48 protein-coding genes and 2 pseudogenes (2 of these 50 cut by a window edge) are annotated in these 57,671 nt (G+C 55.4%); 23 read left to right on the top strand and 27 right to left on the bottom strand.

Features of this window, described 5'->3' with window-relative positions; translation table 11 throughout:
- Nucleotides 1-652, top strand: partial view of an SPFH domain-containing protein gene (locus AC07OK_RS18320; protein ID WP_494691642.1) — the end only. It extends 1,277 nt beyond the left edge of the window; the window shows 652 of its 1,929 coding nt (coding positions 1,278-1,929); its start codon lies beyond the left edge, outside the window; the stop codon is at nucleotides 650-652.
- Nucleotides 653-796: 144 nt separating this feature from the next.
- Entirely contained in the window at nucleotides 797-1,711 is a 915-nt protein-coding gene (locus AC07OK_RS18325; RefSeq protein ID WP_494691643.1) for a hypothetical protein, read from the top strand.
- Between the two features lie 77 nt (nucleotides 1,712-1,788).
- Here AC07OK_RS18325 and AC07OK_RS18330 read toward each other — a convergent pair whose 3' ends face one another.
- Genes AC07OK_RS18330 through AC07OK_RS18350 form a run of 5 tightly spaced genes read right to left on the bottom strand, consistent with a single transcriptional unit; the run spans nucleotide 1,789 to nucleotide 8,819 of the window.
- Entirely contained in the window at nucleotides 1,789-2,130 is a 342-nt protein-coding gene (locus tag AC07OK_RS18330; protein ID WP_494691644.1) for a nucleotidyltransferase domain-containing protein, read from the bottom strand.
- 4 nt (nucleotides 2,131-2,134) lie between these two features.
- Nucleotides 2,135-3,304: a DUF3322 domain-containing protein gene (locus tag AC07OK_RS18335; protein ID WP_494691645.1), complete on the bottom strand. Its 1,170-nt coding sequence runs from the start codon at nucleotides 3,302-3,304 to the stop codon at nucleotides 2,135-2,137.
- Complete coding sequence (locus AC07OK_RS18340; protein ID WP_494691732.1) at nucleotides 3,288-6,632, bottom strand: ATP-binding protein; 3,345 nt, start codon at nucleotides 6,630-6,632, stop codon at nucleotides 3,288-3,290. The genes AC07OK_RS18335 and AC07OK_RS18340 overlap by 17 nt, the downstream gene beginning before the upstream one ends.
- Before the next feature lie 26 nt (nucleotides 6,633-6,658).
- On the bottom strand, nucleotides 6,659-7,372 hold the full coding sequence (locus AC07OK_RS18345; RefSeq protein ID WP_494691646.1) for a DUF4194 domain-containing protein: 714 nt from the start codon (nucleotides 7,370-7,372) through the stop codon (nucleotides 6,659-6,661).
- Nucleotides 7,359-8,819 (bottom strand): DUF3375 domain-containing protein, encoded by a 1,461-nt coding sequence (locus AC07OK_RS18350; RefSeq protein ID WP_494691647.1) that lies wholly within the window; start codon nucleotides 8,817-8,819, stop codon nucleotides 7,359-7,361. The genes AC07OK_RS18345 and AC07OK_RS18350 overlap by 14 nt, the downstream gene beginning before the upstream one ends.
- Nucleotides 8,820-8,918: 99 nt before the next feature.
- Between AC07OK_RS18350 and AC07OK_RS18355 the strand changes: the two genes are divergently transcribed.
- From AC07OK_RS18355 to AC07OK_RS18390, 8 genes are all read left to right on the top strand, one after another.
- Nucleotides 8,919-10,040 carry a hypothetical protein gene (locus AC07OK_RS18355; protein WP_494691648.1) on the top strand — a complete coding sequence of 374 codons (1,122 nt, stop codon included), beginning with the start codon at nucleotides 8,919-8,921 and terminating at the stop codon, nucleotides 10,038-10,040.
- 3 nt (nucleotides 10,041-10,043) lie between these two features.
- A complete protein-coding gene (locus AC07OK_RS18360; protein ID WP_494691649.1) occupies nucleotides 10,044-13,325 on the top strand; it encodes a DEAD/DEAH box helicase in 3,282 nt (1,093 codons plus the stop codon).
- Between the two features lie 550 nt (nucleotides 13,326-13,875).
- On the top strand, nucleotides 13,876-14,340 hold the full coding sequence (locus AC07OK_RS18365; RefSeq protein ID WP_494691650.1) for a hypothetical protein: 465 nt from the start codon (nucleotides 13,876-13,878) through the stop codon (nucleotides 14,338-14,340).
- A gap of 110 nt (nucleotides 14,341-14,450) precedes the next feature.
- The gene (locus tag AC07OK_RS18370; RefSeq protein ID WP_494691651.1) at nucleotides 14,451-16,016 is read left to right on the top strand and encodes a recombinase family protein; all 1,566 of its coding nucleotides are present in this window, start codon (nucleotides 14,451-14,453) and stop codon (nucleotides 16,014-16,016) included.
- A 1-nt stretch (nucleotide 16,017) separates the two neighbouring features.
- A complete protein-coding gene (locus tag AC07OK_RS18375; RefSeq protein WP_494691652.1) occupies nucleotides 16,018-16,914 on the top strand; it encodes a ParB/RepB/Spo0J family partition protein in 897 nt (298 codons plus the stop codon).
- The gene (locus AC07OK_RS18380; RefSeq protein ID WP_494691653.1) at nucleotides 16,911-17,801 is read left to right on the top strand and encodes a plasmid partitioning protein RepB C-terminal domain-containing protein; all 891 of its coding nucleotides are present in this window, start codon (nucleotides 16,911-16,913) and stop codon (nucleotides 17,799-17,801) included. The genes AC07OK_RS18375 and AC07OK_RS18380 overlap by 4 nt, the downstream gene beginning before the upstream one ends.
- Nucleotides 17,791-19,335, top strand: coding sequence for a recombinase family protein (locus AC07OK_RS18385; RefSeq protein ID WP_494691654.1), 1,545 nt, complete (start codon nucleotides 17,791-17,793; stop codon nucleotides 19,333-19,335). The genes AC07OK_RS18380 and AC07OK_RS18385 overlap by 11 nt, the downstream gene beginning before the upstream one ends.
- 14 nt (nucleotides 19,336-19,349) lie before the next feature.
- Complete coding sequence (locus AC07OK_RS18390) at nucleotides 19,350-20,873, top strand: recombinase family protein (protein ID WP_494691655.1); 1,524 nt, start codon at nucleotides 19,350-19,352, stop codon at nucleotides 20,871-20,873.
- A gap of 406 nt (nucleotides 20,874-21,279) precedes the next feature.
- On the opposite strand, the gene tnpC is transcribed toward AC07OK_RS18390, so the two are convergent.
- From tnpC to AC07OK_RS18430, 8 genes are all read right to left on the bottom strand, one after another.
- Nucleotides 21,280-22,821, bottom strand: coding sequence for an IS66 family transposase (gene tnpC, locus AC07OK_RS18395; protein WP_494691656.1), 1,542 nt, complete (start codon nucleotides 22,819-22,821; stop codon nucleotides 21,280-21,282).
- Between the two features lie 29 nt (nucleotides 22,822-22,850).
- Nucleotides 22,851-23,198: an IS66 family insertion sequence element accessory protein TnpB gene (gene tnpB / locus AC07OK_RS18400; protein ID WP_494691657.1), complete on the bottom strand. Its 348-nt coding sequence runs from the start codon at nucleotides 23,196-23,198 to the stop codon at nucleotides 22,851-22,853.
- Nucleotides 23,195-23,587, bottom strand: a complete 393-nt coding sequence (gene tnpA, locus AC07OK_RS18405) for an IS66-like element accessory protein TnpA (RefSeq protein ID WP_494691658.1) — start codon at nucleotides 23,585-23,587, stop codon at nucleotides 23,195-23,197. The genes tnpB and tnpA overlap by 4 nt, the downstream gene beginning before the upstream one ends.
- A gap of 164 nt (nucleotides 23,588-23,751) precedes the next feature.
- Nucleotides 23,752-24,957: a caspase family protein gene (locus AC07OK_RS18410; RefSeq protein ID WP_494691659.1), complete on the bottom strand. Its 1,206-nt coding sequence runs from the start codon at nucleotides 24,955-24,957 to the stop codon at nucleotides 23,752-23,754.
- The gene (locus AC07OK_RS18415; RefSeq protein ID WP_494691660.1) at nucleotides 24,915-26,324 is read right to left on the bottom strand and encodes a clostripain-related cysteine peptidase; all 1,410 of its coding nucleotides are present in this window, start codon (nucleotides 26,322-26,324) and stop codon (nucleotides 24,915-24,917) included. The genes AC07OK_RS18410 and AC07OK_RS18415 overlap by 43 nt, the downstream gene beginning before the upstream one ends.
- Before the next feature lie 7 nt (nucleotides 26,325-26,331).
- The gene (locus AC07OK_RS18420) at nucleotides 26,332-27,759 is read right to left on the bottom strand and encodes a hypothetical protein (RefSeq protein WP_494691661.1); all 1,428 of its coding nucleotides are present in this window, start codon (nucleotides 27,757-27,759) and stop codon (nucleotides 26,332-26,334) included.
- A gap of 385 nt (nucleotides 27,760-28,144) precedes the next feature.
- Nucleotides 28,145-28,519, bottom strand: coding sequence for an addiction module antidote protein (locus AC07OK_RS18425; protein ID WP_494691662.1), 375 nt, complete (start codon nucleotides 28,517-28,519; stop codon nucleotides 28,145-28,147).
- A 130-nt stretch (nucleotides 28,520-28,649) separates the two neighbouring features.
- Nucleotides 28,650-28,943: a type II toxin-antitoxin system RelE/ParE family toxin gene (locus AC07OK_RS18430; RefSeq protein ID WP_494691663.1), complete on the bottom strand. Its 294-nt coding sequence runs from the start codon at nucleotides 28,941-28,943 to the stop codon at nucleotides 28,650-28,652.
- A gap of 463 nt (nucleotides 28,944-29,406) precedes the next feature.
- On the opposite strand from AC07OK_RS18430, the gene AC07OK_RS18435 reads away from it, so the two are divergent.
- The 4 genes and pseudogenes from AC07OK_RS18435 to AC07OK_RS18450 all read left to right on the top strand — a co-directional run.
- A complete protein-coding gene (locus AC07OK_RS18435) occupies nucleotides 29,407-30,936 on the top strand; it encodes a pilus assembly protein TadG-related protein (protein ID WP_494691664.1) in 1,530 nt (509 codons plus the stop codon).
- Nucleotides 30,933-31,394 (top strand): TadE/TadG family type IV pilus assembly protein, encoded by a 462-nt coding sequence (locus AC07OK_RS18440; RefSeq protein WP_494691665.1) that lies wholly within the window; start codon nucleotides 30,933-30,935, stop codon nucleotides 31,392-31,394. The genes AC07OK_RS18435 and AC07OK_RS18440 overlap by 4 nt, the downstream gene beginning before the upstream one ends.
- A gap of 4 nt (nucleotides 31,395-31,398) precedes the next feature.
- Entirely contained in the window at nucleotides 31,399-31,983 is a 585-nt protein-coding gene (locus AC07OK_RS18445; protein WP_494691666.1) for a TadE family protein, read from the top strand.
- A gap of 263 nt (nucleotides 31,984-32,246) precedes the next feature.
- Nucleotides 32,247-32,678: pseudogene (locus AC07OK_RS18450) on the top strand (IS5 family transposase); the annotation flags it as partial.
- A gap of 1,110 nt (nucleotides 32,679-33,788) precedes the next feature.
- Here AC07OK_RS18450 and AC07OK_RS18455 read toward each other — a convergent pair.
- The 7 genes from AC07OK_RS18455 to AC07OK_RS18485 all read right to left on the bottom strand — a co-directional run bounded on the left by AC07OK_RS18455 (nucleotide 33,789) and on the right by AC07OK_RS18485 (nucleotide 42,246).
- Complete coding sequence (locus AC07OK_RS18455) at nucleotides 33,789-35,507, bottom strand: hypothetical protein (protein WP_494691667.1); 1,719 nt, start codon at nucleotides 35,505-35,507, stop codon at nucleotides 33,789-33,791.
- A 19-nt stretch (nucleotides 35,508-35,526) separates the two neighbouring features.
- Nucleotides 35,527-37,035 carry a TniQ family protein gene (locus tag AC07OK_RS18460; RefSeq protein ID WP_494691668.1) on the bottom strand — a complete coding sequence of 503 codons (1,509 nt, stop codon included), beginning with the start codon at nucleotides 37,033-37,035 and terminating at the stop codon, nucleotides 35,527-35,529.
- Between the two features lie 2 nt (nucleotides 37,036-37,037).
- A complete protein-coding gene (locus AC07OK_RS18465; RefSeq protein WP_494691669.1) occupies nucleotides 37,038-37,976 on the bottom strand; it encodes a TniB family NTP-binding protein in 939 nt (312 codons plus the stop codon).
- Nucleotides 37,973-39,937, bottom strand: coding sequence for a TnsB C-terminal domain-containing protein (locus AC07OK_RS18470; protein ID WP_494691670.1), 1,965 nt, complete (start codon nucleotides 39,935-39,937; stop codon nucleotides 37,973-37,975). Before AC07OK_RS18470 ends, AC07OK_RS18465 begins: the two co-directional genes overlap by 4 nt.
- A gap of 11 nt (nucleotides 39,938-39,948) precedes the next feature.
- On the bottom strand, nucleotides 39,949-40,455 hold the full coding sequence (locus AC07OK_RS18475; protein WP_494691671.1) for a hypothetical protein: 507 nt from the start codon (nucleotides 40,453-40,455) through the stop codon (nucleotides 39,949-39,951).
- Between the two features lie 410 nt (nucleotides 40,456-40,865).
- Nucleotides 40,866-41,255 carry a helix-turn-helix domain-containing protein gene (locus AC07OK_RS18480; RefSeq protein WP_494691672.1) on the bottom strand — a complete coding sequence of 130 codons (390 nt, stop codon included), beginning with the start codon at nucleotides 41,253-41,255 and terminating at the stop codon, nucleotides 40,866-40,868.
- 241 nt (nucleotides 41,256-41,496) lie between these two features.
- On the bottom strand, nucleotides 41,497-42,246 hold the full coding sequence (locus AC07OK_RS18485) for a hypothetical protein (RefSeq protein ID WP_494691673.1): 750 nt from the start codon (nucleotides 42,244-42,246) through the stop codon (nucleotides 41,497-41,499).
- A 57-nt stretch (nucleotides 42,247-42,303) separates the two neighbouring features.
- Here AC07OK_RS18485 and AC07OK_RS18490 point away from each other — a divergent pair, with 57 nt between their 5' ends.
- Together AC07OK_RS18490 and AC07OK_RS18495 are read left to right on the top strand one after the other, a co-directional pair.
- The gene (locus tag AC07OK_RS18490; protein ID WP_494691674.1) at nucleotides 42,304-42,732 is read left to right on the top strand and encodes a helix-turn-helix domain-containing protein; all 429 of its coding nucleotides are present in this window, start codon (nucleotides 42,304-42,306) and stop codon (nucleotides 42,730-42,732) included.
- A gap of 8 nt (nucleotides 42,733-42,740) precedes the next feature.
- Nucleotides 42,741-43,613 carry an HNH endonuclease gene (locus tag AC07OK_RS18495; protein ID WP_494691675.1) on the top strand — a complete coding sequence of 291 codons (873 nt, stop codon included), beginning with the start codon at nucleotides 42,741-42,743 and terminating at the stop codon, nucleotides 43,611-43,613.
- An 89-nt stretch (nucleotides 43,614-43,702) separates the two neighbouring features.
- On the opposite strand, the gene AC07OK_RS18500 is transcribed toward AC07OK_RS18495, so the two are convergent.
- Nucleotides 43,703-44,047 (bottom strand): ParC-related protein, encoded by a 345-nt coding sequence (locus AC07OK_RS18500; RefSeq protein ID WP_494691676.1) that lies wholly within the window; start codon nucleotides 44,045-44,047, stop codon nucleotides 43,703-43,705.
- Nucleotides 44,048-44,405: 358 nt separating this feature from the next.
- Between AC07OK_RS18500 and AC07OK_RS18505 the strand changes: the two genes are divergently transcribed.
- Nucleotides 44,406-47,453 carry a DEAD/DEAH box helicase gene (locus AC07OK_RS18505; RefSeq protein ID WP_494691677.1) on the top strand — a complete coding sequence of 1,016 codons (3,048 nt, stop codon included), beginning with the start codon at nucleotides 44,406-44,408 and terminating at the stop codon, nucleotides 47,451-47,453.
- A 153-nt stretch (nucleotides 47,454-47,606) separates the two neighbouring features.
- On the top strand, nucleotides 47,607-49,256 hold the full coding sequence (locus AC07OK_RS18510; protein ID WP_494691678.1) for a hypothetical protein: 1,650 nt from the start codon (nucleotides 47,607-47,609) through the stop codon (nucleotides 49,254-49,256).
- Here AC07OK_RS18510 and AC07OK_RS18515 read toward each other — a convergent pair.
- Complete coding sequence (locus tag AC07OK_RS18515; protein WP_494691679.1) at nucleotides 49,183-49,542, bottom strand: hypothetical protein; 360 nt, start codon at nucleotides 49,540-49,542, stop codon at nucleotides 49,183-49,185. The genes AC07OK_RS18510 and AC07OK_RS18515 overlap by 74 nt on opposite strands.
- A gap of 252 nt (nucleotides 49,543-49,794) precedes the next feature.
- Between AC07OK_RS18515 and AC07OK_RS18520 the strand changes: the two genes are divergently transcribed.
- Nucleotides 49,795-50,550, top strand: a complete 756-nt coding sequence (locus AC07OK_RS18520; RefSeq protein ID WP_494691680.1) for a hypothetical protein — start codon at nucleotides 49,795-49,797, stop codon at nucleotides 50,548-50,550.
- On the opposite strand, the gene AC07OK_RS18525 is transcribed toward AC07OK_RS18520, so the two are convergent.
- The 4 genes and pseudogenes from AC07OK_RS18525 to AC07OK_RS18540 all read right to left on the bottom strand — a co-directional run bounded on the left by AC07OK_RS18525 (nucleotide 50,547) and on the right by AC07OK_RS18540 (nucleotide 53,038).
- Entirely contained in the window at nucleotides 50,547-50,927 is a 381-nt protein-coding gene (locus AC07OK_RS18525) for a hypothetical protein (protein ID WP_494691681.1), read from the bottom strand. The genes AC07OK_RS18520 and AC07OK_RS18525 overlap by 4 nt on opposite strands.
- A 458-nt stretch (nucleotides 50,928-51,385) precedes the next feature.
- A complete protein-coding gene (locus AC07OK_RS18530; RefSeq protein WP_494691682.1) occupies nucleotides 51,386-52,270 on the bottom strand; it encodes a hypothetical protein in 885 nt (294 codons plus the stop codon).
- 189 nt (nucleotides 52,271-52,459) lie between these two features.
- A pseudogene (locus AC07OK_RS18535) lies at nucleotides 52,460-52,661 on the bottom strand (transposase); the annotation flags it as partial.
- A gap of 206 nt (nucleotides 52,662-52,867) precedes the next feature.
- A complete protein-coding gene (locus tag AC07OK_RS18540; RefSeq protein ID WP_494691683.1) occupies nucleotides 52,868-53,038 on the bottom strand; it encodes a DUF4224 domain-containing protein in 171 nt (56 codons plus the stop codon).
- Nucleotides 53,039-53,189: 151 nt separating this feature from the next.
- Here AC07OK_RS18540 and AC07OK_RS18545 point away from each other — a divergent pair, with 151 nt between their 5' ends.
- The 4 genes from AC07OK_RS18545 to AC07OK_RS18560 all read left to right on the top strand — a co-directional run bounded on the left by AC07OK_RS18545 (nucleotide 53,190) and on the right by AC07OK_RS18560 (nucleotide 57,001).
- A complete protein-coding gene (locus AC07OK_RS18545; RefSeq protein WP_494691684.1) occupies nucleotides 53,190-53,465 on the top strand; it encodes an XRE family transcriptional regulator in 276 nt (91 codons plus the stop codon).
- Between the two features lie 11 nt (nucleotides 53,466-53,476).
- On the top strand, nucleotides 53,477-55,261 hold the full coding sequence (locus tag AC07OK_RS18550; protein WP_494691685.1) for an Eco57I restriction-modification methylase domain-containing protein: 1,785 nt from the start codon (nucleotides 53,477-53,479) through the stop codon (nucleotides 55,259-55,261).
- A gap of 6 nt (nucleotides 55,262-55,267) precedes the next feature.
- On the top strand, nucleotides 55,268-56,008 hold the full coding sequence (locus AC07OK_RS18555) for a PaeR7I family type II restriction endonuclease (RefSeq protein WP_494691686.1): 741 nt from the start codon (nucleotides 55,268-55,270) through the stop codon (nucleotides 56,006-56,008).
- Nucleotides 56,009-56,071: 63 nt separating this feature from the next.
- Nucleotides 56,072-57,001, top strand: coding sequence for a hypothetical protein (locus AC07OK_RS18560; protein ID WP_494691687.1), 930 nt, complete (start codon nucleotides 56,072-56,074; stop codon nucleotides 56,999-57,001).
- A 64-nt stretch (nucleotides 57,002-57,065) separates the two neighbouring features.
- Here AC07OK_RS18560 and AC07OK_RS18565 read toward each other — a convergent pair whose 3' ends face one another.
- A protein-coding gene (locus AC07OK_RS18565; protein ID WP_494691688.1) for a hypothetical protein crosses the window boundary here: on the bottom strand, nucleotides 57,066-57,671 show its 3' portion. It continues 15 nt past the right edge of the window; 606 of the gene's 621 nt are visible here — the last part of the coding sequence; its start codon lies off the right edge, out of view — the gene reads right to left on this strand; the stop codon is at nucleotides 57,066-57,068.

The following is a 57,671-nucleotide window of genomic DNA, read 5'->3' on the forward strand; positions in this document are numbered from 1 at the left end:
GTTGCAGAACAACGCCTCGATCGACATGAAGCAGCGCTTCCAGGCCTACTCGCTGGAATTCCAGGAGGTGCTGATCGGCACGCCGAAACCGCAGCCCGGCGACAACAAGATCGAGGACATCATGGCGCAGCTGCGCGACCGCCAGATCGCGCGCGAGCAGGTCGAGACGTTCGCGCAGAAACAGATCGCGGCCGACAAGCAGCGCGAGCTGAACGAGGCCGAACAGCGCGCCGCCAAGCAGAAGGAGCTGACCGGCTCGCTGGTGGACATCTCGATCAAGGAGAACCAGGGCTCGGCCAACGTCAAGGCCGCCGAGAAGCGCCGCCAGGAAATCGAAGCGCTGGCGCAGGCCGACAAGTTCCGCCAGGAGATGGAAGGCGCGGGCCGCGCATCGGCGATCCGCTCGGTGGGCGAGGCGGAGGCGGCGGCCATCCAGGCCAAGTCCGAGGCGATGCAGGGCGAAGGCGCGGACAAGCAGCTGATGCAGACCGTGATGCTGCGCCTGGCCGAAGCGTTTGAAACGGCCAAGGTGCCGCTGGTGCCGCAAGTGCAGATGGGCGGTGGCGACAGCAACGCCTTCAGCACGCTGATGGGCCTGATGAGCGCGATGAAAGCCGGGGAGTTGACCCAGGCTATCGAAAACAAAGGCTGATCTTCAGCGGCCGGAGCGCACGGACATCGCCGGTGTTCGTGCGCACGGGTTTCCTGCTGGCAAACGGGCGCTACGCCTGTCGCATCGGACGTAGACTGGAATGGCGACCGATCTCTAGCGCCCGCCTTAACCCAGGAGCCCATCATGACCCACACACTGGCAGCTGTATTTGAAACCCGTGCCGAGGCTAACCGCGCCAAGGACGAACTGGTCCACAGCGGCTACGCCGCCGAGCGCATCACCGTGAGCGATTCCGGCAGCGTGGCCGGCACGCCGCGCATCAACGACAACGAATCCATCCTGCATAGCATCAAGCAGATGTTCAGCCAGTTGCTGGGGCGCGAGCATGCGGACAGGCATATCTATGCGGAAGCGCTGAATCGCGGCCATGTGGTGCTGACCGTCCAGGCCAGCAACATGGACGAGGCCGACCGCGCGGCCGACATCGTGGAAGATTTCAATCCGATCGACATCGACGAGCATGAGACCATGTGGCGCGCCAGTGGCTGGACCGGTGGCGAGGTGCAGCGCAGCAGCGCCGGCGCAGCGCAGGCCAGCGTGGGCGCGCAGCAAAGCGCGCCGGAGCAGCACGGCATCCGCCAGCGCGAGGAGGCGGTGGACTTCGCCCGTTCCGAGCAGGGCTCGCTGACGCAGGGCTCGATGCAGCGCGGCGAGACGGTGTCGCCGACGATGACCGGCGTGAACGCGCCGATCTCGGAGCAGAGCACGGTGCAGCGCAGCGGCATGCGCATCTACCCGCGCGACGCGGCCGCGCCCAACCAGGCCAGCCTGGACATCCTGCGCGGCGAGAGCGAAGACGTGCTGTATTTCCGCACGCACTGGCAGAACACGTTCTCGTACGGCGGCGGCACGTATCAGGAGTACGACCCGGCCTACCGCTACGGCGAATCGATGGCCGGCAACCCCGGCTACCAGGACAAGCCGTGGGAGGAGGCCGAGCCTGAACTGCGCAGCAATTGGGAAAGCAAGCACGCGCAGTCGAGCTGGGAAAAATTCAAGGAGGCTGTGCGCGCCGGTTGGGAGCGGGTGACGAAGTAAGCCTGTCGGCGACGCATGCTCCGGGCGATAACGGCAAATTGTCCAACCTGATGGTGAGCCTGGCTCGCCCGTCGTCGTTATCTGTTACCCGGATGATCAGGATAAAGCAGGGCGCCATGCTGCCGCACATGCTGTTTGAGCGCGTCGTTGGCGACCTTGTCCCAATGAATGATGTCGAGCCGGAACAGGATAGGCAAGTCATCCAGGGCGCTCCACAGGCTGCCGAAATCGCTCTCACTCATGGTTGGGGCAAACACGGCTAGATCGATGTCGGATTGCGGACGGTACGTTCCGGCTGCGCGTGACCCGTAGATCTTCACGCTGTCGATAGTCGGATATCGAGAAAATACCTCGCATAGCGAATCCAGGATGGACTGGCTCAGGCCGAAGCGATGAGGGCGTAGCGCTAACTCGTCCACGTGCTCACCGAAGCGCCGCCAGCAACAGGGGCCAGGCGGTATCCCAGGCGATGCGTTCCTGCTCCAGCCGCAGCGACTGACCCAGCGTATTCGCGCGCAGGGCGCGGTAGACGTCGGTCTCCGCCGCCGTCAGCATGGACAGATCGGCTGCGGCGCACTGCGATTTCTCCGTCGTGCACAGCGCCAGGAAGCGCAGCAGCGTCAGCCGGTCCATCATGACCGATTGCAACTGGGGCAAGATGCTCCTGGCGCGATGCAATATCGCGTAGCCGTGGGTATCGATATCGCCCCAGTAATAGCAGGCGGCCGGCGCGATCCACGGCATCGCGGCCAGCACATCGACGCCGTATCCCAGTCCCATGAATGCCACGGCGCCCGGCAGGTCGTGCAGGGCCAGGCCGGTTTGCAGGTTTTCCACGATCAGTACCGTCGATGGTTGCCAGCCCAGGCGCGCCAGCGTCTGCACCGGCGCGCTCACATCGTCCAGGCCGCCGAGTCTGGCGCGCAGCCCGGCGTCCAGCACCCGCATGCGCACGACCGACGGCGGCTGCCTCAATCCGCACAGTTCATAGAAATTTCCGCCGGCGCCGGCGCCGGTGCCGACGCCGCCGCACAGCGCGGCCACCAGTTCGCCCACCGCGCCCCGGCGCGACTCCAGCCATTTGCTGTCGATGCCAGGCAGCGGGATTTGGCGCGGGTACAGGCCGGATTGCCGATGGACGAACAGCCACGCAGCCAGGTCCAGCAGGCGCTGGAAGTCGCCGTCGTCATAGTCGGCCAGCACCGGATAAAGCGTCGCCAGCGGCCAGTCGATGGCGGGCCAGCGCGCCGCCAGCAGCGCATGGCGCTGGACGGCGCGGCCCCAACGGTCCTGCTCGCCTATCCAGAGCGCCACCTGGTCGGGACCGTGCAGCACCAGCGATTCCGGCAATTGCTGGCTGCCCAGCACTTTCCAGCGCCGTTGAGCCCAGCGCAATTCACCCGCGCCGCGCCAGTGCCGCCAGCTGTCGGCCCAGGCGCGCACGGCGTCCGGCTGGCGCAGGGCCTGCGCTTCGGTCGGCGCCCCGAGCGGGATGCTCAGGGGCCAGCCCGAGGCCGGCGCCGCCAGCCAGTCGCGATGCTGGTTCTGGTAGCGCCGCGCCAGCCATGCGCGGACCTCATCCGGCAGCTTCAAGCGCGACCTCCAGCCCTTGCTCCGGCAGCTTGAGCCGCTGGCGTTCGTCATCGTATTCGATCATCAGCACGCCGGAAATCTTGCGGTCGCGGATGTCGACGAAGCAGGCGCCGCCGATGAACGGTTCCAGCGTCATGACCGACTTGAGCGGCGTGGCGACGATCATCTGGAAGCCGAAGTTGGCGAAGATGTTCATCGCCAGCGCGGTGAATTCGTTGTCGGCCTTGTCGAACGCTTCGTCCAGCACCACCGGCGCGTAGACCGGCAGCGCGTGGTCGCTGCCGCCCAACTGGTAGCGCAGGGCCGCCGCCAGGCAGGTGGTGGCCAGCTTCTGGCGCTGGCCGCCGGACTTGCCGGCGCCGCTCTGGTAGACCTCGACCTCGTTGCCGTCGGTGTCGATCTCCCGGCCGATGAATTCCACGTGCAGGCGCACGTCCAGCACCGCCTCGCGCCAGCGCCGCCGGTCCGGTTCCTGGCTGGCCAGGTCGTCGACCAGCCGGCGCAGCGCGACGAAGCGCGCTTCGGCGGACTCGCGGTCCGCGCTCCAGGCGTCGCTCAGTGCGCGCTGGATGGCTTGCTTGAAGTCGCGCACCTCGGGCAGCTGGCGGTCGGTGGGCTGGATGTGCAGGTAGGTGCTCAGATCGGCCGTCTGGTTGAACGGCACCTGGCGCAGGCTGGCGTTGACCAGCTCCATGCGTTCCAGGATGGCTTTGCGGGCGTCGTTCAGGTAGGTCGACAGCGCCGCCAGGTTCTGGTTGCTCTGGTTGTGCAGCAGTTCGAAGAAGCGCTGTTCGTGCGCCGGCAGCCCGTCCGTCTCCAGCCGCGCCAGCTTGGCGAAGAAGTCCGAGGCGGCGGCCAGCGTGGCGTCGAGCCCGTCGGAATCGGCTTTCCAGTTGCGGATGAACTCGGCGAAGCGGGCTTCGATGTCACGCTCGCATTGCATGCTGTCGCGCTCCAGCGCTTCCACCGTGGCGCCGATCAGCTTGGCGACGGCGCGGTCGGCCTGGTCGACCTTGGCCAGCACCACCGGCTCCGCCAGGCCGGCATACAAGCGGTCCAGCCCCTGCTGCTGGTGCGGCGTCAAGGCCACGATGGACGGATCGTGGCGCAAGCCTTCCAGCAATTGCTGTTGCTCGACGATCTTGGCCAGGCGGGTGCGGTGATTGACGTCGGTTTCCCGCAAGCTGTCCTCGGCGGACTTCACCAGGTCGGCCTGTTCGCGCAGGCGGTCGTCGATCTGCTGCAGCTCGGCGTTGCCGTCGCGCAGGGCGCGCAACTGGCGGTCGATGGCGGCGATCCGTTCGGTGGGCGGCAGGCCGTCGATTTCCTGCCATTGCAGGTTGATCAAGGTGTTGCACGACATCAGGCGCTCGGCGCTGCGCTGCATCTGCCGGCGCAGGCTGTCCAGTTCCGTCTCCAACTGGGCGACGCGCTGCTGCAATTCGCGCTGCTGCCCCTCGTACAGCGCCAGCTTGTCGCGGTTGTCGAAGCCCAGCACCCAATGGCGGCGATCGTCGACGCTGTGGCGGTCATCCTTCTCGTGGCGCGTGCGGCTGTGCTTGACCTGGCCTTCGCGGGTCAAGGCGCGCTCGGGCGCCGCGCGGAAGGCCCGCAGCGACGTCACGCAGGCGTAGTCGTAGCGTTGCCGCAGCTCGGCCTTGAGCCAGGCCGCATGGGCGCCATCCTTGACGTCGAGTTTGTGCACCAGCGACTCCGCCCCGAGCATCCTGGGCGTGGCGGACTCGGCGGCGCCGGTGCGGAAGTACACCAGCCGGCGCCCCAGGCTGACATCGTTGAGGTGCTGGGACAGCGCGTTGTAGTGCTCGTTATCGACCAGAATCGACAGCGCAAAGCCGTGCAGTACGCGCTCGGCGGCGCCGCGCCACGGCGCTTCGTCGGCCTTGACGTCGATCAGCTCGCCGGCGAAGGGCAGCGCCGCCTCGGCCACGCCGATCGCCTCGGCCAGCGCGCGGCGCAGTTCGAGCATGGGCGCCGGGATGTTGGACGGCTGGCGCCGCAGCGAGGCGATCTCCTGCGTTACGCCGGCCAGCGTGGCGGCGGCGGCGGTGCGCTCGCGGTCACGCAGCAACAGCGGTTCCTGGTCGGCGCCGGCTGCCTGCCAGTCGGCCACTTCCTGGCGGGCCTGGCCCAGCAAGGCGGCGAAACCCTGCGGGCTGGGCGGCAGCACCCAGCCGAGCCGGTCGCACGCCTCTTTGGCCTGCTTGCGGCGGCGCAGCCGCTCGCCGCGCTGCGTCTCCAGCGTGGTCCGCTCGTTTTCCAGATGTTCGATCTGGTCGCCGCCGGCGGCGCGGCGCCGGCTCTCCAGGTCGCGCAGCGCGGCGACCCGGTTGTCGAGCGCATCCTGCTGGCGCTGCAACTGGCCGGCGTAGCCTTCGGCCTCGACCGCCAGCGTGGCCAGGTGATCGGTCAGCAGGCCGATGCGCAGGCGTTCGCGGTAGCTGTGCATGCCGGCGCGCAGTTCCTCCTGGCCGGCGCGCTCGAGCCGCAGGCGGCGCAGGTCGTCGTGACGGGCGCGCGCCGGCGCCAGCGTCTGGACTTGCTGGCGGGCGGTGACGACGGCCTGGTGCGCCGCGTTGAGTTCGCCGAATTCGCTGACCAGGCGGTCGGCGACGGCGAAGGTTTCCGGCTTGTCGAGCATGAAATCGCGCAGGAAGGCGTTGAGGTCGCCAAGATTCTTGGCCGACTGGGTCTTGTGCAGCAGGCGCAGCGCCATCTCGCTGTCGATGCCGAGCAGGCGGCAAAAGCGTTCGCAATACGGACGGAATTCGTCGCGCGCATAGGCCTCGGGCAAGGTTTGCTTGAGCTTGCGCACGTCGAAATTGCCGCTGCCGAAATCATCCAGTTCGCGCAGGTCGAACGGGCGCTCCAGGATCAGGTAGTAGCGCTTGACGTCGGTGTTGCCATTGCTGTTGCCACGCAGCCAGAACAGCTGCACCAGCACCACGTCCTGCCCCTTGGCGTTGCGGTAGTGCAGGGCCAGTGCCGACCAGGTCGTGCCCTCGCGCAGGTAGCGGGTGGCGTATTCGCCGGAGACGGCGTCGCTCTGGGCGGCCCAGGCGCCGCGGATGTAGCTGACCAGGTTGCGGTCGCGGCCGGCGCGGTCGGCTTCGCGCGCGGCGGCGTTGAAGTCGACCCAGCGCGGCGGCACCAGCAGTGCCGAAAAGGCGTCGAGCAGGGTGGACTTGCCGGCCCCGGAGCGGCCGACGATCAGGAAGCCGCGTTCGCTGATCGGCACCTCGTGCAGGCCGCCGAAGGTGCCCCAGTTGTAGACCTGCAGCCGCGCCATGCGGAATTGTTCGCCCGACATCGGCGTCGCCGGCTTGGCGTCGGCGCTCACGCGTCGTCCTCCGGCTCGTCGGCGTCGGCCGGCTGCTTGCCGGGCAGGGCGGTGTCGCCGGCGGCCATGCGCTGGTAGAGCTGCGTCAGGCTCTGGATTTCCTCGGCCGAGAACAGCAGCTTGAGCGTGGGCGCGATTTCGTAGCGCTCGTCGCTGGCGCGGATTTTCTGCAGGATGTTGTGCTTCTTGACCTTTTCCACCGAGGCGTGCACGCGCTTGGCGAAGCCGGCGCGGTCGGTGCTGGCGGCGCGTTCATACAGCGTCAGGTTCTCGACCATCTCCGGGGTGGAGACGACGGCCCGCTCGCCGTGGGCGTCGGCCTGGGTCAGGCGCTGGCGCAGGTACAGGATCAGCACGGAATCGATGAAGGTCAGCTGGGCGCGGCGCAGCAGCAGCGGCACTTCCAGGTCGCCGGTGTCGGCCTGGCGGGTGAAGGCGACCTGCATGTCGCGGTCGATGACCAGCTCGAGGAACAGTTCGGCCAGGCGGCGCTTGACGGCCTGCTCGTCGCGCAGCAGCACCGGCCACAGCTTGGCGTGGCGGCGTCCGTCCAATGCCGGGCCGGACAGCAACTGCACCAGTACGCGGCGGGTGTCGAGCGGCAGTTCGCCGCTGTCGCCGCCGTACAGCGCGGTGGACGGCGGCGCGCCGTCGGCGCCGGCCATGGCCTCGGCGGGCGGCGCGTAGTCCGGGTCTTCAGACGAGCTCATCGGCGCGTTCTTTCACAAAGTAGATGACGGGGATGCGGGCGCTGCGCTGCTGCTGGTCGCCGCCGGTCCAGCTGACCGTTTCGCTGTGGCCGGCGATCAGGCCATGGCGGCTGCCGAGCGCCAGCAGGCCGAGCACGCTGCCCAGGCCCTGGGCGGCGGGGTGGGCGCGCAGCACGTCGGCCACCGACGCTTGCGAGGCCAGCTCCAGCACCGCCCGCACCTGGGCCTTGAGGGTGCGAAAGTCGATCTCGGACTGCGCCACCAGCTCGCCGACCGACTCCAGGCTGATCGGCGCGGCCTCGCCGGCCTGCATCGCGTCCGGCAGCGCCTGCAGCGCGGGATCGTGCAGCAGCCACTGCGACAGCGAGGCCAGCTTGCTGCTGGTGAGCGTGAGCGCGTAGTGCAGCGTGTCGGTGGCCTTGAGCTCGTCCTTGAGCGCCAGCGCGGCCAGCTGGGCCTGGCGCAGCAACTGGTTGACGCGGCGCTGCTCCTGGAATTCGCGGCTTTGCACGAAGTGCTTCAGGCTGCGGGCGAAGGATTGCAACACGTCGTGCACCAGGCCGCCCTGTTCGAGCAGCGTGCGCGTCAGGCGCAGCAGGAACTTGCGTTCGTGCAGGTCGAGGCTGGCGACGAAGTCGCGCGACAACAGCTCGTCGAGCGCCCGTTCGAGCGTGGCCGACTGTTCCGGATCGGTCAGCAGGCGCCAGAAGGCCGAGAAGGTGCGGCCGGCCTCGCTGTCGCTGATCAGGTCGATGCCGGCGAACAGCGAGTCGAGCACGTCGCCGCGGTTGCCGTCGCTTTCCATGATGCGCGCGCGCAGGTCGCGGTTGAGCTGCTCGAACTGGTCGCGCACGCGGCGGAAGTCACCGGCCAGGCCGTCGGCCAGCGTGATGATTTCGCGGGTGCGCTCGAGCGCGGCCTCGCGCGGCAGGATGTGCAGCACGCCCTGTTCGATGGCGGCGATGTCGCGTTCGATGCGCTGCTGCTCGTCGCGCAGCCGGGCGATGCGCCGGGCCTGGTCAGCGTCGGTGTCTTCCGACAGGCGGGCCAGCGCATCGATGACCAGGCCGAGCCGGCTCTCGGTGGCCGCCGAATGCGGCTTGACCTGGGCCGTGACGAAGCGGATCGCTTCGATCGTCGAGGTCGCCAGTTCGTACTCTTCCTCGGAAGCGCCGGGTGGAAAGCGCCGCTCCAGGTGGCCGTCCGCCAGCCACGCGGCCACATAGGCCTGCGCCGTTTGCGGCCAGTCCTCGCCCAGGCCGCGCAGGTGCTCGAGGTCGCGGGCGATGCGCTCGTGGAAGATGGATGCCGGCAGCGTGCGCTCGCCGTCGTAGAGATGCGTTTGCATCAGCGCCAGCGCGACCGGGCCGCTGGGCGCAGCCAGCAGCCGCCACAACGGTTGCTGGCGCAGGCGGCGGTTGGCGGCAAGGGCTTGGTCGGCTTTCATGGCGCCATTGTAAGGCAGGCGGGTGAAACCGGTGATCGCAGCTGGCTTCAAGCCGGCGGTGCGCCGGTATAATGGGCGTTTGCCCTTTGCCTGCCAGCCATGCCGCCGAAAAAGCCCAACTCCGCCATCCGTGTTGCCGATATCCCCGCCGCGCCGCAGTCGCGCATACGCCAGCAATTCAACACGCTGATCAAGAAGCTGGAGAAAGAGCGCGCGCTGTTGGCGGGCTGGCAGGAAACCTTGCCGTTGCTGCGCACCATTACCGAACAGGAACTGGCGCCGCTGGGCGCGGCTTTCCGCGCCCACGAACGGCAGATGGTGTTGCTGTTCGACCAGGCCTATGGCCACAAGTCCATGGGAGTGAAAAACAAGGAGACGCTGGTGGACTACATCCGCACCGCCGGCTGGGATCTGCTGCAATTTGGCGACGACGAGGAGCTGGACCGTATCGTCAGCAAGTATGACGACTCGCTCTTCGGCGCGCCGGATGCGCAGGGCGGCGCCGACCTCAGGACGGAGATGGAAAACCTGTTCGGGGTGGAACTGGAGGACGGCGGTTCGGACGACGCGGTGATGGCCGCGCTGCACGCCAAGATGGACGAACTGGAACGCCAGGCCGAGGCGCGATGGCGCCAGGCCGAGGAGCAACGGCGGCAGGCGGAGGCGCGCCGGGCCCAGTCGCCCGGCGCCATCAAGCAGGCCCGGCGCAAGGAGGCCGAACAGGCGCTGATGAAGCAATCGGTGCGGGAGATCTACCGCAAGCTGGCCAGCGCGCTGCATCCGGACCGCGAGACCGACCCCGCCGAACGCAGCCGCAAGACCGGGTTGATGCAGCGCGTCAATGTGGCCTATGAGAAGAACGACTTGCTTGGTCTGCTGGAGCTGCAACTGGAGATCGAACAAATCGACCAGGCCGCCATTGACGGCCTCAGCGACGAGCGCATCGGCCAGTTCAACGCCGTGCTGCGCGCGCAGGTGCAGGAACTCGAGGGCGACAATTTGGAGCTGGAGAGCGCCGTGGCGATGGAATGGGAGCTGCCGCTGTACCGTCGCCTGACGCCGCAGGCGGCCTTGCGCGGCGTGCGCGACGACGTCGCGCAGATACGGGCGCGGCTGGCCGGCGCGGCGCGCGAGCTGGAGGATCTGCAAGACATCCGGAAGCTGAAGGCGTGGCTCAAGGATTACCGTGACAAGCAGTACGACGAGGATTGGTTGGACTGACGCATGCAACTGTACACCCCCGACGATGTGCGCCGACAGTTCGACAGCACCACCTACGCGCGCGGCGCCGACTACCACCGGCGCGAACTGGTCATGCAGGCCGGCCATGAGGGCGGCCTGATCAAGGGCAAGGTGCGCGGCAACGCCAGAACCCCGTACCGGCAATCGATCAAGCTGGTCGCGCGCGGCGCCGCCCTGCGTTTCGAAGGGGATTGCAGCTGCCCGATGGCGTATAACTGCAAGCATGTGGTGGCGGTGCTGCTGGCCGCCCGCGAGGCGGCCGCGCCGGCCGCGCAGCCGGCGCTGCCGTACGAGCTGTCGAACTGGCTGGGCACGGTGGCGTTGCATGTGCAGACGGCGCAGCGCGAGCAGGAGGCGCGGCCGCCGGCCGCCAAGGCGACTTTCCGGCTGATCTACGTGCTGATGCCCGAGCCCGGCGGCCCCCAGCTGCGCCTGTATCTGTGCAAAGGCCGCATCGCCGCCGACGGCGCGATTCGCACCGCCACCCAGGTCAAGGACCTGTACGCCTTCCAGCATTCGCCGCCGGCGTTTATGCGTCAGCAAGACCACGCGCCCGCGCAAACCTTTATCGTCCTGCTGAAAAGCGTCTGGGGCCCGGGCGGGCTGGAACTGGCTGGCGAGAACGTGGGCAAGCTGTTGCTGCAGCTGGAGCAGATGGGCGCGCTGTACCTGGCCGACGACCGGACCGGTTTGCGCTCCGGCCTGCGGCTATTGCAGGCCGGGCCGGCACGCAGCGGCCGCCTGGCCTGGCGCGCCGGCGACGACGGCAATCTGGGCCTGGGCTGGGAATTCGACGACGGCGCCGCGCCGGATGGCTTGCTGCCGGTGACGCCGGCGCAGTACGTGAGCGACGGCCGCATCGGGCAGCTCGAGCTGCCGGCGGCGCTGGCGGCATTGCCGATGAAGACCTGGCTGTCGCTGGTGGCGCGCAGCCCGCGCCTGGCGCCGGCCCAGATGACGGCGTTCGCGCAGGCCTTGCAGTCGTCCAGCCTGAACGGCTTGCTGCCGTTGCCGCAACAGGGCGTCAGCGCGCGCAGCGGCGTGCGGCCGCAAGTGGCGTTGACGCTGCGCAGCACGGAGCAGGGCGACAGCGCCCTGCTGGGCTTTGTCTACGACGGCCTGCGCGCCGGCGCCGACCCGCACGGCGAACTGACCCGCGTCGGCGCGCAGGGAATCGAGCTGATCGAGCGCCATGCGCAGGACGAGGCCGCCGCATGGTCGGCGCTGGACGTGGCCGGCTTCCGGCCGCCGGCCGGGACGTCGGTGCTGGCCGGCGCGCCGACCGGCGAACTGCGGCTGGCATCCGAGCGCGCCTGGCTGCGGTTCATGGACGAAGGCTTGCCGCGGCTGCGCGCCCAGGGATGGCTGATCGAGCTGGCGCCGGGTTTCCGCTTCGACCTGAGCGACATCGACGACTGGTATGCGCGCGTGGACGAGGAGCCGGCCGGCGCCGGCCAGGACTGGCTGGATCTGGAGCTGGGCATCGTCGTCCACGGCCAGCCGGTGCCGCTGCTGCCGGTGCTGGTGCAACTGATACGCCAGGCGCCGCGCGACTTCGCGCCTGCCGCGCTGGAGGCGCGCGCCGACGACGAGCCGTTGCTGGCCACGCTGCCGGACGGCGCCAGGGTGGCATTGCCGTGGGGGCGCGTCAGACCCATCCTGCGCACGCTGGGCGAACTGTACTTCAGCGACCGCATCGGCAATGCGCTGCGCCTGCCGGCGCTCGACCTGGCGCGGCTGGCCGAGCTGGAGGCCAGCGCGCAACTGCGCTGGACCGGCGGCGAGCGCTTGCGCGCGCTGGGCCGCAAGCTGGCCGCGTTCGAGCGGGTGCATGCGGTGGTGGCCCCGGCCGGCCTGCAGGCCAGTCTGCGCCCCTACCAGGCCGAAGGTCTGGCCTGGATGCAGTTCCTGCGCGAATATGACTTGGCCGGCATCCTGGCCGACGACATGGGCCTCGGCAAGACCATCCAGACGCTCAGCCATATCCTGACCGAAAAAGAGGCCGGCCGATTGACGACGCCGGCACTGGTGGTCGCGCCGACCAGCCTGATGCCGAACTGGCAGGCGGAGGCCGCGCGCTTCACGCCGGGCTTGCGGGTGCTGGTGCTGACCGGACCGGAGCGCATGGGGCGCTTTGGCGACATGGCCGACGCCGATCTGGTGCTGACCTCGTACGCGCTGCTGCCGCGCGATGAAGAGGCGTTGCGCCGGCAGCCCTTCCACCTGCTGATCCTGGATGAATCGCAATACATCAAGAACAGCCGCGCCAAGGCGGCGCAGACGGCGGGCCTGCTGCAAGCGCGCCACCGTCTGTGCCTGACCGGCACGCCGTTGCAGAATCATCTGGGCGAACTCTGGTCGCAATTCCATTTCCTGATGCCGGGCTTGCTTGGCAGCGAGCAGGCGTTCAATGCCGACTTCCGCAAGCCGATCGAGAAGCAGGGCGACAGCGAGCGCAACGCTTTGCTGATCCGTCGCATCAAGCCCTTCCTGCTGCGGCGGACCAAGGACAGCGTGGCCAAGGAGCTGCCGCCCAAGACGGAGATGGTGCGCATGGTCGACCTGGCCGGCGCCCAGCGCGACCTGTACGAAACGGTGCGGCTGGCCATGGACCGCAAGGTGCGCGAGGAGATCACCCGCAAAGGCGTGGCGCGCAGCCAGATCGTGATCCTGGACGCGCTGCTCAAGCTGCGCCAGGTGTGCTGCGATCCGCGCCTGATGAAGGCGGCCGGCACGCGCAAGACGGAGGCGCCGTCGGCCAAGCTACAGGTGCTGATGGAGCTGGTCGACGAATTGCTGGCCGAAGGCCGCAAGCTGCTGGTGTTCTCGCAGTTCACCAGCATGCTGGTGCTGATCGAGACCGAACTGCAGGCGCGGGCGGTGCCGTATGCCTTGCTGACCGGGGATACCGTCGACCGGGCGGCGCAGGTGGAAGCCTTCCAGGGCGGCCAGGTGCCGGTGTTCCTGATCAGCCTGAAGGCGGGCGGCGTCGGCCTGAACCTGACGGCGGCCGACACGGTGATCCACTACGATCCGTGGTGGAATCCGGCCGCCGAAAACCAGGCCACCGACCGCGCCTGGCGCATCGGCCAGGACAAGCCGGTGTTTGTCTACCGGCTGATCGCCAGGGGCACGCTGGAGGAAAAAATCCAGGAGCTGCAACGCACCAAGGCCAGCCTGGCCGATGCGGTGCTGGCCGGCGGCGAGATGCAGGGCTTGCAGATCACGGCGGAGGATTTGCTGGGGGTGTTGTCGGCGGAGTGAGGTTCACAGCAAAAGTGTACGAACAGCGATATGCGTTGCTACACATCAAATGGAGGAATACGCGTTAAGTGCTCTAGTTAGCGCGCTTCGCTTATCAATGAAGCAAACGAAAAAACCAACCTCGGCGGTTGGTTTTTTTATTATCGGTGACAGTACTTTTTCACAGATCTGTTACAGTTTTTACTTGCCGTGTCGTAGAGCGCCATAGTTAGAGCAACTCGTTTCATCGAAAATCAAGGACATAGATGACTTGGTGACAAAGTGCAGACCGGGTTGAGTCAGAGTTTGTGCGACCAGCCTACGGAGGTGCCAAAGTTTGTGCACCTCTTTTTTTCGACTGTTGTGGACGAGCAGACGTGAGCAGTGAAGAGGATCGCGCTGGAATGAGATGCACCTTGAGAGCGGAGAGACGAGAGAAAAATCAACAGGGATCTACTGAGTGAGAGGGAGGATGGGACGATGTTCTTCGTCTGCTCGGAGCGAAATTTTGAGTTGCAAATTTCATTTTTCGGCAGATCCTGCAAAGTGTTGTGCAAGTATGGAGAACACGATGCGGACAAAGAAATGTGAGGCATGTGGCCGGCGATTTCAACTGCGGCCGCAAACGCCGAATCAGACCTATTGCCCTGATCTGGCGTGTCAACGGATTCGTCGGCTCAGGTGGCAACAGGACAAGCGCAAGACCGATCCCGACTATGCAGACAACCAGGCACGAGCACAACGGGCCTGGAGCGAGCGCAATGTCGACTACTGGAAAAATTATCGTGCCACGCATCCTGAGTATGTCGAGCGAAATCGGAAAAATCAACTTGATCGGGGGCGGCGCGGCATCACGGAAGACGCTGGCGAAATTGCAAAGATGGACTCGTCAACCCTTTTACCCACAGTGCCATCCGGGATATATCGGATGAATTTTGTCTCGCGCTCAGGCGTTGTAAAGATGGACGTGTGGATAGTTGAGTTACGATTGCTTTCTTACTCAGATCTGGAAAAAACTTGCGTTGCAAAGAGATGACGTGTGGATGTCGCCGATGGCAGCTGCTATCTTGGATCTAGCGTCTTTGCCTGACGAGCCGGCTTCAACCGCCTCCGGAAAGACGAGTTAATGATCCAGGTGCGGCGGCTATGTCAAAAGACCCATTTAGCGATGATGAAGTAACGACGCAGACCCGCGTGCGCGCAGTGGAGTACGTCCGTATGTCGACCGAGCATCAACAATACTCCACCGAAAATCAAGCGTCGAAAATTCGCGAGTACGCGGCTCGGAGAGGCATCGAGATTATTCGCACCTATGCGGATGCGGGTAAAAGCGGTCTACGTCTCGACGGGCGTGAAGCACTGCAACGACTGCTCCTTGACGTCGAGAATGGATCTAACGAGTTCCAGATGATCTTGGTGTACGACGTGAGCCGCTGGGGCCGCTTCCAAGATGCCGATGAAAGTGCGTACTACGAGTATCGCTGCCGTCGGGCTGGTATCCAGGTGGTTTACTGTGCTGAGCAGTTCGAAAATGATGGTTCGCCGGTATCCACAATCGTGAAAGGAGTGAAGCGAGCCATGGCCGGTGAATACAGCCGTGAGCTGTCTGCCAAAGTCTTTGCTGGCCAGTGCCGACTGATCGAGCTTGGCTATCGCCAAGGTGGTCCAGCAGGGTATGGGCTGCGTAGAGTTCTCATTGATCAGCACGGTTGCTTGAAAACCGAGCTTCACAGAGGTGAGCACAAAAGCCTGCAAACAGACCGTGTAATTCTAGTATCTGGACCCGATGAGGAGGTTGAAACCGTCAACCAGATGTACCGGTGGTTTATTGACGATAGTTTGGTCGAGTCCGAAATCGCAGACAGGTTAAATCGTGAAGGGCTCAAGACGGACCTGGGCCGGTTGTGGACACGAGCCACGGTGCGTGAGGTTCTAACGAACGAGAAGTATATTGGGAACAACGTATATAACCGGACCTCTTTCAAGCTTAAAAAACTGCGTGTAGTAAATGCGCCAGACATGTGGGTTCGCAAGGAGAGCGCCTTCGATCCTATTGTGCCGAGCGAAGTTTTCTATACGGTGCGTGGAATTATGACGGCACGTGCCCGGCGATATTCGGACGAGGAGTTGATCACACGGCTTCGTACTCTTTATCAGAACCGCGGCTTTCTCTCTGGGCTTGTGATCAACGAGACCGAAGGGATGCCTTCCACTGCGGTTTACTCGCACCGGTTCGGTAGCTTGCTGCGAGCCTACCAGACTGTCGGATTTTCTCCTGATAGGGACTATCGTTATCTCGAAGCAAATCGGTTTCTGCGACTTTATCATCCGGAGATTGTGGGCCAGGTCGAACGATCTATCGCCGATCTCGGTGGCTCGGTAGTAAGAGATCCGGCTACAGAAATGTTGATGCTTAATGGAGAGTTTAGCGTCTCTTTGGTGGTGGCCAGATGTCAGGAACATGGCGCAGGTCGGTATTCATGGAAGATCCGATTCGACGCAAGCTTGGCCCCGGATATTACGGTCGCGGTGCGGCTAGACCGCACAAATCAGAGCGCGCTCGACTATTACCTTCTTCCTCGACTGGATTTTGACTCAGCGCGTATCAGTCTCAAGGAGAGCAATTCCATCGAATTTGAGGCGTATCACTTTGAATCCTTGGACTACTTGTACAGCATGGCCGAGCGAGCCCGAGTAAGAAAGGCTGCCTGAAATGGAACAGTGGCCAACAGAGATGAAGATGATTTCGATTGATCTGATCGAAACACTTAATCCACGAGAGCGTAATGCCAAGGTCTTCGAGGATATCGTCGCCAACATAAAAGCAATCGGTCTTAAAAAACCTATCACCGTGACGCCGAGGAAAAGATCGGACGGAACCGAGCGCTACCTTCTCATTTGCGGGGAAGGCCGAGTGAAAGCTTTTAAAGCGCTCGGTGAGACATCTATACCGGCGCTTGTTGTGGCGATAGATGATGAGGGAGCTCTCATCATGAATCTCACCGAGAACATCGCGCGCCGACAGTATCGGCCACTAGAGGCGATGCAAGCTATCGAAAATCTGCGGAAGCAGGGCTATGACAAGAAGATAATAGCGGCAAAGACAGGACTGCGGCCTGAGTATGTTCACGGCATCCTGTCGTTGCTTAAAAACGGTGAAGAACGACTGCTTGTGGCAGTAGCGAAAGGTCGAATCCCTTTGACTGCGGCGCTTACGATCGTCGATGCCGGCGACGATAACGCCGCGGTGCAGGTGGCATTGCAGAATGCGTATGAATCTGGAGCGCTGCGTGGCCAACAGCTTCTGCAGGCGAGAAAGGTTATAGAGAACCGGCAGGTTCTTGGCCCTTCAGTCTCCACCGGAACGCGACGCAAGCGCGCGGATGTCACTACGTCCAGTCTGATCCGGACCTATCAAAAAGAGGTAGCTCGCCAAAAAATGATGGTCAAGAAAGCAGAGTTTGCACAACAGCGGCTGTTATTTGTTACTGGGGCCTTGCGCCAATTACTTGTGGATGAAAATTTCACGACACTACTACGAGCAGAGGGCCTTGATACATTGCCCAAGTATCTTTCTGAACGTGTTTGGCCTATGGGGAACGCAGCATGAGCAAGATCGCATTGGGCTTTTTGCCGGAGCCGCTTAACGTTCAGATAGATCACATCCTTCTTTCGCGAAAAGTGCCGCCGGAGTCGATTACATCTCGGAAGTTCGACCAAATTCGGGCATCGATTGAGGAGGTCGGAATGATCGAGCCCTTGTCGGTCGTGCCATCAGGCAAGGACTCAAGCCAGCCAGGGTTATACATCTTGCTTGACGGTCATTTACGTCTAATTGCCCTACAACAGTTGAGCTGCACCGATGCATGCTGTTTGATTGCTACGGATGATGAGGCCTACACATATAACAGTCGAGTCAATCGCTTGTCGACGATACAAGAGCATTTTATGATTCGCCGTGCGATTGATCGAGGAGTCACGCCCCAACGCTTGGCCAAGGCACTCAGTGTCGACGTTACGCAAATCAATAAGAAGCTCGGACTCTTGAATGGTATCTGCCCTGAGGCCGCGGAGCTTTTGGCAGACAGGCAGTTCTCCACGGAGATTTCACGCGTGCTTCGTAAGATGAAGCCGACACGGCAAGTCGAGTGTGTTGAGCTCATGGTCTCTGCCAATAACATTACTGTGGCCTATGCTGAAGCAATGCTAGTGGCCACGCCGGCGCAGATGCTGGTGGACGGAAAAAAGCCAACGCGCATGTCGGGCGTGTCGTCAGAGCAGATATCCAAGATGGAACGCGAGATGAGTAATCTGCAGGTACAGTATAAGACCGTGGAGCAAACATACGGTCAGGATGTCCTGCATCTTGTCCTGGCGAAAGGCTACCTCGCAAAGCTGCTGGAAAATAGGGCTGTATCTCGTTATCTCAAGCAGAAGCAGCCTGAAATACATTCAGAATTCGAGATCATTGTGAAGACCGTTTCGCTTGATCAGTAAACCGGAGGAGCCGATGGGTGGTGATTGCTCTTTCAATCTTTCCTTGCGCGCAGCCGCTTATGTCAGGATGTCTACCTCCGCTCAGGAGCTATCACCGAAGTTGCAGGAAGCGTACTTACGAAGCTACGCAGATGCGCATGCCATGCAGGTAGTACGGGTTTATGCTGATGAAGGATGCAGTGGGCTGGTGTTGGCCGGGCGTCGCGGTTTGCAGACTCTTTTGGACGACGTCGCAACTGGTCATGCCGATTTCGCCGTATTACTCATATACGACGTTAGTCGGTGGGGACGTTATCAAAATGGGGACGAGGCTGGATACTACGAGTTCGTGTGCCGAAAGGCCGGTATTCGCCTTGTATATTGTGCTGAAAATTTTTTCAACGATGGATCGATGCTATCGCAATTAATGAAGAACATTAAACGCAGCATGGCCGCCGAATATAGTCGAGAATTGTCGTCGAAAGTGTTCGCTGGTCAGAAGCGTCTGGCATTGCTGGGGTTTAAGCAAGGCGGTGCCGCCACATACGGACTGTGTAGAGTAGCAGTTAGCGCTAATGGTGAAAAGATGCGCACGTTAGAATCCGGTGAACGCAAGCCGCGCCCAACTGACAGGGTATTGCTTGTACCAGGTGATCCGCGTCAGATCGCCGTGGTGCGCCAAATTTTTCAGTTGTACAACCATGAGGGTTTGACCAAGCGCGCTATAGCAAGAAAGTTAAATGAAGACAGTGTGGCCAGCGGTGCCAATGTTTGGACGGACTATCGCGTATCCAGCGTTCTAAGTAAGGAACAATACTGGGGGAACCTGGTCTACAACCGGAGCACTTCGCGCCTAAAGACTCGGCGAATCATGAATCCTCCCGAGTTATGGTTGCGGAAGGAGGGCGCGTTTGATCAAATTGTACCTCGAGATGAAGGAGCTTTAGCCGATCGCATTCGACGTATGCGCAATGGGGAGGATGTGGAGGCCGTGCTAGAAGCAATCCGTGCGGTAAGTGCAAAGCATGGGATGGTGACACTTCGCCTTCTTTCTTTGATTCCCGGAATGCCGGGTGTACGGCGGCTCAATCGTATGTTTGGGTCATTGGCCAACGCTTATGAGTGTGCCGGCGCATCGGTTTTCTACAGCGTTAGCCATGCCATTACACAAGTGGAACAACGAGAATTGATCGGTAAACTGCGTGAACAGGTACGCATTAAAGTTGCGATGCTAGGAGGACACGCCGAGCCGGTTTTGGGAGCGCGCAATCAGCTACGGATCAATGGTGAGTTGACGCTCCGGCTATCCGTACTTACTTGCCGAAGGCTAAAGAATGGCCAGTTACGCTGGCGCGTTGCAGTTCATTCCGGCCGTAGCTCAGACTTTGTTCTGGCCGGTTTGTTGGACCGGACGAATCAGGAAGTCGAGCGCTATGCATTGATCCCCACAGCGGAAGAGCCTAGAGAAACCATTTATTTTGGTAGCGGCCGATATGCCAAATCTCGTCCGTTGCTTTATCCCACTCTCGAATCGATATTCGGACTTGCAGGATAGGAATAGATGCCGATATGGACGAGAGAAGATCTACTGTATCTCACAGCATTAGCCGTGCGGTTGCCTACGTACGCATGTCAACCCAGCAGCAGAGTCAATCGATTGCGCAGCAGCTCGATTACATAGGTCGATATGCTGCCGCTACGGACTGCATAGTGCTGAAAGTTTATCGGGATGATGGTAAGAGTGGGGTAGATGCGAGCCGGCGCCCTGGCTTGCAGCAATTGATTAGTGACATTGACCGTGACAAGCCAGGTTTTGATCAGGTTTTAGTCTACGACGTCAGCCGCTGGGGAAGGTTTCAAGATCTCGATGAAAGTGCGTACTATGAGTACCTCTGCAGCCGCCGCGGAGTGCGCGTGACCTACTGTGCCGAGCAGTTCTCCAATGATGGTTCACCGCTTTCAAACATCATTAAGAGTGTTAAGAGGACTATGGCGGCGGAATATAGCCGTCAGTTATCGGTCAGAACCTTCGACGCGCACGTCTTCTTGTTGAAGCGTGGATTTAAGCCTGGAGGCATTGCAGGATATGGATTGCGTCGGCTAAGCGTTCGAGCCGATGGAAATATATGCAGAGTGTTGCAGGATGGGGAGCGCAAGTGTCATCGCACCGATCGTGTTGTGCTTGCGCCCGGCCCAGAAAAGGAAGTTAACGTTGTACGAAGCATCTTTCAAATGTACATAGAAGAACAGCTAAGTTATCGAGCTATTGCGCGGATGCTTAACGGGGACGGTACGACATATGGAAATGGCAAAGGCTGGAACGAAACGCGAGTGAGGGCGGTTCTCACGAACGAAAAATATTGCGGAAACCTACTTTATAACAGGACCACTGCGCGGCTCGGCGCGAAGCGGAAGAAGAACCTGAGTGTTCATTGGGAGCGCAACGAGTCGGCCCATAAATCTATTGTTACTCTTGAAGACTTTCGTGCGGTACAACGCCAGTATCAACTGCGAAGAGGGTTGGACGCACAAGGGGTTTTGGATCGATTGCGGGAGATCTACGCGCGGAATGGTGTATTGAATTACAGGTTGATTGATGCCGAGGCTGGCATGCCGCATGTTGCCCTGGTTAAAAAGCTTTTTGGAAGTCTAGAGCGTGCTTATACGTTGTCGGTGGGGGCAACTACCGATGCAATTTGTTTCCGTGCATCGCGAATTGTAGAAGCTCAGCGCCGAATGCTGGGTCAGGTTCGGATGTTAGTTGAAGAGGCAGGGCATCGCCTCACTGTATCATCGTGCCCATTGGTTTTGACTCTGGATGATTGCATTTCTCTTCGTATTGCAATCGCGCTTTGCCGAAACAAGAGGGGGGCACATGGATGGGTTGTTCCTGCGCAAGCATCAGGTACTGACTTCGTACTTTGCGCTTTGATGGATCATCAAGCAAGGACAACCTATTCCTATGTCTTGGGGGTTCCGGCGATGTTGGCCGTGGGGCATAGATGGGTGACCACAAAGAATGCTAAAAAAGAGGGAATGATCTTTTCTACCACCTTGAGGCCCATATTCGGGTTGTCTGATCAGAATGGTTAGGATCGCCTCTGCCGAAGAAGTTAAGCCCCCCCCCAAAAAACGAGAAGTGTAGCTAGCGGGCCAGTTACTGCACCTCGCGTTGGCTACGATGGCGACAGAGTGACGGCCCCGACACAACCCTCGCTCCCTCACGCCTCAAACTCCTCGTTCTGGTTTTGGCAACTCGACTAGCGCCGTACGGCGTAAATCCAGTTCAAAAGCAGATCTAGCTTTAATCATGCACACCTATAGACTGCTTGCGCTCGCCCTGATACTACTCCTGCGCTGAGTGCCACTTTTGGTTTTGTACTCAGCGAGCGAGAGGGCCTTGTGTACGCATGATTTGTAAGCGTGAGCTCAGCGCCGTCTTGAATGCTGTGGCGATCTGATCGATGATGGCGTCACACCGCTGGGAAGCGGCGTGATCTCAAAGGGCTGCTGGCAGATTGCAGTTCCAAGGCAAGAAATCATCAACCCGGTTGACGGGATGATCGGCGATATGCGTCAGCACGTGACGCAACCAAGCTTCGGGGTCGACACCGTTCAGCTTGGCCGTGCCGATCAGCGAGTAGATCGCCGCTGCGCGTTCGCCACCGCTGTCAGCGCCGGCAAACAGGTAGTTGCGGCGTCCGATGGCGACGCCGCGCAAGGCGCGTTCCGCCGCCGAGTTATCAATCTCGATGGCGCCATCGTCGCAGTAGCGCAGCAGCGCGGGCCAAAGCTTGAGTGCGTACAGGATCGCTGCCGCCGTGTCGGACTTGCGGGACAACGTGTCGAGCGTGGCGCGCAGCCAGCGTTCGAGATCATCGACCAAGGGCCGTGCGCGGGCTTGCCGCACCTGCCTACGTTCATCGGGTGGCTTGCCCCGGATCTCGGCCTCGACCACGTACAGTTCGGCGATGCGGCGCAGCGCCTCGGTGGTCAATGCTGTTGGTCGCGCCGCGTGAAGGTCGTAGAACTTGCGGCGTGCGTGCGCCCAGCATGCCGCTTCGCGGATCGTACCGTCCTCGAACAAGGCGTTGAAGCCGGCATAGGCATCGGCTTGCAGTACGCCCTCGAACTTGGCCAGGTGGGTCTGAGGATGGATGCCCTTGCGGTCGGGCGTGTAGGCAAACCATACCGCTGGTGGCGTCGCGTCGCCGGCTGGTCGGTCATCGCGAACATAGGTCCACAGACGTGCGGTCTTGGTCTTGCCGTTGCCGGGCGCCAGCACCGGAATCGGGGTGTCGTCGGCGTGCAGCTTCGAGCCCGCCAGCACATGGCGTTGAACGGCATCGACCAACGGCCGTAACAACGCGCTCGCGGCGCCGACCCAACTCGCCAGCAGGGCGCGATCAAGGTCGATGCCCTCACGGGCGTAGATGACAGCTTGGCGGTACAGCGGTAGATGATCGGCGAACTTCGCCACCAGGACATGCGCCAGCAGGCCAGGGCTGGCGATGCCGCGCTCAATCGGCCGGCTTGGTGCCGGTGCCTGCACAATGGTATCGCAGCAGGCGCATGCCAGCTTGGGACGCACATGGCGGATCACGCGGAAGCTGGCCGGCACGAACTCCAGCTGTTCCGCCACGTCTTCCCCAAGGGGGCGCAGGCCACCACCGCAGGCCGGGCAGGCATCGGCCGTTGGCGCATACACCTTCTCGTCACGCGGCAGGTGCTCTGGCAAAGGCTTGCGTACCGACTTCTTACGTGGCGCCTGGTCGGCGGCCGGCATCTCGCGCGCCGCTTCGGCTTCATCGGCCTGCAGGTCTTCCAGTTGCAGTTCCAACTGCTCGATCTGATGATCCAGTTTTTCCGACTTGCGCCCAAACTGTATGCGCCGCAATTTAGCGATCTGCAGCTTGAGGTGTTCGATTTCGACAGCGCGCGTGTTCAATTGTTCGCGCAAACCTTCCACCACCTCGTTTTGAGCGAGCAGCAGCGCCTTCAAGGCGGCGATGTCGTTGGGTAGGTCGGCTGGGCTGAGCATGGACCAAGTTTACGCGAGGCTTGTTACGTTTACAAGGCCGACGTGGGCTTCCAGGTCCGTTCAGGCCGCCGCCAGTCTATGCCCTCGAGCAGCATCGATAGCTGGGCCTGCGTCAACGCCACCGCGCCGTTGGTGGCCTGCGGCCAGACAAAGCGGCCGCGCTCTAGCCGTTTGGCCAACAGACACAGGCCATCGCCGGTCCACCACAGCAGCTTGATGAGGTCGCCACGCCGGCCACGGAACACAAACACGTGGCCGCTGTACGGATCCTCCTCCAGCGCCGTCTGCACTTTCGCGGCCAGGCCATTGAAGCCGGAACGCATGTCGGTGGTGCCGGCGGCCAGCCACACCTTGGTGCCGGCCGGCAGGCCGATCATCGCAGCACCCGATCCAATACTTGGGTCAGCGTGGCCGCGTTGGGTTGGCCTTCGATGCGGACGCGCACCTCGCCCAGTTCAAGCACGATGGTACCGCCAGCATCGCCACCGGCGTCGGCGGTGTCCGGCGCGGGCGCCGATGGCGCCAGCACCACCGGCAACAAGCCATCATCGCGCATCACCGCTTGCACACCAAGGCGGCCTTGCTGATACAGCCGGCGCCAGCTGAACACCTGGTTGGCGTTGACGCCGTGTTCGCGCGCGATGCGCGCGACCGAGGCGCCCGGCTCGAGCGACAGCGCCACCAAGGCGCGCTTGAACTCCAGCGGATGCTGGCGATAATGGCCGCGTGTGTTCTTCGAAATGACCGGCTGAAAATTTGTGTCCATAATCAGAATTTGTGGGCACAAATGCTGTGCCAAAATTCGATCATGGAGGACGCCGGTCAGGCGGTCCAGACGGCGCTGGGAAGACGCTTACCATGATTTTGACTCGCACGGTTGAGCTCAGGGAACCGCTTGGATTCCATGGAATTTAGAGCTCAGAGAGCGCATTACTTCCAAAGCTGACGTTCTATTTTTTCAACTCCAACTTGTGCTGAATGTTCATCCACAATGAGTCGAATAGATGCCACAGTAAATAGACGCCCATGACGACTTCCATTATTTGGTGGCTCGTTTTCGCCATCCGACAAAATAGCCAGGTCTTTCCCTTCTGAGTCCCTTACGATAAGACGATATCGCCAGCCTTCAGGCTTATGTCCCCATGGAGGAATTCCTCCTGTGTAGCTGCGTTGGTTGTAAACTTTAACTTCAATTGAATTTAATCCAGACTGAAGTTGGATTATTTTCTCTGAACCACCATCCACATTCCAAGACAATACCTCACTTCCGTTTACTAAAAGAATTGCGTCATCATCAACGTCAGCGAATTTCGTAGTAATACGGACAGGGGTTCTCAATACTAATGAGCGTGTCAAAGAAGTATTTTCCCACGGTGTCTGTGTGCCATCAGTTGCTTCAATAACATCTTGCCGGACATTCTTAAATACATCCTCTATCGCCATCCCCGGACGTCGGATAAATTTCAAAAGTGAACGTGTATATGGGGAATGCAGCCCGATTCCATCAACGGCTGTGTTTCCAGGATCAGTAGAAAATGCGACCAATGCCTCTTGCGGCGCGTTAGTTGGTGCCGCCAATCCAGGAACCCACTCCGTTGGTGAATTGGTTCCATAAGGATTGTTTCGACATGCGTCTAAGATAATAATTTTAGAGAGGCTACCGAGTTTTTTTAGATCGTCAAAGAGCCCATCAAGGTTAAATGACTCGGTAGGAATAGTCGAGACGTTCGAAAAACTAGCATCTGTCGGAACGAGGAATGATGTCCCGTTCAGTTGTACCCCATGGCCCGCATAGTAAAAAATTACTGGCACATGAAGTGCGACGGCAGTGTCTACAAATGCTTTGGCTTCAGAGCGAAATTCAGTAGCGCCGAGATTTTTCGCAAAAGAAACTTGAAACCCCAAGTCACGCAACGCGGCTGCTATTTCCATAGCGTCCGCAACAGGTGTATGGAGCTCGCCCTGCAAGTAACTTTCGTTGCCAACCACAAGTGCAATGCCACGAACACCCGGATGTACCTCTTGCGCAAAGATATTAGATGCTCCGCATATCCAAATCAAGGCGCATAGAACCAAATTCTTCGCGAATACCTTCATGGCACTTTGGTCCAAAAAGCGTGAAGAAAATCTGTCCATTTTGTTTCTTGAACGAACTGAACTGGATAATAAGTATTTGCCTTCTCATACCCTCCCTCTGAATATGGATCACCTCTATAGTCATGCTGATTAGCCGGGAAATAGATCGCAATTCCATTGGAACCGTAGGTTCCTTTCCTAGATGATCCCGCGAAGTTCTCAACAATGCTTACAGAAATAATTTTCAATACATCATCTATGTTTGAACGAACAACGCTGTCTTTCGTCCGATTGCGTAGCTCGGTTAGAAATAGTTGAAGATCGATATGATAAAATCCATATCCCGGAGCATATGTCGAAACAGCTGCTCGCGCTTCAATAATTGATTGCAGCTCTACATCGAGCCGCGTCGTCAATGTTTCACTTAGCGCTGAAAGTGCAACGGCCAATTCTTGGTATTTTGACAGATCTACAGCTGAAAGTGTTGTTTCTGGCCCTTCTGCACTGGTGTCTGGATACGCGCCCGCATATGATTTGACAGAAGTAACAGCCATTGATCTCGCGTCCTGTGTAGGATTCGAAATTAGCGAGGCTAGCCAGGTATCGTATCGCCATCCCAACCCGGGCTCTAACTCTTCACTCGCAACAAGATAACTCGCAATATTTCGAAACGCATACCCACTTTCAACCATACCCATAAGGCATGCATCAAATCCTAAGACATCCAGTTTTTCTTGTCCGAGAGCATTTTTTAATGAATCGGCAATCTCTCGGTTGTACAGTACATCGTTATTTGTTTCATCATTTGATGCTGACCGATAGGAACTACCTGGAGCACTGCGGAAAGGTGCTTTTTTCCCGTCTGGAGTAGCTACCCCTTCTGTATTTCGGAGCAAGACAGAAGCTGCCCTCAATGTGGTTGGTGAGAGGTCCAGAGGCATAGCCCTTGATGCTTCAATAACGCGCTTACGCTGCGCGAGATTGGCTGCAAAGGTTCGCCATCCTTGTCCATGATCCCAAATAATGAGCATATATTTCTTCGCGGGAAATTTCATCTTTCCCCAGCGAACGAAATCAGCCAGTACGGCACCGTCGCCCATATTCATTTCTCCCAAATCTTCCATCGCAAATTGAGGCAAAGGCTCAACTCCCTTTTTGATTTGGAATCTCAAAGTTTGCGACCAATCGGGAACGGTGTGTTTGTACTTTGCTATACGATCAAACTGGACAAGAACGTTGACCTGATCAGTACCACCAATCTTCGACAGTTGTGCAAAATTAACGAATGCATCAGGCTCGAGATTATTGTCGGCATTCATATATATAAGGATGGTCCATTCAGCCGCTACCGAGATTCCGGCGTGCAGAAAGGTGCAGAAAAAAAAACTACCGGCGATCAGCAGTTTGCGTAGGATTTTTCGTGTCATAAACACCTCAATTCATCTTATCGGCATCTACATAACCACCGTAGACAGGAACAACACCGGCTGAAGATACGGAACCGGCCGAATCGAAGAGCATGTATGAAAGGACCACACCACCTCCAAACGATAGTTTTGTTCCAAAGATGCTTGTCACCGTCTGTGTATTGCCTCCAGCGGCCACGGCTTTGACTTGTAAGATCGATGCCGAATTGAATTGAGTAGCAAGCAGTTCCGCATTGGAAAGCGTCTCTATCAAAGTAAGCCCAGATTGAGCATCAGCTGTGGTCAGACTGGCTAGAATTTGAGCAATCGTAGTTTGGGCAGATGCTGCTTGTGCCTGAGCAGCGTCAATAGCAGAAATATCACTGTCATAAATGTCCTTGCATTTGACCGCCGCCTTTTCTTTCGCTGCCGAAAGTCGTTTTTTTGCATCCCCCATTTCGCTTGCAAATTGTGCAAGAAGAGGTAGTTTCTGGCTAAGAGCCTGAAACGTTTTCTGTGTCTCAAGCGGCGACGGTGAGCGATTGAGCGCATTAGGGAAAAATGACGGAAGGTATGCAACTCCGATACCCTTTGCCCGAAGTTTTCCCGCCACCAGTGAGTAAATTGCAAATTCATCCGGTGTCACATCAGCCCCGGTTATTGCGCGGTCCTTCTTGAAAATGCCTATCAGTTGAAGAGCTGTGTCAATGACAAGCAACGGCGGAATCTTCGGTTTCGAAGGCGCGACACAGTTAACTGGTAGATTATCGGAAACAAGAATGGGTTTCGTTGTCAATGCAGGGATTCGTGCCATTAAGAGATCGGTCTGCACTTTAAAGGCATTATAAGTGTTAAGCGATGAAAGTTCCTTGGCGCTAAACAGCACAATCTGCTTTATGTTGCCTCCGCCGGCGACGCTGTCTGCGATCAATCCAGAGGCTTTTTCCGCTGCACGGTACGCAAGAATGGTTCCCTCGATGTGAAGCGTAGAGGCTGTCGTTTCCCCTTTGGGTAAGCTGACGCTAAGTTGCCCAAGCTTTGCTTTCGCAGTTGCTAAGTCCGCCTCAGCCGTTGCTTTATCGGCCTCGGCAAGGGCTTGTCTAAGCTGAGCCTGGGCCAACTGAGGGTTAACTGGGTCGGTACTGTCTCCCGCATGAACTTCACCTAGGTTCAATAGAATCACTAGTGCGGCCGACATTTTCAAGAACCCACGAATCCAGATCGGAATGAGCATTTGAAATTCTCCATTCGTAGTGCTGCCCAGACAAATTGTCTGCTTTCCACACCATGGTAAGTCTGCGTGCTCTCCATAAATCGAGACGGGCGTCTCAAGGTAGTGAATAGCACAGCGATAAATATACTCTCTCGTTATTGTTAAATTATCACCAATTATCACTACTTTAAATATGGTTTGTTCGTTACTGAAATGATCCGAACGGAATTGCGGACCTAACATTAGTCTCCACAGACCTAGTTCAGCTTATCCTGTATTGCCAAGGTCTATCGGAGCTAACTTGCTGCTGCCTGAGCTACGTCAAATTTTTTTGTGATGCTATTGAAGTTAGTCATAGCAATTAATTTAGAAAACCTGAACAAGTACTTTCGGAAAGCTTGGAGACCTGAACACAAATATGCTCGTAAAATTTTGGCAATCGAGATGGAAATTTTATTTTTCGTGAATTTTTCACTGAATTTTAATTTTTGCAGCTTTAAACAACATAGGAAAAGATGGGTGAGGGAAAGCAGAAGAGGTCCAGTGAAGTCAATCATCGCTGGAGTTCAAAAAAAAAGCCCCCGACAAGCGGGGGCAACGTGGTTAGCAGATTATGAGAAAAGATTATTTAAGAAGATGTATTAGCACTTAGCGATTGGCTACTCTCATCACAAATTGGTTGAACAATTAGTCTTAGTCCAATAGCATTTAGCACTTTTAGAATTGTGTCAAACCTAGGTTGGCTATCTGATCGAAGTGCTTTGTAAAGTGATTCACGAGCTATGCCCGCCTTACTCGCAACCTCTGTCATGCCTTTAGCTTTGGAAGCGGCTAATATTGCTTCCGCAAGCATTGTAGAGTCACAGTCAGCAAGAAACTCATTTATGAAAGTCACTAAAGATTCTTCTGACTGTAAATAATCAGCCGCTTCATATCTTGAAAGGGACTTTATTTTATTGATATCAAATTGGTCATTAGTAACTAGATTTTCTGCTGTTTTCATACTGTCCTCCTGTGGACTATCACAATCGTGTTTAGCAAGCCAACTCTTTTCAATTTGGTTTTAAACTTGCTTAGCCTTCGCTGGCCTCTGAAACAGCTGGGAGTTTCGGCTCCCAACTGTTTAAATACATCTACTTGTATGTTCTTGCCCGTTCCTTGGCAGCATCGATGTCTCTTTGCTGTCCATGTTTCGTTCCTCCGCCGAGCAAGACGATGATTTGAGTGCCGGCCTTCAGGTAGTAAATACGCCACCCTGGGCCATAATCAATTTTCAATTCTTGCACGCCGTGGCCTACTGGCTCAGACTTCCCCGGATTTCCTAACTGAAGCCTCAGGATACTTGCCGTGATCTTGGCTTTCGTTTTCTCATCCGGGACTTCATTGAAGAACAGGTCGAATTTCGGGTCTTTTAGTACTTCATACATAGTTCTCCTTTCTGCATAACCACGCAACTGCGTTCAGCAAGTGTAGCCTAACGATTACACCGCGTCAAGAAAATGATAACAAGTGATTACAAAATAATTGCATATTAGAAAGTTTTTTTGGTCAAGGAAGGACGTGGCTGCTGGCCAGCGGACGTGCAATGCGGTTGAGCTAATGTCGTTGCCGTATGAAAGGTGCCTTTTATTTCCGTATCGCGGCGGTTGATCTGAGCGAATGGCCACGGGTTCGCTAGATGATCGATAGCTGAACACCGTGCCAAACGGAATTGCTCCACGTTTAAGACACAATCCTGGCAATGACTGAGCGAGGCATCACGCTACTTGCTCAATTGAAGCTTTTTGCCTTTTATCAATTTCAAGGGACGTAGCCTGTATAGAATCGGCGCTTGAGCATGCTTATTTCGCGGCGGAGTTTGATTTGACACCCAAGGCTTTTGGAGGCGACATGACCAAGACAGCAAGGTCGCTGGGAGAGGTACGGGCTGCATCGGAATATCGTATCGATATGAGGTCATCGCTCCAGAAACTGTCCTCTAGCGATCAGCAGCAAGGCGCTATCGCTATAGTGTTTGCACTGATGCTGGTGGTGCTCATTGGATTCATTGGCATGGCGCTGGATCTGGGACGGGTTTATAACCGCAAGATCGAACTTCAGGCGGTCGCCAATATCGCGGCGCTCGCAGCAGCCCGACAACTAAATGGCACGTCGGCCGGTGTGACGAATGCGCTTCTGCAAGCTGCCAGTGCGGTGAGTGCGTTGAGATACCAGTACAACCAGCAATTGATCAGCTGGAATGATGCCGCACTGTCGTTCAGCAGTTCGTCAAACGGAACCTGGGTCGATGCAGGAACTGCGCAGGCCGCACCGGATGGTCTGTTGTTCGTCAAGGTCGACACCAGCAGGTTGGAGGCTTCACTTGCCACTATTAATCTGGTATTTATGCGTGTCCTTTCGGAAGCTCTGGCATCAACCAGCGTCAGTGTGAAAGCGGTAGCAGGCCGCTCTACGATTAACGTCGCGCCGCTAGCGGTATGTGCGCTGTCCGCCAATGCCGTCGCTGCACGCGCCAATCCAGGACCGCCCGCTAATAGCGAATTGATCGAATATGGCTTCAGGCGCGGTGTGGGTTACGATCTTATGCAGCTAAATTCCAATGGTACGGGGGCCGAGAATTTCGTTATCGATCCCTTTGATCCGCCTGGTGTGTTTGGATCGGCTAGTAATACGGTCCCTAGCGTTGTCGGTCCTTACGCTTGCACGGGGAAACTGGCGATACCGAGGATTATCGGCGCGCCGATTACGGTTAGTCGGCCGTTTCCGTTGGCATCGCTCCTCAACCAGCTCAATTCGCGCTTCGATCAATACGTCGGCTCACTTTGCTCCTTTGCTACTGCACCGCCGGATGTGAATATCAGATCTTTTTTCTACGCCAGCGCGATCTCATGGATGAGCGCGGCTCCCGGTGCGCAAGGCGCATTGTCGACGACAACTGGAGGTAAATTGTGGACGGTCGCAGATCCTCTGCCTGCACCTGCGGGTAATACAGCAGCAATGTACGGGCCGTTGTGGGCATACGCGCGGGCCGTACCTTACAGCTCTTATGTTCCTGGAGCGACGGAACCGGCAAGCGGCTACACTCCATTTAACACGAGCTCTTGGAGCACACTATACAAGCCGGGTGCCCCAACAGCTTCCGCCTCCTATCCTCTCGGTGTGTCGACCCCATACATGGCTACGAATGGCAGCAACTTTCTGGCGCCATCCGCTGCGCACAAAGGTATCGCCAGCCGCCGCGTACTGAACGTCGCCTTATTGTCTTGTCCGATTGGTACGGGCACGACCACCACAGCTACTGTGCTCGGCATCGGTAAATTCCTGATGACCGTCCCCGCGACGGCGACAAGTCTTTACGCAGAATTTGGCGGCTTGGCAACCGAGCAATCGCTGGGGGGCGCAGTGGAGTTATATCCATGATCATGATGCGCACTGTCTCCGATGCCAAGCATCGCCAGCGCGGGATCGCCGCGGTCGAGCTGGCGCTGATATTGCCAGTCTTTCTCATATTACTGGTCTTTCCACTTTTCTTCGGCCGGGTGTTCTGGCATTACAGTGTCATTAATCGAGCCGCACAAGATGCTGCGCGGTACCTTTCAACAGTTCCGCTGAGCGAGATAAAAAATTCAGCACGGGCACCCGCCCTCAGCGCCGTAGCCCGAGCAATTGTGGATGCCGAACTGGCTGAACTTGCACCAGGGCCAGATGCGATTGGCGTTACGATTGGTTGCGATTCAGTACAGTGTCTGGGCTTCGTTGCGCCCGCGACTGTCAACGTGGCGATCCAATTACAAATGACGGACATTTTCTTCTCAAATATGACGTCACTGACTTTGCCGTTGACGGTCAACATCACCTATCCATACCTCGGAAAATAGGCACATGTTACGGCAACAAAAAAACAACTTACCGGCCGGCGTGGTTGCAGTTGAGTTCAGCTTGGTGCTGATCTTGTTTCTGACCATCGCCGTTGCTGTGATCGAATTGGCGCGGGCCATGTATATGTACAACACATTGGAGGTGGTGACACAGCGCGCGGCAGTCCTTGCAGCAAACGTGGACTTCCGTGATGCGACTGCCATGAGCGCAGTGCGCCAGAAAGCCATCTTCCGTGAAACCTCCGGCTCGCTGATTCTGGGGGGGCCGATCACGGACGCGCATATTCGCATCGACTACATGGCGCTGACTTATACTGGTACGCCGACGATGACAGTGATCCCAACGGCAGCCTTGCCGGCGTGCCCCGTCAATAATCGAATCACATGTATGAAAGACCCCTATGATGCCAGCTGTATCCGTTTTGTGCGGGTGCGGATATGCGATCCTGCAGTGACGAATACGTGCAACAATGTGCAATACAAGCCCCTCTTTTCTTTGGTGAGCTTGCCGCTGGGTTTGCCAAAGGCGACAGCAATTGCAAGCGCAGAAACGCTCGGGGCTTCTCTCGGCGGCGTGCCGTGTCCCTGATACCTCCCGCCGCAAGTATGCTGTGCGCAGCATTGTTCATACACTGCAGCACTTCATGTCTAAAGCCCCGATCTTGACCCTCCGGGTTAATTTATTTGTTGCCTAAATCTGATACACTATGTGGAACAACTTATCCTCGATACCGGTGTGGCTTGACCATCTGGAGCGAGGGGGGGAAGCCGGCGAAAGCCGGTTTTTTCATTTATCTGGTGCAAAAATGAAAGTGGTGGGGCCTCTGTAGATGTGCGGCGGGGGATGACGGACGCGGCCGTCCTCCGATCGGTCTGGAACGCATGCTGCGCATGTACATTGCACAGCAGTGCTTTGGTTTGTCCGATGAAGGCATCGAAGATGCGATCTACGACAGCCAAGCCATTCGCGGCTTCGTCGGCATTGACCTGACCCATGAATCCGCACCCGACGCGACCACGTAGCTCAAGTTCCGGCGACTGCTGGAACAACATAAACTGACTGAGCGCATTTTCAACGAGATCAACGGCCACCTGGCGAGCAAGGGTTTGATGATGCGCGAAGGGACCATCGTCGATGCGACTTTGATCGCAGCGCCGCCATCGACCAAGAATAAGGATGGCAGGCGCGATTCGGAGATGCATCGGTCGAAGAAGGGCAACGACTGGCACTTCGGAATGAAAGCGCATATCGGCGTCGACGCCACGTCCGGCCTGGTGCATAGCCATGGTGAAACTTCGACGCAACACCAATCCAAGACCATAGCTATCGAACACGCGCCACACGCCACGCTCGATCACCGTATCAGTTGTGAGGTTGTATCCGGGATCGTCTGCGAACGCACCAGCGGGTCAGATCAGTCTAGTGATATACTGTCGTTGTGAGCTTGTGGACTTGCGGGCGAAAGCCTCCCCCATAAGACAAATGATGACCTAAAACGGCCCACTTCGGTAGGCCGTTTTTCATTTTAGTGTCAAAGCGGAGCGGACAAGAAGTGTTACCTGGTACCACCGCAAATCGGCTTTTCGTTTCGTTGCACCTCAAACCCCAGGGGAATAGTGGAAGTCTCTGTGACTTCATGTTCGGCTCTTGTCATCGCCGAGAAATTTCGTCTTGTGGGTGGTTGACGCCGGCTTGGTCGCACTTAGGAAGAGGTTTCTTTAGAAAATATTGTCGGCCTCCATCCACGCTCGGTCCAGAGATGATCTCACATCCACAGGCCACTGCCCAGTGATGCGCTCTTTGTTTGCTCACGCCGTGCCGATGCGCAGCAAGAGCTAATGGCTCTATCTGCTCTGTGAATTGAGTGATCTCTTGCTCAGTCAAGAATCTTGCAGAGCGTCGGCCGATGCGGGCCTTGACTATCTGGACTAGCCCTCGGTTGATCAGATGATAGAGAACCTCTTGTTTGAGTTTGAGTCGTTCTGCGGCATGCGGTATTGAAACGAGTCCATCTACAGAATTGAGGAAAGACCCCATTGCAGCTTTGGTATCTCGCCGACAAACTAGAATTTCTCGAGCGTTGTCTGCGGTGCTGAAAAGGCAGATTCGTCCGCTTTTCAGTGCGGTGAAGAAGGCCGCAGTGTGACATAGCGGAACCGCTGTCCTCAGCAGCTCGTCGAGTGGTATGAAATCTGATGTCGAGCACTCTCTACTGGCCGCACGCGGGATATTTTTGAGCAGCCCAACGCCTGGCCAAAGCGCTTAGTGTCGACGTTACGCAAATCAATAAGAATCTCGGACTCTTGAATGGTAAGGATGCGCGACTTCCCTCCCGTTATTGAGTCGACTGCTGAGGTATCTCAATATACGCCGGTGTAGTTCAGCTAGGGTTGCTAAAGAAGCTTGATACTATGGATGCCTTCGACTGGCATGCGTATCAGGCCATCATCAGCTACATTTCCACTATGCGGATATTGGTAAGGGACTTTTCGCAAAAAATATTGCCGTCCGCCGTCGATGCTCGGTCCAGAGATGATCTCGAGTTTGCAGCTGATTGCCCAACGCAGCGCACTTTGTTTGCTGATGTTATTTCGAGACGCAGCAACACTTAATGGCTCTATTTGTGCGATGAATCTGGCGAGTTCCGACTCGGTAACGAATCTCGCCGGGCGCCGGCCGAGCTGAGCACTAATGACCTTGATCAGACCTTTGTCGACTAAGTGATATAGAACTTCTTGTTTAAGTTTCAGTCGCTCTGCAGCGCGGGGAATCGAGACGAGCTCGTTGACGGGGGCGGAGCAATCTGCCAACGCAGCCTTGGTATCTAGCCGGCACACCAGAATTTCATGGGCATGATTGGGTGTGCCAGCATTGCTGATTTTTCCGTCCAGTAGCGCAGTGAAAAAATCCGCGGTGTGAGGTAATGGAACCGCTGTCCTTAGCAAGCTGTCGAGCGGAATGAGATTGGCGCCTGATTGTTCTTTCACAGGTGTCTGGACAACACCATGTAATAGATCTTCGATTGATTGCTTATCGATCTGGCGGGCGTCGCCGTTGATCAGACCAGTTTTGATTAAACACTGTAAGCGCGCAATGGACAATCCATAGATTTTCGAGGCAGCTCCATGTGACAGTTTGCGAACAGACCCGCATTCAATGGTGTCGATCACCGAAGGTGCCACGGCGAGCATCGTTCGTCCCGCGTTAGTCACGCGTGATGGCACTGAAACCCCGTGCGAAGAGAGCAATTCTAAGACACGCTCAGGACGAATGTGCAGGCGTTTCGCGCACTCAGTGGCGCTGAGGGTGACTCGATTTGCTTTCCATGATATCGCGGCCTCATTGTTGGATTGCTTTAGCAGAAAGGTACGTATCCATCCGAGTATCACCTCTTGCGCGGATTGTGGCAGTTGCCGTCGAATCCTGGTGAGCAGCGCTGGGAATGCATCTCTCATTAACTGTGCACTTGCTGCGGGTGGCGGTGCTATTCGAATTCTGCGGAGCAGATCATGAAATGCTGTCTCGCCGCCAATCATTATGGCGGCGCCCTTGCCGATGAGGATTCGCTGATCTTGGATCGCGTTGGCAGAAGCTTTCTTTAGCGGTTTATTGTTAAGGCCAAAAGTATGGAGTGCTCCTAGTAGGCGAGTGGCTCGCCAGCGATGTTCAACATCAAGATGCGCCCACCAACTAGAAGTGTGTTGATCTGACGGGGACATTAGCTCGATCACATCAGCAGTCAATGGTGTAGTGGTGGTGGTAACTAGTGAGCCGCCGCAACGACAGGAGAGAAAGCGCGCGCTGCGCCAGTTAAGCTGGCGCTGACACTTCTCGCAAGTATCAGCAAGCCAGCACCGATGGATTGGGCAGATCGGGATGGGATCACCCCATTGTTGTAACCAAATGGGGCGCTCTTGATTCAGGCAAAGTGGACACCAGCGTGTAGGGCTGGCGTCTGGTCTGTTGGTGATCGCCAGCCCGGCACAATCATCTAGCCAACCTGGCGATAGCAGACCATTCGCATGCGCCAGCCGCAGTTTATATCCATTGTGTGCCTCACCAAAGCGAAGGCTTGGTCTGACGAGCAGGTGCGAAAAAGCGAGTGGGCTCATGAGGCAGTAGCCGCTTGAGTTACGGTGTCGGATTTGCGTCGAACAACGTGAGTTGCTGGGGCTGTTGATGATGACGACGGCGTGTGCATAGCGATATTTCCTTCGCCCTCACCTCAGCCGCAGCATCCACGTAATATCCAGAAAGACCAGGGCGCTCTGGAACACGAAATAGTTTTATCCGCCCTTCCAATATCTCGTCGAGTATCGTTGTAAAGACAGATGGCGGGATAGATGGGCCGAGCAACCAATCGGCGAAGAGAGGCAAGCGCTGTGTGGGCTGCCCTGTCATTAGACGCGCAGTGCTCTCGAGTTTTATCGTGAGCGCATTGATCTCTTCGATGCGGTGGTAGGCCCAAATTCCTATTTTAAACGGCCGGCAAATCCCGCTGCGATGAAGCGCTCTCCAAATCTTTCTGTTGATATTCCAGTGGTTCATCAATTGCGCTGGTGTCATGCAGTCGCTGAGCCATTTTCTGCACGCTTCGATCTCTGCCTTGTGCACAAAGAAAAACACGTATTTCCCGAAGCGTACTTTTTTCACACGCTCGAAAAAATTAGCGCGCATCAGAAAGTAAACGAAGTTGGTATCCCGTCCTAATAATCGTTCGGCGTAGTTTAGACTTACGTAGCCCTCGGGATGATACTGCATGGGTAGGGCGCCTTGCGCGGATGGGCAGTACATTTCAGGTGCGGTGGCATATAACCGATCAAGTAGTTCTTGGAGTGGAAGAGATCGTAAAAGTGGTGAGCTCTGTTCTGTATCCTTCATCAGTGTCCGAAGGCACCTCGCCGCTGCTCGCCGCTCGGAGAGTTTTTTCAATGAGGTCAAAAAAGTGGCGATCGCGCCGGAGGAGGGGGAAATGGTCAGGCCGGCATCGCTGAGCCATTGTACCCGTTGGCTCAAGCGTGATTGGCCCCGGACTGGTATTTCTGGCCCTTCGCCGTTACTGATCACCGCATCGAGAATGTACTCGGCCACGAGTGCCCAAGCCAGTAGCTCTGATACTTGCTCCGAGTCATCTTCGATTGAAGCGCGCTCGAACGCCTCCCAAATTCCCAACGCATAGGTTTTCGCCGCCGGCATGGGGCAGGTTGCTCCGTCCCATAGTTGACTGTCGGTGATGTCGTTGAGCTGAATAGGGTTAGGGTAGTTCACGGTGACGCATAGTGCCGGCTCCACTAATCCTGTTTTCAAGTGCAGATGATGTTTCGTGCACATTTCCAATCGCGTGAGTCGCCACCGTGTTTTGACAGACCGATCTTCCTGAAAGCAGGCTGGGCAATAACGAATGGGTGACCCCGTCTTTTTCTTTGCCCATATCGGGAGGGTTGATAAGTAACTCTGCGCATTTGGCTCTACCTCCGGCGTAAGTTCAAGCGCGATGTTTTTTAACCGTTCAATGTCGGTGATTGATGGGTAACGCAAACCGTTCTCGCGCGCTACGCGCACTAGGTAGGATTCAATCCACTCATCGATTTTACGAGCTGGGCGGACCGGCACCGATAGCGAGTTAACAGTAATATCCATGATTACTCCTCCCTTGGCGCGAATGGTTCGCTGGGCTTTGTGAGTGGTGTATTTGTGAATTCTTCACAGAACGGATTACGTTCATTTGGAGCCTCAGGATAAATCACTTGCCGAAAGGCTTCGGCTAGCGTTGAAATTCTTATTTTGGTGGAACCTTCTTGAAAGGCGATCTCCACTGCGCGCACTAATAAATGACGAATGTCGCGTAGATAGCCGTTCGTTGCAAACAACATTTGTCGAGGCAACTTACCTTTTGTAAGATCGATCACTTCGATGCCAATCATCATCTTGGTGAACGTAAGCAATGTTGCTTTAAATTTTTCAGTTTCAGTAGGCGTTGCAATCGAAAACGGCTTGATCGTAATACTCTCGCGGAATCTACCCCTATATTGTTCATTTGCGTTCCAAAGCTTGTAAGCCCTTGGGATACCAGCCATAACGATTGGGATGCGGGCCTTTCTACTGAGGGTTTTTAGCCAGTCTGCGGTTTTGTGATGAGTTTTGATTCCGCCTTTATCTACAACATGATTAATCTCGTCGAGAAGAATGATTTTGACTTTGCATTTCTCGAGTAAGCAGACTAATTGGTGTGTTAGCTTGTCGATCCTTCCTCGATCCCAAAACGCTGAACCCAGTTCCAGTAGCATGGCACTTGCCAGTTCAGCTGTACCACCTGTTGCTGGAACAGTGACGTAAAGAACTGGGATCTCGGTGTACTCTTCGTGAGCGATTGGCGCGTGCATGCTTGTAAATTTTTCGAATATTCGAGATTTTCCAACACCCGATTCGCCATAAAAAACCAGATTAGGTGGCTCTGCTTTACGTCGTTCTTGCTGAAATAAATAATCTAGCTTACTCATTAGAGCGTCAACATGAGGAAGTCTGATGAAAGCGTCTTCTATCGTCTGAATAATCATCAAAGGCTTGTCTGGAGTGTTCATTGGGTACTCCCTTTTTCATCGTTCATCATTTCGTAGTCATAACTGCTGGGCTTCTGTGCGGCAATCGATGTCTCGTCTTCGGCAAGCACGTTGCGTGTGAACTCCTCTGGCGCCGGTGCTGACCGATGCATCTCTTTGCTGGTCTGATTGGCTAACTTTGCCCCTTTGCTCCTAGCCCCGTATTTTTTATCTTTCATGGCATCGGCCGCTTTGTCGCGAATGATCCCTTCGGCTGATGCGCGGGTGCGCTGATGGGTATCGCTGGATTTGATCGCCTTCTTCGCCACCTTACTTTGATCTAAGGTGAGGCCGATGTAGTCGACATCGACGTTAGGTACTTCGAAATATCGTTTCTCAAAAGGATTCCAAACATGAATGTGGCCGACGTCATGGCGTGGCCATTTAACATCGACACGCGTTTGCTTTGCCGGGAGCATGCAGCGCAGAGTAGAGAGTTCGCTCGATGCGTAGCGATGGGTATTGAGATCGATGCCATAGTGCTGCACAGACGATACAGATGATTCGGAGAATTCGATCTCCATGTCTTTTGCATTCGCCTTGAGCTGAGGGGGATGCTGAGCGGCGCTTTCACGCCACACTTCGATGGGGGCTCGTCGACCAAGACCAACATGAGGACGAAGATGATAAACGCCCAATATCCATGCATGGATCATGCGATCTAGTTCGGCGAGGGTAATGCATGCGTCCTTCTCGGCCTTGAACCCTATGCGATCGGTGATGCGAGCGAATGTTGTACCGGGTAGTCGATGGATAAAAGAATAGTTAAACGTACGATTAAAACGCTCGATGAACGGTTTGTCGTTCGGCTCCCTAGAGCCTGAGAATTCCGTGGTGACGCCAACGTTGAGTAGCGCCTCGACGACCGAGTTGGAGTGGAATTCTCGGCCATTATCCATGAGTAGGCGCTCCATCCAGCCATAGCATTCCCACGTCATATTCAGATCTGAATAGCGGTCTTTGATATAGGTTTTTGGCAGCATCGCGTGCCGCAGCGCTTCAAAAACGGCCGGAATACCATGTCCGGCGAGTGACAAGTGATACCCGAGCACACAGCGTGAATAACGATCGAAGACAATGGTGATGGTGGGCCTGCCGATAACCACGCCCGTATCGTCAACGACTAGAATGTCCACGGGTGTGTGGTCGATTTCAACTAGTTCGAGTATTCTGAATACACGACGTGAGGCGAGGATAGTGTCATAGCGGCGATCAGCTTCTCGCTGGCCGTAACGCGCTACCGCCACATCGTAACCATACAGACGACTCAACCGACGTTGGATGGTGCGTAGGTTCGGTACTTTGAGCCACTCGCTTTCAACGAGCGTCGTGTTTTTCAGGGTAATGGCCAGGAAAACAGCATTGTGCACTTCCTCAGCCGAGCTTTTTTTTTGCGCTAGAAAAATGCCTTCGATTTTTTCATCGATGATGGCTTCGACTTCGGCGCTTAAGCGTGATTTTCCCTTACCACCACGCGAATCAATTTTTGAGAGCAACGCTCGAATGTCTTCTCGTGCTTGCCGAAATTGCTTGTGCCAGCGATAGATAGTCGTTACATGTGGCGGTGTAGCTTCGTTTCGTTGTCGGCTGACTTCTGCGATGGCGTCAATAAGGTTTTGCTTGGTCCCTTTAAAAGCATATAGGCCTGTCAGCTTCACGATGTAGTCGATCTGGCGCCGGGAGGCTGATTGCGCTGCCGGCGATTTCAACGGCTCTGCATGGAGTCGTACTTGGGTGGGCGGGAACTGGTTCTGGTGCTGAAGATTGAAGGGAGCGATTGTCAACGCACCCTTGGTATATTCCGCCAGTAGTGCATACAGATCGTGTGTTGAGAATTCTCCGGTGCTTGTGTTTTCGAGTTGCACGCCAGTTGCGGTCCTTCGGTCGACGCGATATTCGATGCCGTTGCGGAAGATCGTTTGGTTCTTGATGAATGCAAGCATGTTCCCCTCCATTAGATTTGTTCGAAAAGCGCGTCTGGATCGCGGCGCATCACGCGTTGGAGCAACGCATCGCATTCTTGTTGTGCCGCGTACCATCGGCGAAGCACCTTCGGCGGCGCAGTTTGTGTTTGACGAGGGTCCCATTGAACACTGTTGAGTGTCGGATCGTAGCGCCCGGGGGCCGGGCGCAGTCGGAGGAGCGCTTTTAATTCTTCCTGCAAGCCGGCCGGCCGTAGATCGGTGTCGAGAATGAGCACGAAGGGCGTCTGCGATGCTTGGAAGTGCCGAATGATGCGGCGAAGGCGGGTGGCCATGCGTGGGTTCTTGTTGAAATCGGTGGGTTTAATTTCGACGTAGTAGCTTTGACCGAATATCGCGGCTTTTAGGTCGGGGGTGTAGCGCGAGCTTGGAGCACCGGGAATCTTCAATACGCAGGGCTGCGTTAACATGGAGGTCACAGAACTCGCCACACTGAGCACCCGCAGTGCGTCTTCTTCAATGAGGCTTTCAAATTTCAACAACTTTCCTTTGTAGCTAGGAAAGTGCCCGCGTACCCCCCGACCGCTGACGGTAACGATCTCCCGTACTTTTCTATCGGAGAGAGTCACTCCAACGTTGCTGGACGCGGTAGGGTTCTCTAATTTGCTGAACCGGCCAGGGCGCCGCTTGGTTCGGCGGCCGGCAGGGCAGTTCACACTCATAGCGTGGGACGTGTCTGTCCCTCCTTGATACTTAATCATGGTTGTCCTCGTCAAAGTAATGGACGTGTTTTGTCCAGATCGCAATGAAAAATCACGAATTTGTCGACAAGGGGACTTGACTTGGACAGGCGGGCAGTAGACACTTGATTTACTAGATCCGTATCACTGCATTGCCGAAGGCGCCAGCCCCTTGTGGGTTCGGTGCTTTTTTGGTTTTTAGCTCATGGTTATCCCTCTTTCCGTCGCAGACATTGATTGGTCAGAGCAGCGAGTGCGCACTCTAATGAATTCCATTCCCCTTCGTTAAAATCAGCCACCTGGCGCAATAGCTTGTTTAGACGAGTCAAGGTCAGATCGTCGGCGGCTTGCCCCTCTACTACATCCAGCATGCGATCGATGACGGCGAGACTGCGCAGCTTCGTGCGTAGAGGCTCGTCCGCATTGAGCGTTGGCAATAGCTTGTCTATGACATCGCGATTGGGCGCCTTCCGTCGCCCGCACTCCACACTCGCTAAATAACTTGCGTCGATCCCTGCGAGGCGCGCAATTTCACCCTGACGCTTGTCCATGTGAATGCGCGCCACGTTGAATGCACGACCAAACAACATGCTTGCCATAATTTTTCTTTCCAAAAAATGCTTAGATTTGGATAAAAAATATCACGGACATGTGGTGTTGACAAGAAGATATGATATTCGCAACAGTGAGAAAACTGTTAATAATCAAGTACTTGATGGCGATGGGAGTATCGCCCTCCTCTGCTAAGAGGTAGGTGCGTGACATTTTCCTGCCAGAGAGTTCGTTCCCTCTTGGAAGAAGATGCGGATGTTGTTCGTTGTTTTTAGGGGAATTCGTCGATCAGTTACACAGATCCCATTGGATAGGCGAAGCCCATATCGTCGTGGGGACGAAGCCGCCAGGGCGGAGGCTGGGGTTGCCCTTGAAATGCGCCTCGGCGATACGGATCTGCACCTTGTCATCGGTAAGCTTTTCCACATACCCACCGTAAATAATGCCGCGGCCCGCCTCTTGGCACACGTGCGCGCCCACCTTACGGATCATCGGTAGATCTCGTTGGCGCTGTTCGCTGACCCGCAGACCAGCGTCAGCCGCGGCCGCGAGGTCAGCGTTTCGCATCGCAGTCCATTCTTGTTGACTGACGTATGCATGCTGCGTGGCCAGGTACAGTTCACCCAGGGGAGATTTCTTGAATCGGTCCAGCATCACGATGGTTTGCCCCGGCCCGCGCAGGACGTAAGCCACACCAGGCTGGGCCTCAAACACATACGTGTCCGGTCTGCAGCTTTGCGTGCCGCTGCCATAACACACATTGACCTCAATGGTATGTCGTCCCGGGAGGACGTTGACGCCCGGTCGCGTGCGCACGCCAGTGAGGATATTGCTGCCCTCAGCCGTCATCTGCAGCGCCACACGGTTCGGACCGCGATCGATCTCGGTCACCGCGGCGCCATTCCCCGCGAGGTCCTGCGGAACGAGCAGCGCATAGTTGTGCAGTTGCGCCTCGGGGATGGGGGCGGTGACACATCCCGACATGGCCAGCCCTAGACCGATCATCACACACCGGAAGACAGCGGGGGAATAGGGCATTGACATCTCCATCTTGAAGGTTGATATGCAAAATTTGTGGTTTAACCACATATTGCGATGTTACCAGAATTTCCCCATGGCACCACCATTCATGTGGTTACTCATCATGGAATGTGGAATATGGTCACAGCGCGGCAGGAGGGGCAATTTGCTAAGAGGATCGGCAAGGCATTGGCCAAGCAGCGCATCGCGCGCAATCTGACCCAGGAACAAGTGGCAGCGCAACTAGGCGTCGAGCAGGAAACCATCTCACGTTTTGAGCGCGGCGCTACGCTGCCGCCGTTACTGCGCCTGATCGACCTGGCGGAGATTTTTGACGTGCCGCTCGATGCGCTGGTGCGTGCCGGCTCAACCCGTTCAATTGATCAGGCCATTGATCTTGCGGGTGCCCTCAATACGTTGAGTGAAGAAGACCGCGTCTGGGTGCTCGGCTGGGTTACTGAGATGTGCACTAAACTTGCCGCTACGGCGGACGGCAAGCGGTAAGCGGGCGCATGCCATCCAGTCTTGCGCAACCCAAGCCGATTCCCCACTTCACCGTGGGCGAGGTCTATGATCGTCGACAGCATATTCATGGTCCCTACGGCGGCAGCTTTCAAAGCGGCATCGCGCCATCGAGCGTGGTAGACGCCATCTTCATTTTTACCGGCGACACTGGCAGCCAGTACGGCTATGCTGATGAGGAAGCCGTGGATGCGCAAGGCGTGCGCTCTTATTCGTACACCGGCGAGGGCCAAGTCGGGGATATGGAATTCGTCCGCGGTAATCGCGCCATTCTGGACCATAGCAATGATGGGCGTGCGCTGCACTTGTTTCAGTCCTTAGGAAAGGGCAAAGGGCAGAAGTACTTGGGCGAATTTGTTTACGCGGGTCACCAGTTCATGCCGGGGCCCGATCGCAATGGCGATAGTCGGCGCCTGATCGTGTTTCGCCTGGTTGGTGTGGCCGATGCCCACGCGATTGAAGACGCCGTTGGCGATGACGATGATACGCACACCGCGATCAGCATGACCTTAGTGGATGCGCGCCGCATTGCCTTAGTGGCTGCCGCCGGCGGCGCGGCGCCAACAAAAGAATCAGCGGCACGGACCTTATATGTGCGCAGCAAGGCGGTGCGCGACTACGTGTTGATGCGTGCGGCAGGGCGATGCGAGTCGTGCGATCAGCCGGCGCCCTTTATTCGCAAAAATGGTACGCCTTATCTGGAGCCGCATCACACCACGCGGGTGTCCGATGGTGGTCCCGATCACCCGCGATTTGTCGGGGCCGTTTGTCCTGCATGCCATCGAGAACTGCACTGTGGTGTCGATGGCGAAGCAAAAAACGTGGCGTTACAAGAACGCTTGCGTCATCTCGAGCGCGATTAACGGCGGCGCTTTAGGTCGACCTCGCTTCCAGTGGGCAGGTGATGGACGCCTCTTTGGCGTAGCGGTTCCGATCAAACAATTGCGCACGTTCAGACGATCCCCTGGAGACGCGCATGGGCGGTCGCGGCATGTGCCGCTTTCATGGCGGCGGCCCGGTCGGGGCGTTTCTGCCTGCTCTCACTGTGCGATGCGTACTGTGCGGCGTCGACGGCAAAGTGGGCGATGCCGACGGCGCGCAGATACAGCACCAAGGTATCGAGTTTGCGGAACCGGCGCACCTGGTGGGACCGCTGAGCAGCGAGGATGCGCTCGGTCATGCCATATTGCACCAAGACGGTCCAACCGGCCGGTTGGCCGATGACCTGAACCTGGCGCACCACGCCGGCCTCGGTGAGCTTGATAAAAGTCGCGTGGTCGATGGTGGTGGTGGGCATGGTGATCTCCGCAGTGCTGCGCTGCAGGTGATACGGGGATGATACGCGCCCAATTAAAGCGTGCAAGTGGGGCGATGGTACCGTGCGCGGAAAATTGGACATAAGGCCACTTCCGCGAAACAGCAATCCGGGCGGTTTTGCGTGAGATCCTAATTTCATTAGCGCGCTTCATAGTGTATCGAATGGGATAACTACAAAAAAGTTAGTAACTATAAAAATTTGATACTTGGGTCCTAGATTAGGAATAAAATTGCCTTTCCAGCAGGAAAGCGGCTCTATATGAAATCGTGCCTGCATGCAATGTTTAAGCTTATTGCCAGCGAAGCAGTTGCTCGGTGTCGGCGCGGAAAGGAAACGAGTGGATCAAGCCACAATGAATGACCTCGGTATTGACCAAGGCATATGGGGCGCACTACGCGAATGCCAGAAGAACGCAGTCCGGTGCGGCGTCGGTTATCTCAACAAACCACTAGTTCAACAGAACCACAAAGCCTGCTTGCTTAGCCTTCCCACCGGTGCAGGGAAGTCAGGAGTTATATCGACACTTGCTCATTACGCGCCGCAGCACAAGGTACTTGTTCTTTGCCATAGGCGTTACGTCTGCGATCAGCTAGCCAAGCAGATCGCAGGGGAGTTCTTTAAGAAGGCGGCGCCAGGAACCTTGACCGCACAGCGAAATGTACATCGCTCGATCCAGGACATCGATCAGAATGGCATATATGTGACGACTTTCCAGATGCTTTCCCAGCAGACGCTGGAGCAACTTGCAAACGTCAGGGAGCAATTTGATCTTATCATCATCGATGAAGGTCACTCTGAACCGTCACCGGTGTGGCGCACTCTGGTTCGTGGAACGCATGCCCATCGAATCATAGTCACTGCAACTCCTTATCGTAATGATCTCTTCCAGTTTGACGTAGGCACACAAGCAAGTTACATCTACACTTTTGCGGAGGCTGCCGAGGACGGAGTTTTATACGCTCCGAGTGTGGCGTCAGTGAATGAAAATGAACTCGATGCTGTTATTTCAGCTTTTTTAGCAAAGGATTCAGAGCTGAAATGCATCGTTAAGTGTAAAAACTTTGACGAAGTCCAACATTATTTCGGGAGGTTTTCAAAGCTCGCGCCGACGATTGCGGTGCACGATGCGTATAAGAATGATTCACGTCAAACTGAACGAGTGTCGGTTCCACAAGACATCGCGACTAGTTCGTACCGTATCTTAATTCATCAGCATAAGCTTGATGAGGGCGTTGATATTCCCTGTGCGAAGATGCTAGTCCTAACCTACGTAGTTGGTAGCGGACGAGAACTTGTTCAGACAATAGGTCGCGTGGTTCGCGCGTTTAATGGGAGCGATCCAGTTGTGATCGAATTCGGTGGTAACTCAAACCAGGTCATGTGGGAAAGCTATCGTGACTTCGATGCGTCGCTTAGAACACCGGCCGGAGTATCTAAGTTCCTTACCTCGTTAGACAGTGCAAAGTTGATCGAACTGTACTTGGACGCATTCCCCAAATACAGCTATCACCAGAGCCGGTTCGTCGGGAAATTTGACATTAATAATTTCGACCCAGACAAGGCGCTAGTTATTCCGACCGCATCAATTTGTTTCCTCAATACGTACGACAGTTTCTCAATGGATCAGGCGCTAGACACGCTGTATTGGCGTGCGACAAACTGTGGAGAGTTATGCAAGATTTTTAATTCGAACAGTACTTCGATGCATGTCGTGTTGTCCATTGCGTTCAATAAGTCCAGGTTTTTGGCGAACGAACTTTTCTTCGAGCCCAGCCTCGAAATCACATTGATGCGTAGGCTGAAGAATGGCGTGGTTGCTGTGTTTGACAGCCGAGGCCGATCATTCTCAGGCGATACGGAACTTGGATTGACGCTTCCCCTGCCACAGGAAAAGCTGTTAAAGGTCATGATACGAGATGGCCAGATGCGCCCCAAGGAAACGAGTACACGTGCCATCGGAAAGCCAACTCGCCGGCCGGAATCAATGCACTTAAAGGGGACCAATCTGGACGAGCTGGGAGGACAGCAACAATTTTCCGGTTACCGAATGTCAACATTGAAGTGCGATACCTTGAACAACCAAGGGAAAAAATCTGGAACTTTCTATGTCGGCGTCGACGCTGGGCGAATCTCAGACCACAAAGATCGTCAATTCAGTTTGTCTGACTTGGACGAATGGTTTGAGATGATTGAAGAGTGCCTGGCATCGGACGAGGTGGCGACAAGCCGTGTATTAAGGGCGTTTGCTAAGCCGATTGTTCCTAGTAAACCGCTCGAACTCGAAGCGCTGATGTTTGAGTTTGACGGTGGAGAAAATCCGATTATTGTAGAGACAGACGAAGCGCGAAGCGAATTCGATGATGAGTTTGCTTTCTACCCATGCGTCAACCATTTCGAACTGATCGAAGGAATGCAAGGAACAGTCATCGATGTTAGTGTGAACCTGCAGGAACCTTACTTAACTTTTTCACCGCGGGCAACTATGGAAGTGCACGCTGATGGAGTAGATAACATCAGCGACCTTCTTACTAAGAAATTGAGCAAAGCACTGTTCAAGGATGGGATCACCTATTCTGGAGGCAGATTCTATGAATTATCTTTGCCAACAAAAGGCGGATTTGAAATCGAGAAGTCTGAATTGGGTAATATTATCGTTGGACTTCCGATTCTCTTACAGAGAGGCCTGACAGAGAAGGGGGAGAATACTGAAGCGATAAATGATGAATTTGACTCGTTGTCGGTGTTTCACCAAATCGATAAATTGAAAAACTTCTCGTTGGCGAACCCCTCGCTGCAAGACTTGGGACCCTTCTACGATTATGTCACTCATCCAGATATTTTGTTGTGCTCCGATATGGGAACAGAGCCGGCAGACTTCGTCGTCTCATCAGCAGATAGACTGGTTTATATTCATGTAAAATGTGGATCTTCGAGCAAGCGTCCGGAATCATCTGCCGGTGCAATTGCTGAAGTCGGCTCGCAGGCGGTGAAGAACTTGGAGATGCTCATAACAAGTGACCGCAATTTACTTGCCGCGAACTGGACCGAGTTGCTTAATGACTGGCCGACAAACGGAGTGGCCAATCGCCTCAAAAGTCGTATTCGTATGCTGGATCGCAAGCGTTTCGATGAGTCAACCTCGGATTTGGAATCAGAGATGACGCGCTTGTGGGGAGTGATCGCCGATAGGCGGAGGAATCATGCGGTGAAAAAAGAGGTATGGATCGTTGCAGCAAACAGCTTCTCGAGAAAACATTTCGCCACCCAAATGAATCTCGGTGCAGCAGGGAGTAGTGAATCGCTACAAGCCTATCAGCTAATTCAGGGATGGATTGGTGCTTGCACCAACCTTGATGTTGAGCTTCGCATCTTCGTTGCTCCATAAGGTCACGGTCTGGAAAGGTCAAACCAACCAGATAGGATTCTCACTTGGCATAACGAACACAGGCTACGAGGTCGCGAACATGATTGACTTAGACACATGACGGTAAGAATCATAATTGCGTCAAAAAAAGCTTATCTAAAAGTTGAGAGCTAAATGAATTTAAATGGTGTGTTTGTTGAATCTGAGGAATCTTCCACAGCACTATCGAGTGCACACGGCGCTCCCAATTTTGAGGCCCTCGGATCTTACAATACATTAGACTTCGTCGTTCGCCTCAGACCTGACCTCCATCATCTTCTGGAAGCTCAGGGAGGAAAGATATCTATGCGGGAGTGCGAATCGTGGGATGCGGCTAAAGCGTTCTCGACTTATCTCCACGAAACAATTCACTGGTGGCAGCATGTAGGCACCACTGCCGGACTGATGTTGAGCTTTTTGCAGCCTGCCCATGCGCATTTGAACCGGAAACGGCTGGATGAGGTATTAGCCAGGCATGGCGCGGTGAAGCCATTATTGAGGCTTGCGGAAAAGCTACTTGATGCTGACGCGCAGGATGCATCTCTCAACTTTGTGCTTAACAACTGGCATGACCTAGATTTTTTTCGCAGACTTGTCATAGATCCTGCTGGACAGGTGGCTAGCGTCGCGAACGATCCTTATTTCATGAGTGTTGGCCATTCCTATTACATGGCAATAGGTGCGACTAGTTGGCTTATCAGTGCAACGATAGATCCGAACTACGAAGTATTACCTCATCCTCTAAAGTGGGAGGGAACGGTAGATCAGTTGAGAAGAACCAAGACCACGGGTTTTTATCTTGGATCACCAATAGAAATACCGTCAATCGGATTAAAAGAAATTTTTGAAGGACAAGCTCGGTTTTCTCAGCTGCAGTACCTCTTCGGGGCAAGCGGAGGGCGTCTTTCATGGGAGGAAATTCGCAGGCACGGAATGCTTAAAGGTGTCTACGTTCAAGCTTTTGAAAAATTCTTGAGTTATGTGGAAGAGGAGTGGCCTGCGACAGTTGATGACCCCATTGTCGGGCTTTTTCTTCTAATCTGTGACGTAGCCCTTTCACCATCTGAAGGCATTTTTTTGCCGATGACCGATCCATCTGCCCTGATCTGGTCCACAGATCCTGCCTGGCGGTTTCTCTTTCTTTGTCGAAGCGCAAAACAGGAAGGACCTGACTTCAAACGTTCTATACAGAACTATAGCGCCAAGGAATATTGGAACGTAAGCCAGCGACTGAGCGATTCCATGTTGAGCCCTAGCCCGAAACAGCTTGCACAAGCCATAGTGCAATATGCGGAAGAGCACCCAGCATGGACCACACTGGAAGAAGAGGATAGAACCTTCGAATACGGAGAAGGAAATCTTCCCATCAGGGTAATGCTCGGTCGATTCACGCGAATACAGCGCGATAAGTTGACTGCGCCTCAGTTTTTTTGTTGGCCAGGAATGTGTATGACCAGTTTTCGTCAGGCATTAGACACCCAAAGTGTCGCTTCGTTGTTCAGCGAGCATGAGGCACTTTTCCTCAACCGCGCTGACTTGGACGTTTATCCAAGAATCGTGCCCGGTAGAGATGAAGCGACGCTTCAACGCTTGCTGGACGATTTTTATGTATGGGTTTCCATGTACGAGATGACGAGGCAATGGCTGGTCGACGATGGGCCGTTCGAATATGACTACCAATGGCTGACTAGCAAATTTACAACTGATGAAATTAAGGGTTGGGCCGACAGGAATTTTCAAATAAGCACAGGCATTCCACCAGATTTTTTCTCCATTTTGAGGTGATGCTGCCAGCTAAACCGATCTTCAGTTTTAAGTGCGTCCCTATCGTTGCAGTACTGAAGTCGACACTGTCAGCAAAGGACAAGTACTTCATGATCATCAGATTGCAGTTGTGGTGTATCTCATAGCGAATCCCGCTGAGCAGGCCGTAGGTGGTCTGCTCGGTCTCCCTCCCTGACAAATCGGGCAAACCACCTGCCGATGCAGGCAAATACTGCCCCCTGCCACGGTACTCTTTTGACAACCGGACCTGGTGCGAGCGCTGGGCGCCCAAGATGCGCTCGGTCATTACAGTATGGCGCTCTCCACGTCCGGAGATGTAAGCATCCATCGAGAAATAAAAAGCACTTTTCTTGACCGGAAGGTTGTGTCCCTGGATGGGACGTCGCCATAACGCGCAGGCCGACAGCGTTGGATGATTATCCGCAACTATGATGTGAGCGATGGGTTAAAGAAATTCCATACAAAAACCTTTCTTTATGGAATTATGCCCATACCTTGTATCTTGCCAACTTCGGCAGACTAGATAAACGGGAAATCCATGGACCAAAGCGAAGCCCTCAATGTGACCAGCAGCGCAGCTATTGATCTTGTGCTGCAAGCGGAAATTGACAAGGTAGTGGAAATTACCGAAAGGGCAACATCGACTCCTGTTCCAATTTCATCAACGAATGAAGAGTATGGTGGAAAATGGCGGGCGGTCATTGGCTTTATTGAGACACATAAAAAAAAGGTAACCTGGGCTGCTTTCGCGCTGAGCCTTGCTCTGGTTGCCATGGTGGTCCTTAGAGACTTCCTCCCACGACAGGCGTTGTTCCCGATAGCACTAGTAATCGGCTCGCTCGCAGAATTTTGCGGGTTATCCATTTTGCTATCCGAAATACTAATTGCGGTGCCATTTCTTTACCAACTCAAGAAGAGTCCATTTAAATTCTTCTTCATCCAGCTACGTGCGACTTCTAGGTTGGATTTGAAGATGATCAGTGAACTTGCGTTGTGTGAGCCGGATGCTGTTCGCTACGTTGCAAAACATTACCAATATCATCGCTTGGGATTGGAAAAGCGCGGTGGAACAATCTCAGGCAATATCGATAAGCTTGGATTGTTTCCCACAATCGGTGCAGTGATCTTGCTGTGGAGTCAGCTGTCAGCATCGCCGATAGGAAGTTGGGCAGTTATGCTCGTTCCAATCATTTTGATTTTCCATATCATTAACCTCTATTCCTTCGGACTTCAGCAACGGATGGATAGAGTGATTGCTGGCTTGGAGTTCAGCATCGCTTCTCGTAAGACCTAGTTTGTAGATTTTCGGCGAGATCTGACTTGCGCTGATGGGGTATACTCCCAAGGCCATTCCAGTTTCAGACCTAACAATATAGTCTCGTTGACGCCAATAGGAAAAAGGTTCGAACTGATCCCGGCAGCCTTATTCCACCCATCCACAAAAGATGTGCCGGCGGCAAAGCCGACGATTCCAATAAGCGGAACTGCCAATGCAGCGATTTCGAAGAAGTGGCGACGGATAAAGGCCCATCCAGGAAACATCTTCTTGAAATCATCATTACTCGTGTGATATTCATCGCCACCATAGCACAATGATTTCTTAAACCATTCCCAATGATGGTCGTCGACTTGTATCTCTTGCAGTACAGTCTCAAGACGTTCTACCTCCATCGTTTTCGCGGAGAAGTCGCCCTACGCCCCCGCCCAGCTGAGGGCGAAAGAAGGGAGGCGTGAAAATGCCTGTGGCGGCCAGGGGCAATTAAGGCAACATGTGCACCGCTTGGTAGTCCGTGTGAGTGCTAGCAAGCCCGCTCTGATCGCGTGAGCAATTTCAAAGAGCGCCGTCTGGTTGTATAGCTTGACGTCTGGTGCGCCGCTGATCTGTCAACTAGACGGACCGCCTGAGATTGTGATATTCGTCGAAAGCAGCGCCCAACGACCCCGGCGCAGTTCTTCAGGCCGGAGCCGCCAGGAACACCGCAAGGCATGTAGATCAATCTGATCTAGGAGAACGTGCAGCTTTTGTAAAACTGATCGGACCTTATACCCCGCTGCTCGACCGATTTGACAGTAACGAAGCGTATTCTCTGCCTGCTCGGGCACCGTGCTGTATATAAGTCATGTCATTGCTATGTCTTGGATGAGTTACTGCTTTGGTAGTTAAGAAGTGCTTTTGATACTGCTTTAGTGCGCTCTTCTTTTTTTGCTTGTTGAATTTTTTCCTCAACGATTTCGAAAATCGCTAGCTTGACTAACTCAAAACTCTCTAAGCACTCCTCTTCTGTAAGAGCATGTATATGCTCACTAAGAATTCCATAAAGATTGCGATGTTCAACAAGGAACTTTGGAAGGTAATGTGATAGTCCCCTTACTTTCTGATCCATTCCTTTAAAAGTTTGGTAAGTCGCTTCATCCCAGTTTGGCTGAGAAGATGCTTCGTTATGTGCTTCATTTACCAAGAATTCAAACACGCGTCGTAGATAGACGAACGCTCCTGCTCCAACGCCATGAGCATTCAAGCCGATTCCTTTGTTGAGCTCCTTAAGCAACTCATTTCCCAAAATTTTTTTGAAATCCTGAGTTAGTGGGATGGCAATATCCGCAGCACTGGGGAATTGCCCAATCTTTAGAAAACCATCTCCATTTCTGAGAAAATAACCAATTAACTTATGGCTCGCATTTCTCGAACAAGTCAGTGATTTTTTAAATTCGTAATTAGGCCACTCCGAGACACTTTGAATGAACTCAGTTCTGCTCTTGCCTCTAGCTCCAATCATATAGTCCCATGGAAGTTTGTCTTTGTCGGTCACAAAGGTGGCTGTATCCCTGCAGCCTGGGCAATATTGATCGACACTGCCTTGCATCTCTGTTATTTGCACGATTAATTTCGCCAGCTCGACCTCATTCGCAACCGTCTGTTTCCGATAAAGCGGCATCACAAACAAAGTAGCTAAGTCCGCAACGGCTGTTTGTTCTTGCATTGCTATCCCTTTCTCGCTTTTGTATTTCGACATATATGGCCTTCTGAGGATTCTAACGCACTCTCGATCACTAAATAACTAGGTCGTGCTTTGACTAGAGCGTTGGCGTTCGAGAGATGGCAACTATATTGGCAGAATCGCTCCGAAAGAGGTGTTGCGTGCGTATACTCCTTGGATGGTCATTGGTTCTTACTCCAACACGGCCACTCATTCCTGCGCCGAAGCGGCCAGCGCGCCTTCGCGTTCCAGCTTACGCCAGTTGAACAGCTGGCTAGTGCCGACACCGCGCTTGCGTGCCGCCAGTGACACGCTCATGGCTGGCTCATACGTTTCACGTACTAAGGCCCTTTTCCTCGGCAGACCAGCGCCTGCGGCGCTCCTGGGTTACCGTCACTACCTCAATTGTTTGCTTGTCCCTGGTCATATGCACAGTCCTATTCCTATCTGTAAGAATAACGCATAGGCTGTGTCTGGTGATTCAGGGGGCTATCTCAAGAGTGAGTGGTTGTAGTGATGCGAATACTCACCTTGCGGTCACATGCATGGACGGGGTAGCTCTTAGATGCGTTTTTGAGTGCTTCGAGATTGATTTGTCAATTAGTGCTGGGGAGGCATCACGTTGCTCTCGGATCAGCGCCATTGCCATAGACCACGCCGTTCAAAGTAGGCGTTCGCAACCTTTGGTAGACCGTTGTCGCCGATCTCGAACAACCAGCCCCGTCGCTTGAGCCAGCGGATTTGTGTGGCGGGATGAAGCCGTGCTGTCAGGTCAGAGAGCTCTATAGTGGTAAGTGTACGCATATTTTAGGGTGCTATGTCATAAAAATATGACGAACTAGAGTCATAAATTTATGACATTTTAAGGGAATTGTCATAAATTTATGACAATTAAGAAAAGCTCGAATTGATTTATGATTTGTCCGGCCTACCATAGGAAGCTATGATTCGTGCCATGACATACGAGGACTTCCTGCGCCATCTCGAAAAAGCCGGGCTAAAGTTGCAAGATTTTGCGGCCTTAGTTGGGATGAACCGCGTCTCGATCAGCAACTATGCGAAAACCGGTGAGGTGCCGTCCCATTTGGCAATTATTGCGGTCCTGTTGGCTGAAATGACGAAGAACGGAGTTGATTTCCGAAAGGCAATCGCGCAAGTAGATATCACCGTGAAAAAGCCGCGAGGAGCCGGAGTTGGAAAATTCGGTGGGTACAAACACGAACACGTCTAGCAGTACAAAACATGTACACAACCTACGAGGGGAGCGCAAGACCTTCCCAATCGGATACCAAACAACAGCTTTCTATGACAATTGCGCCCGCCGTCACTCCACAAAAAACGCTCAACTCGTCCGTCTGTCCAATTTTTGCGGCCAGCAAAATACTCGCAATGGATGCCGGGGACGAAGCAAGAGGCGCGGTCTTTACCCGTACAGAAGTCGTCGAGTTCATACTGGATCTTGCGGGCTACACAGAAGACAAACCGCTCTATACGAAACGCATTCTCGAACCGTCATTCGGGGAAGGCGATTTTCTCCTCACAATCATTGGTCGACTGCTGAACTCATGGAAGTCCACTCCAAATGCCGAATCGCGAATTGAAGACCTAGGGAATTCGATCCGCGCAGTCGAACTTCACCACGAGTCTTATCGCAAAACGCATGAAAACGTGATTCGAATGCTCTTGGAAACGGGTCTACCGGAGAGCATAGCTATGGAACTCGCAAATCGATGGCTTGTTCAGGGCGACTATCTGCTCCTGCCTCTAGAAGGCACATTTGACTTCGTGGTCGGCAACCCCCCTTACGTAAGGCAAGAGCTGATCCCGGCTGCGCTATTGGCGGAATACCGATCCCGATACCAGACACTGTACGACCGCGCCGACATTTACGTCCCCTTCATCGAGAGATCTCTTTCGCTACTTCAGCCAGGCGGAACACTCGGCTTTATTTGTGCCGACCGCTGGATGAAGAACCGCTATGGCGGCCCGTTGCGAAAGCTTGTATCCGATCAGTTCCACTTGAAAATCTATGTGGACATGACGGATACCGCAGCATTCCATTCAGAAGTGTCTGCATACCCAGCGATAACCATAATCAGCCGCGAGCAAGCTGGACCGACTCGCATTGCGCATCGACCAAGCATCGACCGTGCAACCCTTGTTGCTCTTGCGGAAGTCCTGAACTTCGCAGCCCTTCCTCAAGCGCAAGAATCAGTACGTGAAATTGCTCGCGTAACAAACGGATCAGAGCCATGGCTGCTCGAATCTGCCGACCAAATGGCTCTAATACGGAGACTAGAGGCTCAATTTCCCAGCTTGGAGGAAGCTGGGTGCAAAGTCGGGATTGGGGTTGCGACCGGAGCTGATAAGGTATTCATCGGCAATTTCGAATCCCTCGATGTCGAACCGGACAGGAAAGTCCCACTAGTGCAGACTCGCGATATAGTCTCTGGAGAAGTCCACTGGCGCGGGGACGGCGTTATTAATCCATACGCCGATGAAGGAGGACTCGTCGATCTCGAGAAATATCCGCGCTTGCGCAAGTACCTGGAAGAGCGGAGAGAAGCAATCGAACGGCGACATTGCGCACAGAAAAACCCAGCGAACTGGTTTAAGACTATTGATCGGATAACGCCTTCGCTCGCAAAAAAGCCGAAGCTGCTCATACCTGATATCAAGGGCGAAGCGCACATAGTGCTCGAACAAGGCGAACTGTATCCGCATCACAATCTCTACCACATCACATCGGACACTTGGGATCTGCGCGCTTTGCAGGCAGTAATGCTGGCGGCTATCACTCGGCTGTTCATCGCGACCTATTCCACAAAAATGCGTGGCGGATTTCTGCGCTTTCAAGCCCAGTACCTACGCCGGATTCGACTGCCACATTGGGACTCGGTTCCTAACGCATTAAGAGAAGAACTGATTGCCGCAGCTACCGCACGCGACATTCAGGCATGTAACCGGGCCACATTCCAACTATATGGCCTCGGTATTGAAGAACAATCCGCTTTAGGAGGTAACTAAACAAATATGGCTCTCGATCTCGTAGACTATGAACGCAAAGCCCAGGAAGCTGTGATGGCATTTTGGGGCAACCGGGCGGTTGCTCGACAAAAGCAAATCGAGTCCGGAAAGGCCGACCAAGGTGAGCGTGGCGGCGTCACCGCTGGCAAGAACATGGATGGCTTCCTAGCATTGGTACTGGATATTGTCCGTGCTAATGGCCTGGAACATGCGCAAATACACGAGACGCGCGCAGTACTCACGCTGCCTGGTTATTTCCGGCCAACCAAACTTTGGGATTTACTGATTACCTACAAAGGGCAACTGATCGCGGCCATCGAATTGAAAAGTCATATCGGCCCCTCCTTCGGCAACAACTACAACAACCGAACCGAGGAAGCCATCGGTACTGCTCACGACCTTTGGACAGCGTACCGTGAGGATGCATTCGGAAAACAGCCCCGCCCATTTGTCGGTTGGCTAATGATGGTCGAAGACGCGCCCAAATCAAGATCGTCAGTCCGAGACAAGTCCCCTCATTTTCCCGTGCTCAAAGAGTTTAAGGGGGCGTCGTATCTCGCGCGCTATGATCTGCTTTGCCAAAAACTGGTACAGGAACAGCTCTATACAAGTGCAGCCGTGATCGCCTCCCCGCGAACAGGCAACAAGACCGGCGAGTATTGCGAGTTGTCGGATATGACAAACCTCAGATCGTTCTTCTCAGCGCTCGCTGGCCATGTCGCTGCAGAAGCAGCTCGACTCGGGTAGTCAGCAGTTTATTAGACACCACCGGACTACACGCAGGTGACCCAAAATTGGAGCGAATATCAAATGACACCGGCCGTCATACTTGAAGATCTGCTTAGACTGCACACCGTTAAAGCGTCAGAAACGAAGCAGCTTTCATCAATGTCCCATGATGATATTTGTCGCGCAATCCAAGACAAGCTCGACCAGCTCTTGAATTTTTTTGAGAAATATCGGCACATTTCATACATGGTACAAGGGCCGCGTGACAACGGCGTAGACGTGCTCTTAAAGGGCTCGGTGAAGGAGGATGAGCCGGAAAAGTACTTCGCCTTGCAAATCAAATCGCATAAGGAAATCGAAGATCGTGATAACGGCCTCAGCCAGAAACTAAAAGCCGGTTTGGTAGATGCGCAGAATTCGTATGGGGACAACTTAGAGCGCTATTACATTCTGCTTTTCGGTGACGCTGTCAGTCACGGGAAAAGGATTTCGGCGATCACCAACGAGTTTGTAAAGACGAAAGGGGTTCGAGTGATCGGACCACGGTATTTGATGGCCTTTCTTAACATGCCGCAGTCGACCTTCGCAGCCGTTGTGGATCGACATTTAAGCGAGGAAGACTACGTTCGTAAGAAAGCCCGCAACGAGGCTGCAGGCTATAGGCCGATGCATCTATTCTTCATCCTGGCTTGCATCTGTTGGGTGCTTGAAAATTCCACCGATTTATTGCCAGAGGATTTCTTTGAAAACGATTACCGAATGCAGGAAATGGGACCACGCTTCGGAGACGGGTCAGTAGCAACTTGTTTAGACCGTTCGAGCGACTCTGATTTTGAGACCTACGCCGAGCCATATTCGAGGAGAGTACGCCTTGAAGATTTCAGCGCCATCAGAGCCCTTTATTTCGATCTAGAAGTGCGCTATGAGGAATCAGACGATGACCTATTCAATCATCTCTACGAATTCCTGAAAGAGGAATCCGACGATGAGGATGAGGTCGGCGAAGATTGATGTGACAATTACGATATTTAATGGGGCCAGTAGGCTTGGTGAGGCGGCAGGAAGTTTTGAGCCATCAGAGTAATGCCTTGACGTGCGCCATCACCTTGCCTGCCAGTTTAAACAAGTCATGTGCAGATATTTGATGCTCTTCTGACAGCGCGAAGATTTCCTCATGCTTATTTATGCCTTTTCGTCCGGGGTCTGGGTAACGGCCTGCCCAATACACAAAATGAGTTAACATCTGGAGCGTAGCCAAGTCCTTGCTGCTAAGGTTCGGGATGAAGCCGGTGAGTTTGTGAAGTTCATGGTGCCGATAGTTGCTTTCGGCTTCAGAGTAAGCATCAACTCCTCCTCGCATGATAATCATTGCCTTCAGACACACCTCTAAGCTGTAACCGACCAGCATTAGTGCAACTGCGCAGTATTGTGTGTCACAGATTCCGCGCATTTGTAGCGGAGAATTTTCAAAAGTTGGTTCATGCTTTACTAGGACGAGGGCCGCTTGAGTCATCGCCTCCGCCTGAGCCAGCCATAAGACAGGATTTTTCAGATCTTCGCTAGTTGGTGCCTTGAATGGATCAATGTTAGCGCCATGAGCTTCAGTAAGCATCGCCCAGCGTATCCAAGCAGAACGGCTATAGCCTCCAGGATCTTGGATGAACGTTTCCCTATTGGGCAT

Source organism: Duganella sp. GW821-FHT07G03 (assembly GCF_059418605.1).

What these genes read in the sequence shown, in the direction of transcription:
- AC07OK_RS18325 (WP_494691643.1), top strand. Translation starts at nt 797, where the DNA reads ATGACCCACACACTGGCAGCTGTATTTGAAACCCGTGCCGAGGCTAAC.
- AC07OK_RS18340 (WP_494691732.1), bottom strand. Translation starts at nt 6,632, where the DNA reads ATGTCGGGCGAACAATTCCGCATGGCGCGGCTGCAGGTCTACAACTGG.
- AC07OK_RS18345 (WP_494691646.1), bottom strand. Translation starts at nt 7,372, where the DNA reads ATGAGCTCGTCTGAAGACCCGGACTACGCGCCGCCCGCCGAGGCCATG.
- AC07OK_RS18350 (WP_494691647.1), bottom strand. Translation starts at nt 8,819, where the DNA reads ATGAAAGCCGACCAAGCCCTTGCCGCCAACCGCCGCCTGCGCCAGCAA.
- AC07OK_RS18355 (WP_494691648.1), top strand. Translation starts at nt 8,919, where the DNA reads ATGCCGCCGAAAAAGCCCAACTCCGCCATCCGTGTTGCCGATATCCCC.
- AC07OK_RS18360 (WP_494691649.1), top strand. Translation starts at nt 10,044, where the DNA reads ATGCAACTGTACACCCCCGACGATGTGCGCCGACAGTTCGACAGCACC.
- AC07OK_RS18365 (WP_494691650.1), top strand. Translation starts at nt 13,876, where the DNA reads ATGCGGACAAAGAAATGTGAGGCATGTGGCCGGCGATTTCAACTGCGG.
- AC07OK_RS18370 (WP_494691651.1), top strand. Translation starts at nt 14,451, where the DNA reads ATGTCAAAAGACCCATTTAGCGATGATGAAGTAACGACGCAGACCCGC.
- AC07OK_RS18375 (WP_494691652.1), top strand. Translation starts at nt 16,018, where the DNA reads ATGGAACAGTGGCCAACAGAGATGAAGATGATTTCGATTGATCTGATC.
- AC07OK_RS18380 (WP_494691653.1), top strand. Translation starts at nt 16,911, where the DNA reads ATGAGCAAGATCGCATTGGGCTTTTTGCCGGAGCCGCTTAACGTTCAG.
- AC07OK_RS18390 (WP_494691655.1), top strand. Translation starts at nt 19,350, where the DNA reads ATGGACGAGAGAAGATCTACTGTATCTCACAGCATTAGCCGTGCGGTT.
- tnpC (WP_494691656.1), bottom strand. Translation starts at nt 22,821, where the DNA reads ATGCTCAGCCCAGCCGACCTACCCAACGACATCGCCGCCTTGAAGGCG.
- tnpB (WP_494691657.1), bottom strand. Translation starts at nt 23,198, where the DNA reads ATGATCGGCCTGCCGGCCGGCACCAAGGTGTGGCTGGCCGCCGGCACC.
- tnpA (WP_494691658.1), bottom strand. Translation starts at nt 23,587, where the DNA reads ATGGACACAAATTTTCAGCCGGTCATTTCGAAGAACACACGCGGCCAT.
- AC07OK_RS18410 (WP_494691659.1), bottom strand. Translation starts at nt 24,957, where the DNA reads ATGGACAGATTTTCTTCACGCTTTTTGGACCAAAGTGCCATGAAGGTA.
- AC07OK_RS18415 (WP_494691660.1), bottom strand. Translation starts at nt 26,324, where the DNA reads ATGACACGAAAAATCCTACGCAAACTGCTGATCGCCGGTAGTTTTTTT.
- AC07OK_RS18420 (WP_494691661.1), bottom strand. Translation starts at nt 27,759, where the DNA reads ATGTTAGGTCCGCAATTCCGTTCGGATCATTTCAGTAACGAACAAACC.
- AC07OK_RS18425 (WP_494691662.1), bottom strand. Translation starts at nt 28,519, where the DNA reads ATGAAAACAGCAGAAAATCTAGTTACTAATGACCAATTTGATATCAAT.
- AC07OK_RS18430 (WP_494691663.1), bottom strand. Translation starts at nt 28,943, where the DNA reads ATGTATGAAGTACTAAAAGACCCGAAATTCGACCTGTTCTTCAATGAA.
- AC07OK_RS18435 (WP_494691664.1), top strand. Translation starts at nt 29,407, where the DNA reads ATGACCAAGACAGCAAGGTCGCTGGGAGAGGTACGGGCTGCATCGGAA.
- AC07OK_RS18440 (WP_494691665.1), top strand. Translation starts at nt 30,933, where the DNA reads ATGATCATGATGCGCACTGTCTCCGATGCCAAGCATCGCCAGCGCGGG.
- AC07OK_RS18445 (WP_494691666.1), top strand. Translation starts at nt 31,399, where the DNA reads ATGTTACGGCAACAAAAAAACAACTTACCGGCCGGCGTGGTTGCAGTT.
- AC07OK_RS18455 (WP_494691667.1), bottom strand. Translation starts at nt 35,507, where the DNA reads ATGAGCCCACTCGCTTTTTCGCACCTGCTCGTCAGACCAAGCCTTCGC.
- AC07OK_RS18460 (WP_494691668.1), bottom strand. Translation starts at nt 37,035, where the DNA reads ATGGATATTACTGTTAACTCGCTATCGGTGCCGGTCCGCCCAGCTCGT.
- AC07OK_RS18465 (WP_494691669.1), bottom strand. Translation starts at nt 37,976, where the DNA reads ATGAACACTCCAGACAAGCCTTTGATGATTATTCAGACGATAGAAGAC.
- AC07OK_RS18470 (WP_494691670.1), bottom strand. Translation starts at nt 39,937, where the DNA reads ATGCTTGCATTCATCAAGAACCAAACGATCTTCCGCAACGGCATCGAA.
- AC07OK_RS18480 (WP_494691672.1), bottom strand. Translation starts at nt 41,255, where the DNA reads ATGGCAAGCATGTTGTTTGGTCGTGCATTCAACGTGGCGCGCATTCAC.
- AC07OK_RS18485 (WP_494691673.1), bottom strand. Translation starts at nt 42,246, where the DNA reads ATGCCCTATTCCCCCGCTGTCTTCCGGTGTGTGATGATCGGTCTAGGG.
- AC07OK_RS18490 (WP_494691674.1), top strand. Translation starts at nt 42,304, where the DNA reads ATGTTACCAGAATTTCCCCATGGCACCACCATTCATGTGGTTACTCAT.
- AC07OK_RS18495 (WP_494691675.1), top strand. Translation starts at nt 42,741, where the DNA reads ATGCCATCCAGTCTTGCGCAACCCAAGCCGATTCCCCACTTCACCGTG.
- AC07OK_RS18500 (WP_494691676.1), bottom strand. Translation starts at nt 44,047, where the DNA reads ATGCCCACCACCACCATCGACCACGCGACTTTTATCAAGCTCACCGAG.
- AC07OK_RS18510 (WP_494691678.1), top strand. Translation starts at nt 47,607, where the DNA reads ATGAATTTAAATGGTGTGTTTGTTGAATCTGAGGAATCTTCCACAGCA.
- AC07OK_RS18515 (WP_494691679.1), bottom strand. Translation starts at nt 49,542, where the DNA reads ATGACCGAGCGCATCTTGGGCGCCCAGCGCTCGCACCAGGTCCGGTTG.
- AC07OK_RS18520 (WP_494691680.1), top strand. Translation starts at nt 49,795, where the DNA reads ATGGACCAAAGCGAAGCCCTCAATGTGACCAGCAGCGCAGCTATTGAT.
- AC07OK_RS18525 (WP_494691681.1), bottom strand. Translation starts at nt 50,927, where the DNA reads ATGGAGGTAGAACGTCTTGAGACTGTACTGCAAGAGATACAAGTCGAC.
- AC07OK_RS18530 (WP_494691682.1), bottom strand. Translation starts at nt 52,270, where the DNA reads ATGTCGAAATACAAAAGCGAGAAAGGGATAGCAATGCAAGAACAAACA.
- AC07OK_RS18540 (WP_494691683.1), bottom strand. Translation starts at nt 53,038, where the DNA reads ATGCGTACACTTACCACTATAGAGCTCTCTGACCTGACAGCACGGCTT.
- AC07OK_RS18545 (WP_494691684.1), top strand. Translation starts at nt 53,190, where the DNA reads ATGACATACGAGGACTTCCTGCGCCATCTCGAAAAAGCCGGGCTAAAG.
- AC07OK_RS18550 (WP_494691685.1), top strand. Translation starts at nt 53,477, where the DNA reads ATGTACACAACCTACGAGGGGAGCGCAAGACCTTCCCAATCGGATACC.
- AC07OK_RS18555 (WP_494691686.1), top strand. Translation starts at nt 55,268, where the DNA reads ATGGCTCTCGATCTCGTAGACTATGAACGCAAAGCCCAGGAAGCTGTG.
- AC07OK_RS18560 (WP_494691687.1), top strand. Translation starts at nt 56,072, where the DNA reads ATGACACCGGCCGTCATACTTGAAGATCTGCTTAGACTGCACACCGTT.